Source organism: Streptomyces sp. NPDC042346, from assembly GCF_055581845.1.
Genome location: NZ_JBVJEH010000002.1, coordinates 676365 through 733284 on the forward strand (window position 1 = coordinate 676365; position 56920 = coordinate 733284).

The 56920-nt window shown below is 72.8% G+C and carries 48 protein-coding genes (2 of these 48 only partly in view); 23 read left to right on the plus strand and 25 right to left on the minus strand.

The genetic code is table 11. The features are described from left to right. The 13 genes from ACZ6K0_RS11725 to ACZ6K0_RS11785 all read right to left on the minus strand — a co-directional run. Positions 1-171, minus strand: partial view of a hypothetical protein gene (locus ACZ6K0_RS11725; protein WP_376398664.1) — the 5' portion only. 108 nt of this gene lie to the left of the window's left edge; only the first 171 of its 279 coding nucleotides appear in the window; the start codon lies at positions 169-171; the stop codon falls past the left edge of the window. Position 172: 1 nt separating this feature from the next. Next, complete coding sequence (locus ACZ6K0_RS11730) at positions 173-565, minus strand: hypothetical protein (RefSeq protein WP_024758200.1); 393 nt, start codon at positions 563-565, stop codon at positions 173-175. Positions 566-575: 10 nt separating this feature from the next. Next, positions 576-1700: a hypothetical protein gene (locus ACZ6K0_RS11735; RefSeq protein WP_376398667.1), complete on the minus strand. Its 1125-nt coding sequence runs from the start codon at positions 1698-1700 to the stop codon at positions 576-578. Between the two features lie 22 nt (positions 1701-1722). Then, on the minus strand, positions 1723-2517 hold the full coding sequence (locus tag ACZ6K0_RS11740) for a hypothetical protein (RefSeq protein WP_376398670.1): 795 nt from the start codon (positions 2515-2517) through the stop codon (positions 1723-1725). Between the two features lie 271 nt (positions 2518-2788). Further along, positions 2789-4183 carry an NAD(P)/FAD-dependent oxidoreductase gene (locus ACZ6K0_RS11745; RefSeq protein WP_469231759.1) on the minus strand — a complete coding sequence of 465 codons (1395 nt, stop codon included), beginning with the start codon at positions 4181-4183 and terminating at the stop codon, positions 2789-2791. A 137-nt stretch (positions 4184-4320) separates the two neighbouring features. Beyond that, positions 4321-5499 carry a 4-hydroxybenzoate 3-monooxygenase gene (locus tag ACZ6K0_RS11750; protein ID WP_469231761.1) on the minus strand — a complete coding sequence of 393 codons (1179 nt, stop codon included), beginning with the start codon at positions 5497-5499 and terminating at the stop codon, positions 4321-4323. 62 nt (positions 5500-5561) lie between these two features. After that, positions 5562-6770, minus strand: a complete 1209-nt coding sequence (gene pcaDC, locus ACZ6K0_RS11755; protein ID WP_469231763.1) for a bifunctional 3-oxoadipate enol-lactonase/4-carboxymuconolactone decarboxylase PcaDC — start codon at positions 6768-6770, stop codon at positions 5562-5564. Then, on the minus strand, positions 6767-8170 hold the full coding sequence (pcaB, locus tag ACZ6K0_RS11760; RefSeq protein WP_376398682.1) for a 3-carboxy-cis,cis-muconate cycloisomerase: 1404 nt from the start codon (positions 8168-8170) through the stop codon (positions 6767-6769). Before pcaB ends, pcaDC begins: the two co-directional genes overlap by 4 nt. After that, complete coding sequence (pcaG, locus tag ACZ6K0_RS11765) at positions 8157-8732, minus strand: protocatechuate 3,4-dioxygenase subunit alpha (protein ID WP_469231765.1); 576 nt, start codon at positions 8730-8732, stop codon at positions 8157-8159. Before pcaG ends, pcaB begins: the two co-directional genes overlap by 14 nt. Continuing rightward, the gene (gene pcaH, locus ACZ6K0_RS11770) at positions 8729-9481 is read right to left on the minus strand and encodes a protocatechuate 3,4-dioxygenase subunit beta (RefSeq protein WP_376398686.1); all 753 of its coding nucleotides are present in this window, start codon (positions 9479-9481) and stop codon (positions 8729-8731) included. Before pcaH ends, pcaG begins: the two co-directional genes overlap by 4 nt. Before the next feature lie 9 nt (positions 9482-9490). Continuing rightward, the gene (locus ACZ6K0_RS11775; RefSeq protein WP_469231766.1) at positions 9491-10753 is read right to left on the minus strand and encodes a thiolase family protein; all 1263 of its coding nucleotides are present in this window, start codon (positions 10751-10753) and stop codon (positions 9491-9493) included. Beyond that, positions 10750-11415, minus strand: a complete 666-nt coding sequence (locus tag ACZ6K0_RS11780; protein ID WP_469231768.1) for a CoA transferase subunit B — start codon at positions 11413-11415, stop codon at positions 10750-10752. The genes ACZ6K0_RS11775 and ACZ6K0_RS11780 overlap by 4 nt, the downstream gene beginning before the upstream one ends. Then, complete coding sequence (locus ACZ6K0_RS11785) at positions 11412-12170, minus strand: CoA transferase subunit A (RefSeq protein ID WP_376398694.1); 759 nt, start codon at positions 12168-12170, stop codon at positions 11412-11414. The genes ACZ6K0_RS11780 and ACZ6K0_RS11785 overlap by 4 nt, the downstream gene beginning before the upstream one ends. Positions 12171-12365: 195 nt before the next feature. On the opposite strand from ACZ6K0_RS11785, the gene ACZ6K0_RS11790 reads away from it, so the two are divergent. Beyond that, entirely contained in the window at positions 12366-14072 is a 1707-nt protein-coding gene (locus tag ACZ6K0_RS11790) for an IclR family transcriptional regulator domain-containing protein (RefSeq protein ID WP_469231770.1), read from the plus strand. A 28-nt stretch (positions 14073-14100) separates the two neighbouring features. On the opposite strand, the gene ACZ6K0_RS11795 is transcribed toward ACZ6K0_RS11790, so the two are convergent. Beyond that, positions 14101-14736, minus strand: a complete 636-nt coding sequence (locus ACZ6K0_RS11795) for a LysE family translocator (protein WP_376398701.1) — start codon at positions 14734-14736, stop codon at positions 14101-14103. A 99-nt stretch (positions 14737-14835) separates the two neighbouring features. Between ACZ6K0_RS11795 and ACZ6K0_RS11800 the strand changes: the two genes are divergently transcribed. Further along, positions 14836-15087 carry an EF-hand domain-containing protein gene (locus ACZ6K0_RS11800; RefSeq protein WP_376398704.1) on the plus strand — a complete coding sequence of 84 codons (252 nt, stop codon included), beginning with the start codon at positions 14836-14838 and terminating at the stop codon, positions 15085-15087. A 74-nt stretch (positions 15088-15161) separates the two neighbouring features. Continuing rightward, positions 15162-15740, plus strand: a complete 579-nt coding sequence (locus tag ACZ6K0_RS11805) for an antibiotic biosynthesis monooxygenase (protein WP_469231772.1) — start codon at positions 15162-15164, stop codon at positions 15738-15740. 49 nt (positions 15741-15789) lie between these two features. On the opposite strand, the gene ACZ6K0_RS11810 is transcribed toward ACZ6K0_RS11805, so the two are convergent. Beyond that, positions 15790-17289 (minus strand): long-chain-fatty-acid--CoA ligase, encoded by a 1500-nt coding sequence (locus tag ACZ6K0_RS11810; RefSeq protein WP_469231774.1) that lies wholly within the window; start codon positions 17287-17289, stop codon positions 15790-15792. Positions 17290-17522: 233 nt separating this feature from the next. Here ACZ6K0_RS11810 and ACZ6K0_RS11815 point away from each other — a divergent pair, with 233 nt between their 5' ends. The 4 genes from ACZ6K0_RS11815 (at position 17523) to ACZ6K0_RS11830 (ending at position 21271) form a co-directional block, all read left to right on the plus strand. Further along, positions 17523-18605 carry a sugar ABC transporter substrate-binding protein gene (locus ACZ6K0_RS11815; protein ID WP_376398713.1) on the plus strand — a complete coding sequence of 361 codons (1083 nt, stop codon included), beginning with the start codon at positions 17523-17525 and terminating at the stop codon, positions 18603-18605. A 96-nt stretch (positions 18606-18701) separates the two neighbouring features. Further along, entirely contained in the window at positions 18702-19466 is a 765-nt protein-coding gene (locus tag ACZ6K0_RS11820; protein WP_376398716.1) for an ATP-binding cassette domain-containing protein, read from the plus strand. Then, positions 19463-20743, plus strand: a complete 1281-nt coding sequence (locus ACZ6K0_RS11825; RefSeq protein ID WP_376398719.1) for a sugar ABC transporter permease — start codon at positions 19463-19465, stop codon at positions 20741-20743. Before ACZ6K0_RS11820 ends, ACZ6K0_RS11825 begins: the two co-directional genes overlap by 4 nt. Before the next feature lie 18 nt (positions 20744-20761). Then, a complete protein-coding gene (locus tag ACZ6K0_RS11830; RefSeq protein WP_376398722.1) occupies positions 20762-21271 on the plus strand; it encodes a DUF6328 family protein in 510 nt (169 codons plus the stop codon). 57 nt (positions 21272-21328) lie between these two features. Here ACZ6K0_RS11830 and ACZ6K0_RS11835 read toward each other — a convergent pair whose 3' ends face one another. Continuing rightward, positions 21329-23062 (minus strand): BCCT family transporter, encoded by a 1734-nt coding sequence (locus tag ACZ6K0_RS11835; protein ID WP_376398724.1) that lies wholly within the window; start codon positions 23060-23062, stop codon positions 21329-21331. Positions 23063-23568: 506 nt separating this feature from the next. Between ACZ6K0_RS11835 and ACZ6K0_RS11840 the strand changes: the two genes are divergently transcribed. After that, the gene (locus ACZ6K0_RS11840) at positions 23569-27693 is read left to right on the plus strand and encodes a molybdopterin-dependent oxidoreductase (RefSeq protein ID WP_469232207.1); all 4125 of its coding nucleotides are present in this window, start codon (positions 23569-23571) and stop codon (positions 27691-27693) included. Between the two features lie 105 nt (positions 27694-27798). On the opposite strand, the gene ACZ6K0_RS11845 is transcribed toward ACZ6K0_RS11840, so the two are convergent. Then, the gene (locus ACZ6K0_RS11845; protein ID WP_376398727.1) at positions 27799-28572 is read right to left on the minus strand and encodes an ankyrin repeat domain-containing protein; all 774 of its coding nucleotides are present in this window, start codon (positions 28570-28572) and stop codon (positions 27799-27801) included. A 167-nt stretch (positions 28573-28739) separates the two neighbouring features. Here ACZ6K0_RS11845 and ACZ6K0_RS11850 point away from each other — a divergent pair, with 167 nt between their 5' ends. Next, on the plus strand, positions 28740-30311 hold the full coding sequence (locus ACZ6K0_RS11850; RefSeq protein WP_469231776.1) for a pectate lyase family protein: 1572 nt from the start codon (positions 28740-28742) through the stop codon (positions 30309-30311). A gap of 78 nt (positions 30312-30389) precedes the next feature. Here the strand turns inward: ACZ6K0_RS11850 and ACZ6K0_RS11855 are convergent, their stop codons facing one another. From ACZ6K0_RS11855 to ACZ6K0_RS11865, 3 genes are all read right to left on the minus strand, one after another. Then, on the minus strand, positions 30390-31076 hold the full coding sequence (locus ACZ6K0_RS11855; protein ID WP_376398734.1) for a hypothetical protein: 687 nt from the start codon (positions 31074-31076) through the stop codon (positions 30390-30392). 52 nt (positions 31077-31128) lie between these two features. Next, positions 31129-31848 (minus strand): TetR/AcrR family transcriptional regulator, encoded by a 720-nt coding sequence (locus ACZ6K0_RS11860; RefSeq protein ID WP_376398737.1) that lies wholly within the window; start codon positions 31846-31848, stop codon positions 31129-31131. 93 nt (positions 31849-31941) lie between these two features. After that, positions 31942-33522 carry an FAD-dependent monooxygenase gene (locus tag ACZ6K0_RS11865; protein ID WP_469231778.1) on the minus strand — a complete coding sequence of 527 codons (1581 nt, stop codon included), beginning with the start codon at positions 33520-33522 and terminating at the stop codon, positions 31942-31944. A gap of 251 nt (positions 33523-33773) precedes the next feature. Between ACZ6K0_RS11865 and ACZ6K0_RS11870 the strand changes: the two genes are divergently transcribed. Beyond that, positions 33774-34442 (plus strand): beta-glucanase, encoded by a 669-nt coding sequence (locus ACZ6K0_RS11870; RefSeq protein WP_469232209.1) that lies wholly within the window; start codon positions 33774-33776, stop codon positions 34440-34442. A 107-nt stretch (positions 34443-34549) separates the two neighbouring features. Beyond that, positions 34550-34804 (plus strand): LapA family protein, encoded by a 255-nt coding sequence (locus ACZ6K0_RS11875; RefSeq protein ID WP_469231780.1) that lies wholly within the window; start codon positions 34550-34552, stop codon positions 34802-34804. A 39-nt stretch (positions 34805-34843) separates the two neighbouring features. On the opposite strand, the gene ACZ6K0_RS11880 is transcribed toward ACZ6K0_RS11875, so the two are convergent. Together ACZ6K0_RS11880 and ACZ6K0_RS11885 are read right to left on the minus strand one after the other, a co-directional pair. Further along, positions 34844-36019, minus strand: a complete 1176-nt coding sequence (locus tag ACZ6K0_RS11880) for an aminotransferase class V-fold PLP-dependent enzyme (RefSeq protein WP_469231782.1) — start codon at positions 36017-36019, stop codon at positions 34844-34846. Then, complete coding sequence (locus ACZ6K0_RS11885) at positions 36016-38001, minus strand: carbohydrate-binding protein (RefSeq protein ID WP_469231784.1); 1986 nt, start codon at positions 37999-38001, stop codon at positions 36016-36018. Before ACZ6K0_RS11885 ends, ACZ6K0_RS11880 begins: the two co-directional genes overlap by 4 nt. 239 nt (positions 38002-38240) lie before the next feature. Between ACZ6K0_RS11885 and ACZ6K0_RS11890 the strand changes: the two genes are divergently transcribed. The 7 genes from ACZ6K0_RS11890 (at position 38241) to ACZ6K0_RS11920 (ending at position 46394) form a co-directional block, all read left to right on the plus strand. Continuing rightward, positions 38241-39635 (plus strand): ABC transporter substrate-binding protein, encoded by a 1395-nt coding sequence (locus ACZ6K0_RS11890; protein ID WP_469231786.1) that lies wholly within the window; start codon positions 38241-38243, stop codon positions 39633-39635. Beyond that, positions 39632-40561 carry a carbohydrate ABC transporter permease gene (locus ACZ6K0_RS11895; RefSeq protein ID WP_469231788.1) on the plus strand — a complete coding sequence of 310 codons (930 nt, stop codon included), beginning with the start codon at positions 39632-39634 and terminating at the stop codon, positions 40559-40561. Before ACZ6K0_RS11890 ends, ACZ6K0_RS11895 begins: the two co-directional genes overlap by 4 nt. Continuing rightward, the gene (locus ACZ6K0_RS11900) at positions 40558-41391 is read left to right on the plus strand and encodes a carbohydrate ABC transporter permease (protein ID WP_469231790.1); all 834 of its coding nucleotides are present in this window, start codon (positions 40558-40560) and stop codon (positions 41389-41391) included. The genes ACZ6K0_RS11895 and ACZ6K0_RS11900 overlap by 4 nt, the downstream gene beginning before the upstream one ends. A gap of 8 nt (positions 41392-41399) precedes the next feature. Next, positions 41400-43175, plus strand: a complete 1776-nt coding sequence (locus ACZ6K0_RS11905; protein ID WP_469231792.1) for a glycoside hydrolase family 36 protein — start codon at positions 41400-41402, stop codon at positions 43173-43175. Then, positions 43172-44167 carry a LacI family DNA-binding transcriptional regulator gene (locus ACZ6K0_RS11910; protein ID WP_469231794.1) on the plus strand — a complete coding sequence of 332 codons (996 nt, stop codon included), beginning with the start codon at positions 43172-43174 and terminating at the stop codon, positions 44165-44167. The genes ACZ6K0_RS11905 and ACZ6K0_RS11910 overlap by 4 nt, the downstream gene beginning before the upstream one ends. 36 nt (positions 44168-44203) lie before the next feature. Further along, a complete protein-coding gene (locus ACZ6K0_RS11915) occupies positions 44204-44887 on the plus strand; it encodes a GntR family transcriptional regulator (protein ID WP_376398766.1) in 684 nt (227 codons plus the stop codon). 160 nt (positions 44888-45047) lie between these two features. Continuing rightward, positions 45048-46394 (plus strand): amidohydrolase family protein, encoded by a 1347-nt coding sequence (locus ACZ6K0_RS11920; RefSeq protein WP_469231797.1) that lies wholly within the window; start codon positions 45048-45050, stop codon positions 46392-46394. Positions 46395-46510: 116 nt separating this feature from the next. Here the strand turns inward: ACZ6K0_RS11920 and ACZ6K0_RS11925 are convergent, their stop codons facing one another. Further along, complete coding sequence (locus ACZ6K0_RS11925) at positions 46511-47320, minus strand: hypothetical protein (protein ID WP_376398772.1); 810 nt, start codon at positions 47318-47320, stop codon at positions 46511-46513. Between the two features lie 238 nt (positions 47321-47558). On the opposite strand from ACZ6K0_RS11925, the gene ACZ6K0_RS11930 reads away from it, so the two are divergent. Further along, positions 47559-48584, plus strand: coding sequence for a LacI family DNA-binding transcriptional regulator (locus tag ACZ6K0_RS11930; protein ID WP_469231799.1), 1026 nt, complete (start codon positions 47559-47561; stop codon positions 48582-48584). Positions 48585-48658: 74 nt separating this feature from the next. Here ACZ6K0_RS11930 and ACZ6K0_RS11935 read toward each other — a convergent pair whose 3' ends face one another. Then, a complete protein-coding gene (locus ACZ6K0_RS11935) occupies positions 48659-51493 on the minus strand; it encodes a glycosyl hydrolase (RefSeq protein ID WP_376398778.1) in 2835 nt (944 codons plus the stop codon). A gap of 324 nt (positions 51494-51817) precedes the next feature. Between ACZ6K0_RS11935 and ACZ6K0_RS11940 the strand changes: the two genes are divergently transcribed. The 4 genes from ACZ6K0_RS11940 (at position 51818) to ACZ6K0_RS11955 (ending at position 56586) form a co-directional block, all read left to right on the plus strand. Next, positions 51818-53125: an ABC transporter substrate-binding protein gene (locus ACZ6K0_RS11940; RefSeq protein ID WP_376398780.1), complete on the plus strand. Its 1308-nt coding sequence runs from the start codon at positions 51818-51820 to the stop codon at positions 53123-53125. Between the two features lie 91 nt (positions 53126-53216). After that, a complete protein-coding gene (locus tag ACZ6K0_RS11945; RefSeq protein ID WP_376398783.1) occupies positions 53217-54200 on the plus strand; it encodes a carbohydrate ABC transporter permease in 984 nt (327 codons plus the stop codon). After that, complete coding sequence (locus ACZ6K0_RS11950) at positions 54197-55123, plus strand: carbohydrate ABC transporter permease (RefSeq protein ID WP_376398786.1); 927 nt, start codon at positions 54197-54199, stop codon at positions 55121-55123. The genes ACZ6K0_RS11945 and ACZ6K0_RS11950 overlap by 4 nt, the downstream gene beginning before the upstream one ends. Before the next feature lie 59 nt (positions 55124-55182). Then, positions 55183-56586, plus strand: a complete 1404-nt coding sequence (locus tag ACZ6K0_RS11955) for a GH1 family beta-glucosidase (protein WP_469231802.1) — start codon at positions 55183-55185, stop codon at positions 56584-56586. A gap of 303 nt (positions 56587-56889) precedes the next feature. On the opposite strand, the gene ACZ6K0_RS11960 is transcribed toward ACZ6K0_RS11955, so the two are convergent. Beyond that, a protein-coding gene (locus ACZ6K0_RS11960) for a carbohydrate-binding protein (protein ID WP_376398792.1) crosses the window boundary here: on the minus strand, positions 56890-56920 show its end. It continues 1322 nt past the right edge of the window; 31 of the gene's 1353 nt are visible here — the last part of the coding sequence; the start codon falls outside the window, past its right edge; its stop codon occupies positions 56890-56892.

Consider the following 56920-nt stretch of genomic DNA (forward strand, 5'->3'; position numbering starts at 1 on the left):
GTGGTAATGGACCACGGTGCCGGTGCCGGAGCGGTGGCTGACGACGGCCTCGCTGCCCGCCGCGGGGACGATGTACTCGCCCTCGTGGACGAGCGCGAGGCCGGTCCTGTCGACCCGGCCGCCGGCGGCGAAGGCGTCGATGCGCGCGAACTCCTCGTCGTCGCCGTCCATGTCACTCCTCCACGCCCACGTTGAGCGCCATGCAGGTGAAGTTGGCCTGCGGGACGCCGTCCACGGTGACGGTGCTGGGCTGTACGGCGCTGACGACGCAGCGGCCGAACTTGAGGGCGGAGAAGGCCCAGTCGTTGCCCTGTTTCTCGGCGACCGCGATGGAGAACTCCTTGCCGGTGACGGCGAGTTCGGTGAGGTCGGCGACGGCGGACGCCACCGCGGGGACGGTCATCGTGAAGGTGAAGGTGAACGGCTGGCGCACGTATCCGACGCCGTCCGCCTCCAGGCTGTGCAGCACCGTGTGCGGGACGTTGAAGGAGGGGGAGAAGTTGCTGATCGGGGTGACGGTGCGCCCGCCGAGCTTCACTTCGAGGCGGGTGTTCCAGTCGGACATGCGGGGCTCCCTACTCGAAGGTCAGGTTGATGGTGAGCCGGTGGATGGCCCCGGCGTAGGTGATGCGGACCATGGCCTCGGCGAACCGGTCGCGGCGGGCCTTGGCGATGAGCGCCTGGTCCTCGGGGGTGGGCTGCGGCTTGTCGAACAGGGCGAGGACCGGGACGACGACGAGGTAGTCGTCGATGACCTCGCTGCGGCGCAGCGGTTCGAGCACCGCCTCCATCTCGCCGGCGAGGGCGCGCAGGCCGGTCCTGCTGATCCGCAGTTCGCCGATGCTCGCGATGAGCGAGGCCTTGAGCCGGTAGGTGATGTCGTCGAGGGTGCGGACGATGTCGATGTACTTCTTGTCCGTCGTGCCGGAGGCTCCGGTGTATCCCTCGCCGAGGTAGACGCCTTCGCCGGGGATGAGTGCCGGGTTCACGAGCCAGTTGACGTTCTGGCCGCCGGGGGGCGAGCTCTCGCCCTCGGAGCCGTTGATCGTGAAGAGCTCCTGCGCGGTGAAGGGGGCGGAGGTGACGCCGACCTTCTTGAGGAGCAGGGAGATGTGCGGGTCGTAGCCGCCGATGGTGCCGGCGACGGCGGCCGCCACGTCCTCGTCGCTCTTGTGCGCCACGTAGACCATGCGGTCGCTGTTGAGGGCGCCCGTGATGATCGAGGCGTCGGTGTCGCCCTTGCCGAGCATGGCGACGCCCATGCGTTCCAGGCCGTCGCCGAACGGGCCCTTGACGTGGTTGGCCAGCGCCAGGATGCCGGCGGTCGGTGTCGCCCCGCCGGCCCCGGCCTCCAGCGGGGTGTTCGCGATCACGACCAGCTGGACCGGCAGGGTGGCGATCTTGGCGAGCGTCTCCTGGATGTTGGGCGTGGCGGCGAGGCGCACCCCGAAGACGAGCCCGGGACCGGGTTCCTGCCGCATGGCGAGCGCGACGGACGTGCCCAGCTGTCCGGGAGCGCGCTTCACGGCGTCGTCGGGGTCGGAGAAGAGCGTGGGCTCGTTCTCGGGGATGACGGGCCCGGCGCCGGTCGCGGGCGGGGTCACGGTGCCGATGATCGCGATGTTGCCGGTGGGCCGGTTGGCGGGCGAGAAGAGGTTGACGGTCGACTTGACACGGATGTAGCGGACGGGGGTCGTCATGGAGCGTGCTTCCTTCCGGCAATCAGGTGAGGAAGAGCGGGGCGATGCCCGCGCCGGTGAGCAGGGTGGTGATCTCCGGCTTGGTGAGCGCCTGGTTCGCCGCTTGCGGGTGGGGGGTGAAGGCGGTGACCAGGGCGTAGGGAGCGCTGCGTACGCCGAAGGTGCTCGGCGGCAGGGGTCGGTCGCGGGCCGCCGCCGCCACGAGGGCCGCGGCGCGGAGCGCGGCCGCGACGTCGGTGGGATCGGCGACGAGCACGGCGGCCGTGACGGCCACGGTGCGGACGTTGACCGGGTCGGTGGGGTCGAAGACGGGCGGGCGGCGCAGCCGCACTTCCGTACGGAGGTACTCGCCCGCCTCCCTGAGGTCCTCCACGGTGGTGAGCCCGTGACTCGCCATGAAGGCGTCCAGGTCGAGGTAGGTGAAGTGCGCGCGGAACTCGTCGAGGGTCCGGTAGGCGCCCACGGACCGGGTGACCAGCGATTCGAGGCCGCCGGGGTCGGTCTCGGCGACCACGTCGATCTCCAGCTCGGCGGTGACGTCGATCCACACCGGCTCGGTGGCCTCGTCCTCCCAGCAGACCTCGGTACGGGTCGGGGTCGGGTTCACCTGGTTCCACGCTCCGCGCCGTGTGCGGGAGGCGAAGAGCGGCTCGGCGAGCGTGGTCCGGACGACGCGGAGCTGCTTGACGGAGTCGACGCGCTCGTGCTCCAGCTCGTGCGTGCCGGCCAGGAGGAGCAGGGCGTGCGGGGTGAGTGCCGGGGCGAGGACGGCGGCGTCGGCGACCTGCTTCAAGGCCTTGTCCTGGACCACAGCCATGCCCGGCTCCTCCGGCGACGCTTCCTGCTGACGTCACCCAGCGACGCACGGGTCCGGGCCGGTGGACAAGAGCGGCTGGTCCGAGTGGTCCGCGATTGCCCGTCTATCGAGGGAACGGCGGCACGGCCGGTTTCGGCGGACCGCGCCCGGAGTCCTCAACTCGCCCTGGAATACGGGGACATGGGTGCGCCCCCGGCGCACGCCCGGTGCATACCGGAGGGCGCGCAGGGGGCGCATTTCATCGTCGGGGCTGGTGGAAACCCCTGCCGTCTCAGCTGCCGAAGCCGAGACCGAAGCGGTCGAGCGTGCGCAGCCAGAGGTTGCGGCGGCCTTCGTTCAGGTCGGCGCGGGCCATGGACCACGTGGTGATGCCGATGCCCACCGAGCGGATCGGCTCGGGCGGGAACGGGAGCGGCTTGCGGCGGACCAGTTCGAGCGAGGTGCGCTCGGTGCGGGCCCCGTCGAGGAGGTCGAGCATGACCTCCGCGCCGAAGCGGGTCGCCCCGACGCCGAGTCCGGTGTAGCCGGCGGCGTAGGCGACCTTGCCCCGGTGGCTGGTGTCGAAGAAGACGCAGAAGCGGGTGCTCGTGTCGATGGCACCGCCCCAGGCATGGCTGAAGCGCACCCCTTCCAGCTGCGGGAAGGTCGTGAAGAAGTGGCGCGCGAGGGTCGCGAAGCTCTCGTGCCGCTGGTCGTGTTCCGGGCGCACGCGGCCGTTGTAGTGGTAGACGGCGTCGTAGCCGCCCCACAGGATCCGGTTGTCGGCGGAGAGCCGGACGTAGTGGAACTGGTTGGTCATGTCCGCGAAGCCCTGCCGGTTCCGCCAGCCCACGGAGGCGAGCTGTTCCTCGCTGAGCGGCTCCGTCATGAGCGCGTAGTCGTAGACGGGGACGGTGTACGGGCGGTGGCGGCGCAGCAGGGAGGGGTACGCGTTCGTGGCGAGGGCGACCTTGTGGGCGGTGATCCGGCCGTACGGGGTGCGGACGCCCATCGTGTGCCCCTGCTCGTCGAGCGAGAGGGCGGGGGTGTGTTCGTGGATGCGGACGCCGAGCGCGAGGCAGGCCTGCTTGAGGCCCCAGGCGAGACGGGCCGGGTTGACCATCGCCACGTCGTCCTTGTTCCACAGCCCCCCGATGAAGGTCGGGGAGTCGATCTCGGCGCGTACGGCGTCGCCGTCGAGGAGGACGCTCGTGCCGCCGTAACGGGCCACGGCCTCGGCCTCCTCCTGGAGGGCCGCGAGCTGGTAGGGCTCGGTGGCGACGGCGAGGGAGCCGGTGCGCTCCCAGTCGCAGTCGATGCCGTGGCGTACGAGCGTGTCTTCCATGGCCTGGAGGTTCTCGCGGCCGAGGCGCTCCAGGAGCCCGATCTCGTCGGGCCAGCGGGCGATCCCGTTGTCCAGGCCGTGGGTGAGGCTGGCCTCGCAGAAGCCGCCGTTGCGACCGGAGGCGGCGCCGCCGGCCTCGTCGGCCTCGACGAGGACCACGTCGAGCGAGGGGTCCCGCTCCTTGGCGACGAGGGCGGTCCAGAGGCCGGTGTAGCCACCGCCGACCACGAGGAGGTCACAGGTGGTCGCGCCGATGAGGGCGGGCGCGGGCTGCGGCTTCTCGGGACTGTCGAGCCAGAACGGGGTCGGGTCGACGTCCCGGAGCGAGGCGAGGGGGTCCATGACGGCGGGCTCCTTGAGATCGCGGAGGTGGGGGTACGACCTCCGAACTGCCGCCATGAGACCTCTCCGGGCGTGTCAAGGTCAATGGTGTTGACATAAGCCCTCGGGCCCGCCGTCCCCGGCGGTCCGCGGGGCCGTCAGTTGTCGCTGAAACCGACGTAGTTCTCCGCGAGCGAGGCCGAGGCCGCCCCGGAGTTCGCGAGGTAGCGCAGGTGGGAGAGGCGGAGCCCGCGGTCGAACGCGGTGTCGTCCGGGCTGCTGTGCAGGAGGGTCGTCATCGTGTACGAGAAGTGCTCGGCGCGCCAGACGCGGCGCAGTGCGGTCTCCGAGTAGGCGTCGAGCAGCGACTCGTCGCCCCGGGTGTGGTGGCGGGTGAGGGCCTGGGCGAGCAGGGTGACGTCGGCGACGGCGAGGTTGAGGCCCTTGGCGCCGGTGGGCGGCACGATGTGGGCCGCGTCGCCGGCGAGGAAGAGGCGTCCGTGGCGCAGGGGCTCGGCGACGAAGCTGCGCATCGGGGTGATGCTCTTCTCGGTGATGGGCCCGCGCTTCAGCTGCCAGTCGCCGTCGACGGCGAAGCGGGCCTCCAGCTCGTCCCAGATCCGCTCGTCCGGCCAGTTGTCCGTGGAGTCGTCGGGGTCGACCTGGAGGTAGAGGCGGCTGACGTCGGGCGAGCGCATGCTGTGCAGGGCGAAGCCGCGCTCGTGGTGGGCGTAGATCAGCTCGTCGCAGGAGGGGGCGACGTCGGCGAGGATGCCGAGCCAGGAGAAGGGGTAGGTGCGCTCGGTGACGGTGAGGACGTCCTCGGGCAGGGAGCGGCGGCCGATGCCGTGGAAGCCGTCGCAGGCGACGACGAACGCGCAGTCGAGGGTGTGCTCGGCGCCCTCGTGGCGGTAGCGGACGGTGGGGTGGTCGGTCTCGATGCCGTCGACCGACAGGGCCTCGGCCTCGAAGAGGATCGTGCCGCCGGCCTCCTGGCGCAGGGCGATGAGGTCCTTGACCACCTCGGTCTGCGCGTACACCATGACCGACCGGCCGCCGGTGAGGGACGGGAAGTCGATGCGGTGGGAGCGCCGGTCGAAGCGGAGTTCGATGCCGTGGTGCTCCAGGCCCTGCCGGTCCATGCGGGCGCCGGCGCCGGAGAGGCGCAGCACGTCGACGGTGTCCTGTTCGAGGATCCCGGCGCGCTGGCGCCGCTCGACGTACGCCTGGTCGCGGAGTTCGAGGACGACGTTGTCGATGCCCTGCCGGTGCAGCAGGTGCGAGAGGAGGAGTCCGGCCGGTCCGGCTCCGATGATGCCGACGGTGGTGCGGGGCATGGGTGTCTCCGTGAGCGTGATGAGGAAGGTGGCAGGGGGGCGGGACGGTCGGGGCGGGGCGGTCAGAGGGAGAGCGGGATGCCGTCCTCGGCGAGGACGCGCTGCGCGGTGGCGAAGGCGGAGTTGGCCGCGGGCACCCCGCAGTAGACGGCGGAGTGCAGCAGCACCTCCTTGATGTCCTCGGGGGTGAGTCCGTTGCGGAGCGCGGCGCGGACGTGCATCGCCAGCTCCTCCTGGTGGCCGTGGGCGATCAGGGCGGTGAGGGTGAGGCAGCTGCGGGTGCGCCGGTCGAGGCCGGGGCGGGTCCAGATCTCGCCCCAGGCGCAGCGGGTGATGTAGTCCTGGAAGTCGGCGGTGAAGTCCGTGGTCCGGGCGACGGCCCGGTCCACATGGGCGTCGCCGAGGACGGCCCGGCGGACCGCCATGCCCTCGGCGTACCGGCTGTCGTCGGAGTCGGGGACGCCGAAGTGGCCGAGGAGCGCGGAGAGCACCGCCTCGGGCCGCTCGGCGGGGGCGAGGTGGGCGGCCCCGGCGAGTTCGAGCAGGCTCGCGTCGGGGATGCCGTCGGCGAGTTCGCGGGCGTGCGCCGGGGGTGTGGCCGGGTCGGCGCGCCCGGCGAGGACGAGGGTGGGCACGGTGATGCGGGACAGCTCGTCGCGGAGGTCGTACCCGGCGAGGGCGTCGCAGCAGGCCGCGTAGCCCTCGGGGTCGGCGGCGAGCAGGTCGTCCACGAGCCGGCGGGCCGTGTGCGTTCCCGCGAAGTCGGGGGTGAACCAGCGGCCGGGGGCGGCCTGCGCCACGGCGGCCGTGCCCTCCGCGCGGACGAGGGCGGCCCGCTCGCGCCAGCCGGCGGGCTCGCCGAAGCGGGCCGAGGAGCAGACGAGGGCGAGGCCGGTGACCCGCTCGGGGTGGTGGACCGCGAGGTGGGCGCCGATGGCGCCGCCGAGGGAGATGCCGGCGTACGCGAACCGCTCGACGCCGAGCCGGTCGGCGAGGTCGAGGACGAGGGCCGCCAGATCGGCCATGCCGGTGGCGCCGGGGTCCGGCGTCCCGGGGGCGGTGGCGTCCTGCGTCCCAGGGGTGGTGGCGTCCGGCGTCCCGGTGGGGGTCGCGCCGTGGCCTGGCAGGTCGTAGCGGATCACCCGGTGGCGGCGGGCCAGGGCGGGGACCTGGGCGTCCCAGACGGCGAGCGAGGTGCCGAGGGAGGGACCGAGGATCAGGACGGGCGCGTCGGCGGGGCCGTCGGTCCGGTGGTGGAGAACGCTGGTCACGGGCGGCCTTCCGGGTCGGCGGAGGGCTGCCTCCGCAGGGCGTGGTCGACGAGCAGGGGGGCGGCGCCGGTGGCGGCCGCCGGGTCCGCGAGGGCGCGGAGCTCCTCCGGGGTGATCCGGCCGGTCGGTTCGGGGGCGGCGGCGAGCAGCTCCGCGAGCTCCGTCCCCTCCTCCGCCGCCCGCCGGGAGAGCCGGTCGAGCAGGGCTCGGGCCTCGGCCCGGCCGAGGACGTCCGCAAGGGCGGCGGCGAGGCGTTCGCTCGTCACGAGACCGCGGGTGCGGTGCAGGTTGTCGAGCATCCGGTCGGGCCGGACGCGGAGCCCTTCGGCGAGTGCGGCGGTGTGGTGGGCGGCGGCGCCCGCCAGCCTGAGCAGCTCCCGCAGCGGCTGCCATTCGGCGTGCCAGGCGCCGGCGGGCCGCTCGTCCTCCGCGGCGAGCGAGCCGAGGAGCACGGCGGCGAGCGCGGGGGCCTGGCGCGCGGCCGAGGCCACGAGGGTGGCGCGGACGGGGTTGCTCTTGTGCGGCATGGCGGAGGAGCCGCCGCCGCTCGCCTCGGCGAGTTCGCCGGTCTCGGTGCGGGCGAGCAGGAGGACGTCCGCGGCGGGCTTGCCGAGGGCGGCGGCGGTGAACGCGAGCGCCGTCGCGAGGTCGGCGACCGGGGTGCGCAGGGTGTGCCAGGGCAGGACGGGTGCGGCGAGGCCGAGTTCGGCCGCGTACCGCTCGGTGAGCTCCGGTCCGCTGCCGGGCACCCCCGCGAGGTACTCGAAGGCGGCCAGGGTGCCTGCCGCGCCGCCCAGTTGGGCGGGGAATCGCAGCGCGGCGAGCCGGTCCGCCGCGTCGAGCACGAGGTGCCGCCAGCCGGCCGCCTTGAGCCCGAAGGTGGTGGGCACGGCGTGCTGGCCGAGGGTGCGGCCCGCCATGGGGGTGTCCCGGTGGGCGGCGGCGAGCCGCCCGAACGCCTCGGCGGCCCGGTGCAGTGCGGCGGTGATCAGCGGGACGGTACGGGCCGCGACGAGCATCGCGGCGGTGTCGAGGACGTCTTGGCTGGTCGCGCCCCGGTGGACGTACGGCGCGGCGTCGGCGGGGACGGCGGCCGTGAGCGCGGCGACGAGCGGGATCACCGGGTTGCCGCCCTCGCGGGCGCGCAGCGCGAGGTCGCGCGCGTCGAACCGGTCGGCGCGGGCCGCCTCCGTGACGGCCTCGGCCGCCGGGCCGGGGGCGTGACCGAGGGCGGCCTGTGCCCTGGTCAGCGCGGCCTCGGCGTCGAGCATCGCCTGGAGGAAGGCGCGGTCGCCGGTGGCGCGCTCGGCCGCCGTGCCCGCGCTGACGGGGCTGAGCAGCCCGGTGTCGTACGCGTCGGACGCGTCCGCGTCCCGCCCCTCCGGCTCAGCGGAAGTCAAGGAACACCGTCTCTCCCGGGCCCTGGAGGCGGATGTCGAAGCGGTGGACGCCCGGCCGCTCCTCCGTGGCGAGGAGCGTCGCGCGCCGCTCGGGCGCGAGCCCGGCGAGCAGCGGGTCGGCGTCGGTGGCCGGGCCCGGCAGGTAGAGCCGGGTGTAGAGGTGGTGGAGCAGGCCCCGGGCGAAGACGCAGAGCGAGAGGTACGGGACGCCGCCCGGCGGAAGGGTGCGGGCCGCCCAGTGGCCGTCGGCGTCGGTGGCGATCCGCCCGAAGCCGGTGAAGGTGACGCCGTCCCGGCCCGCGTACCCGCCGGTGACGGGGTCGCGCCGCAGGGAGCCGGGGGCTCCGGAGCGGTCGCCGTCGGGGCCGGGCTGCCAGATCTCCACGATCGCGTCGGGGATGGGGGCGCCGGCGCCGTCGTACACGTACCCGTGGACGGTGAGGGTGTCGGGGTGTCCGGCGGGCGCGAGGTCGGGGCCGCCGGGGAAGGGCAGGGCGTAGCCGTAGAAGGGGCCCACGGTCTGCGAGGGCGTGGGGAGGGCGGTCAGGGGGTCGCGGCTCATCGGCCTTCCTCGATCCAGGTCGCGGCGGGGCCGTCGAGGACGATGTCCCAGCGGTAGCCGAGCGACCGCTCGGGGGTGGACAGGTCGTGGTCGTAGGTGGCGACGAGCCGTTCGCGCGCCGCGTCGTCGGTGACGGACTGGAGGATCGGGTCGTACGCGAAGAGCGGGTCGCCGGGGAAGTACATCTGGGTGACGAGCCGTTGCGTGAACGCGGTGCCGAAGAGCGAGAAGTGGATGTGCGCCGGGCGCCAGGCGTTGTCGTGGTTGCGCCAGGGGTAGGCCCCGGGCTTGACGGTGGTGAAGGTGTACGCGCCCCGGTCGTCCGTCAGGCAGCGGCCGAAGCCGGTGAAGTTCGGGTCGAGCGGTGCCGGGTGCTGGTCGCGGAGGTGGGCGTAGCGACCGGCGGCGTTGGCCTGCCACAGCTCGACGAGCTGGCCGCGGACGGGCCGGCCGGCGCGGTCGAGCACCCGGCCGGTGACGGTGATCCGCTCGCCGAGCGGCTCCCCCGCGTGGGCCAGGGTCAGGTCGGCGTCGGTCTCGGTGACGTCGGTGACGCCGAAGACGGGTCCGGAGAGTTCGACCGCCTCGGGGTCGTGGACGGCGACCGGCGGGTGGAGGGGGTGGCGCAGCGCGCTGCTGCGGTAGGGGGCGTAGTCCCGGGCGGGGTGGTGGCGCACCTCGCCGGCGGCGAGGTAGTCCTTCCGCTCGCCCTCGATCTCGCGCGAGATGTCCTGCTGTGTCAGTGTCATGACGTTCCGTCACCTTTCCAGTACGAGGGCGAGTCCCTGGCCGACGCCGATGCAGAGCGTGGCGAGGCCGGTGCCGGAGCCGCGGGCGGCGAGCTGGTGGGCCACGGTTCCGGCGAGCCGGGATCCGGAGGAGCCGAGGGGGTGGCCGAGCGCGATGGCTCCGCCGTGCGGGTTGACGACGGCGGGGTCGAGCTCCGGCCACTCGGCGAGGCAGCCGAGGGCCTGGGCGGCGAAGGCCTCGTTGAGTTCCAGGGTGGCGAGGTCGGGGAAGGTGCGGCCGGCGCGGGTCAGTGCGCGCCGGGCGGCTTCGACGGGGCCGAGGCCGAAGTACTGCGGTTCGATGCCGCTGACGGCCGATGCGGTGATCCGGGCCAGGGGTTCGCGGCCGGTGGCGCGGAGGCCCGCCTCGTCGGTGATCAGGAGGGCGGAGGCTCCGTCGTTGAGCGGGGAGGCGTTGCCCGCGGTGACGGTGCCGTCCGGGCGGAAGGCGGGCTTGAGGCGGGCGAGGGCGGCGAGGGAGGTGTCCGCGCGGACGGACTCGTCGCGGTGGAGGACGGCTTGGCCGAGGCCGGTGCCTGCGCCGGTGGCCGTGCCCGCGCCTGCGCCTGCGCCGGAGCCCGCGCCCGTGCCTGTCCCGGTGCCGTCGACGGGGACGACCTCGGCGTCGAAGGCGCCGGTCGCCCAGGCCTCGGCGGCCTTGGCGTGGCTGGCGAGGGCGTAGGCGTCCTGCGCGTCGCGCCCGATGCCGTGCTTCTCGGCGACGAGTTCGGCGCCCTCGCCGAGGGACACCGTCCACTCGGCGGGCATGCGCGGGTTGACCATGCGCCAGCCGAGGGTGGTGGAGTGGAGCTGCTGGTGCCCTGCGGGGTAGGCGCGGTCGGGCTTGGGCAGCACCCAGGGGGCGCGGCTCATCGACTCGACGCCGCCGGCGAGGACGACCGAGGCGTCGCCGACGGCGACGGCGCGGTAGGCCTGGATCACGGCCTCCATGCCGGAGCCGCAGAGGCGGTTCACGGTGACGCCGGGGACGGTCACCGGTATTCCGGCGAGCAGCGCGGCCATCCGGGCGACGTCCCGGTTCTCCTCGCCGGCGCCGTTGGCGTTGCCGAGGATCACGTCGTCGATCCGGGCCGGGTCGAGCGCGGGCGTACGGCCGAGCAGGGCGCGCAGGACGTGGGCGGCGAGGTCGTCGGGGCGGACGCCCGCGAGCGCGCCGCCGTAGCGGCCGACCGGGGTCCGTACGGCGTCGACGATGTAGACGTCCTTGGTCACGGGGTCTCCTCCACGTGCTCGGCGGCGGCCGGGGGTACGGAGACGGGCGCGCCGGTGCGGCGCGTGATCTCGTCGACGCTCACGCCGGGCGCGGTCTCGACGAGGACGAGGCCGTCGTCGGTGACGTCGAGGACGCCGAGGTCGGTGATGATCCGGTGGACGCAGGCGCGGCCGGTGAGCGGCAGCGTGCAGGTGTCGACGATCTTCGGGGTGCCGTCCTTGGCGGTGTGCTCGGTGAGGACGACGACGCGCCGGACGCCGTGGACGAGGTCCATCGCGCCGCCCATGCCCTTGACCATCCGGCCGGGGACGGCCCAGTTGGCGAGGTCGCCGCGGGCGGAGACCTGCATGGCGCCGAGGACGGCGGTGTCGATGTGGCCGCCGCGGATCATTCCGAAGGAGAGCGCGGAGTCGAAGAAGGAGGAGCCCGGCAGGACGGTGACGGTCTCCTTGCCCGCGTTGATCAGGTCGGGGTCGACCTCGTCCTCGTCGGGGTAGGGGCCGACGCCGAGGAGGCCGTTCTCCGACTGGAGGACGACGTCGACGCCCTCGGGGAGGAAGCCCGGCACCCGGGTCGGCAGTCCGATGCCGAGGTTGACGTACGAGCCGTCGGTCAGTTCGCGGGCGGCGCGGGCCGCCATCTCGTCCCTGGTCCAGCTCATCGCGTGCGTACCGTCCTTCGCTCGATGCCCTTGGCGGCGGCCTCTTCGGGGGTCAGTGCGACGACCCGCTGCACGAACACGCCGGGCAGGTGGATCGCGTCGGGGTCCAGTGCGCCCGGCTCCACGAGCTCCTCGACCTCGGCGATCGTGATCCGGCCGGCCATGGCGGCGAGGGGGTTGAAGTTGCGGGCGGAGCGGCGGAAGACGAGGTTGCCGTGGCGGTCGCCGCGGGCGGCGCGGACCAGGGCGAAGTCGGTGGTGATGCCGTGTTCGAGGACGTGGGGACGGCCGTCGTAGACGCGGACCTCCTTGGGCGGGGAGGCGACCGCCACGCCGCCGTCGGGGGCGTACCGCCAGGGCAGTCCGCCGTCGGCGGCCTGGGTGCCGACGCCGGCGGGGGTGAAGAAGGCGGGGATGCCGCAGCCGCCGGCCCGGAGCCGCTCGGCGAGGGTGCCCTGCGGGGTGAGCTCCAGCTCCAGCTCGCCGCCGAGGTAGCGGCGGGCGAACTCCTTGTTGTCGCCGATGTAGGAGCCGGTCACGCGGACGATGCGGCCGTCGGCGAGCAGGATGCCGAGGCCGCCGCCGTCGACGCCGCAGTTGTTCGACACGACGCTCAGCCGGCCGGCGCCCTGGGTGTGCAGGGCCCGGATCAGGACGTCCGGCACCCCGCTCAGTCCGAAGCCTCCGACGGCGAGCGAGGCGCCGTCTCCGATGTCCGCCACCGCTTCGGCGGCGGATGTCACCACTTTGTCCATGTAACGACCCGTTTCGCTGAGGATTGACGCCACAGGCGTTCGCCTGATGAACTTATGTTCAGCAACGAACGCGGGGTGAGTGTCCGCCCGTGCTTCGGGCCGTGTCAACGGCGCCCGGTACGGTTTCCGCATCGTGATCCGCCCGCGACCACGGTCCGTACCCACTGCCCGCGACCAGCCGGAGGAGGCCAGACCATGGCGCAGCACACGGAGACCCCTGCGCACGAGGCCCCGGAGGAGCTCGTCGGGCCGCTGGAGCGCGGACTGGCCGTCCTGCGCGCGGTGGCCTCGGGGCCGGGGATCCGCCACCGCCCCGGCGACCTCGCGCGCACCACGGGGCTCGCCCGGTCGACCGTCGACCGGGTCGCCACGACGCTCCTGCGCCTCGGGTACGTACGCGCCGAGGAACGCGACCTGCTGCTCGCGCCGCGCGCGGCGGAGCTGGGCAACGCCTACCTGTCGTCGACCGGACTGCCCGAGGCCGTCGGGCCGCACGCCGTCGCCCTCGCCGACGAGCTCGACGAGTCCGTGTCCGTGGCGGTGCCCGACGGGGACGGGGTGCGCTTCGTGGCGCAGGCCGCGCGACGGCGCGCGATGGCGATCTCGTTCCGCGCCGGGGACGTCCTGCCCGCCGAACGCTGCGCGCCGGGGGCGCTGTTCGCCGCCGGCTGGGGCGAGGCGGAGTGGGAGGCGTGGCGGGAACGGCACGCGAAGGACCCGCTGGACACCGGCTTTCCCGCGGTCCCGCCCCGTACGCCCACCGGGTCCGAAGCCGTGCCCGGGGCCGTGCCCGGAGCCGAGCCCCAAGCCGTGGAGAGCGGCTTCCGCGACCGGGTGCGCCGGAGCCGCGCGGACGGGTGGGCGGCGGACGACCAGCTCATCGAGGCCGGTCTCATCGCCGTCGCCCTGCCCGTGCGCGACCCGGCGGGCGCCGTCGTCTGCGCCGTCAGCGTGGTCAGCCACACGAGCCGCCACGACATCGGCTCCCTGGCCGGTGTCGCCCTGCCGCCGCTGCGCGCGGCCGTCGCGGCCATGGAGGCGGCCCTCGCGGCGGCCCCGGCCGCGGAGGGCTCCGCGCCGGCCGCGGGACCGGGTGCGGCGGAGCTCAAGGAGGAGTTGGGGTCGGGCTTCCTGCAGTCGCTCGCCCGCGGCCTGGACGTCCTGTGCGCCTTCGGCGCGGTCCGCGGCCCGGCCCGGCTCTCGGAGCTCGCCCGGCTGACGGGGCTCCCCCGCGCCACCGCCCGGCGCTCGCTGATCACGCTGCGCCACCTCGGATACGTACGGGAGGACGAGGACGGCTTCCGCGTACTCCCCCGCGTCCTGGAGCTCGGACACGCCCGCGTCTCGGGCCTCACACTCGTCGAGATCGCCACCCCGCACCTCGCCGAACTGGTGCTCCGCGTCCACGAGTCGGCGTCCGTCGCGGTGCTCGACGGGGAGGACATCCGCTATGTCGCCCGCGTCGCGAGCTCCAGGATCATGCACATCGACATCAGGGTGGGCACCCGCCTGCCCGCCTACGCCACCTCCATGGGCCGGGTCCTGCTCGGCGCGCTGCCCGAGGAGGAGCGCGCCGCGTTCCTCGCGGGAGTGACGCCCGAGGCGCTGACACCCCGCACCGTGACCACGCCCGGGGCGCTCGCCGAGGCGGTCGCGGACACCGCCCGGCGCGGCTACGGATGGGTGGAGCAGGAGCTGGAGGAGGGGCTGCGCTCCCTCGCGGCGCCGGTGACGGACGGCCGGGGCCGGGTGGTCGCCGCCGTCAACGTGGCGCTGCACGCGGGCCGCCACTCCGCGGAGGAGAGCCTGACCGCGCTCCTCCCCCACCTCCTCGGCACGGCCGCCGCGATCAGCGCCGACCTCGCCGCGGTGAGCCGCTGGTCCCCCGTGCGCGTCTCCTGAGCCCCGGTCCCGCCCATCCGGGCCGGGGTCAGTCGCTGACCGCCAGGCGGACCGCGAAGGCGCCGATGACCGTGCCGGTGACCCGGTCGAGGATCCGCCGCGAGCGGGGCTTGCGCAGCCAGGTCCCGAGAGCGGTGGCGGAGGCGATCAGGACGGTGGACCAGATCATGCCGAGCGTGATGTGGACACCGGTCAGGAGCAGGCCGGTGGTGAAGTGGGGTGCGTCGACGGGGATGAACTGGGGCAGGACGGCGACGTAGAAGACGCCGACCTTGGGGTTGAGGAGATTGGTCAGGGTGCCTTGCCACCAGCCGCCCGAGAGCGTGTCGACCTCTGCGCCGACCTCCACGTCCTCGGGGGTCCCGCCGCGTCCGCGGAAGGTGTCGATGATCATGCGGGCCGCCATCCACAGCAGGTAGGCCGCACCGGCCCAGCGGAGGATCTCGTACGCGAGGTGCGAGGCGGTGAGGAGGGCGGTCACGCCGAGCGAGGTGAGGGCGCCCCAGATGAGGGTGCCGGTCTGGATGCCGAGGACGACTCCCCATGCGCGGGTGCGCCGGCCGAGGGCGGCGGTGCGCAGGATGAGGGCCGTGTCGAGGCCGGGGGTGAGAGTGAGAAGCCCTACGACGAGGGCGAAGGACCACAGCGCGGTACTCGTTGCCATGGAAGGCCACCGTATCGTGGAACCTGAGGCAACCCGACGCGCGGGCCCCGCGTCCCTCCGTACGGAGACCTCCACCGCCCCAGGGAAACAGGACACGCGATGAGCGACAAGGCCCGCATACTCTTCGACGCGCTCGACCTCGACCACGACGGCACCCTCACCCTCGCCGAGGTCGTCGGCGCTCTGCGCTCCAAGGGGCCGACGCTCGTCGCGCAGGGGGTCATCCCCGTCTGGGGCGTGGGAGGGGACGACGACTCGGCCGCCCTGTTCGACGCCGCCGACCAGAACGGCGACAAGGTCCTGACGTTCGAGGAGTTCGCCGCCGTGGTCGACCGCCGCTTCGGCTGGTGACGTCCCGGCCCGACGGGAGGCGGGTCGCCGCCGCGTAGAGTGTGCCCGGGCGCGCTGTGATCATGAGGAGAACGATGACCGCGGTGAGCCTTGAGCACGCGCATGTCCCCGCCGACTCCGGCGAGGTGACCCTGCTGATAGCCCGCCGGGTCGAGCCGGGTTATGAGGCCGCCTTCGAGCGCTGGGCGAAGGGGATCCTGGAGAGCGCCGCGCGCTTCCCCGGCCACCTCGGCTACGGCTTCTTCCGCTCCTCGGGCGGGGACGCCCCCTGGTTCCTGGTCCACCGCTTCCGGGACGCGGCCGCGTGTCAGGCCTGGCAGGAGTCCCCGGAGCGGGCCGCGTGGTTCGCGGACTGCCGGGGCCACCACCACACCGAGGTCGCGCGACGCCGGCTGACGGGCATGGAGACCTGGTTCGCCAAGCCGGGCTCGACACGGCCGGCGCCGCCCCGGTGGAAGATGGCGATCAGCGCGACCCTCGCGATCTACCCCATCTCCCTGCTGGGCGGCTACTTCCTGACGCCCCGTCTGACCGCGCTGCCCCTCGTGCTGAGCAGCGCCGTCATGGCGTGCGTCTTCAACGTCCTCATGACGTACGTGGCGATGCCGGCGGTCAGCCGGCTGCTCCGGGGCTGGCTCGGCGGCGATCGGTGAGGGAGGAGGGGAGGGGCAGGGTCTTCCGCCCTGTCCCTCCCCTCGCCCGTCACTGCGCGATCGTGATCTCCCGCTTGAGGATCTTGCCCGTGGGGCCCTTGGGCAGCCCCGGCGCCAGCTGGACGATCCTCGGGTACTTGTACGGGGCCACGCGGGCCTTCACGAACTCGCGCAGTTCGTCGGCCGAGGCGTCGGCGCCCGGCCGCAGGGTGACGACGGCCGCGATCTCCTCGCCGTGCACCGCGTGCGGGACGCCCACCACGGCGGCCTCGGCCACGGCCGGGTGCTCGTACAGGACCTCCTCGATCTCGCGCGGGTAGACGTTGTACCCGCCGCGGATCACCAGGTCCTTCTTGCGGTCCACGATGAAGTAGAAGCCGTCCTCGTCGCACCGCGCGAGGTCGCCGGTGCGGAACCAGCCGTCGGTGAACGCGGCGGCGTCGGCCTCGGGCCGGTTCCAGTAGCCGGGCATGACGTTCGGGCCCTGGACGGCGATCTCGCCGACGTCGCCCCGCGCGACGTCCTTGCCCTCGTCGTCGACGAGCCGGACGTGCACGCCGTCGATCGGGGTGCCGATCGATCCGGGCTTGCGCGGCCCGTCGAGCGACCCGAACGTGACCACCGGGGAGGTCTCGGACAGGCCGTAGCCCTCGACGACCGTGCAGCCGAAGACGGCCTCGAAGCGGTGGAGGACCTCCACCGGCATCGCCGAGCCGCCGGTCACGCAGAGCCGCAGACCGGCGCCGTCCGTGAGACCGGTCGAACCGGCCGCGTCGGCGGCGGCGAGCAGGCCCACGAACATGGTGGGCACGCCCTCCATCACCGTGACCCGGTCCCGGGAGAGGATCTCCAGGGCCTTCGCTGCGTCGAAGCGCGGCAGCAGTGTGACGCGGGCGCCGGTGAGGACGGCGGCGTTCAGCCCGCAGGTCTGGCCGAACACGTGGAAGAACGGCAGGCCGCCGAAGACCGTGTCGGAGCCCGTCATGCCCAGGACGCGGGCGACGGTCGCGGTGTTGGACCCCAGGTTCCCGTGGGTGAGCCGGGCCCCCTTGGGGCGGCCGGTGGTGCCGGAGGTGTAGAGCAGCACGGCGAGGTCGTCGACGTCCCGGTCCGCGATCCCCGCGCGCGGCTCGACGGCGGCGAGCGCGGCGCCGAAGCCCGGGTCGGTCACGTCGGCGCACTCGATGCCGAGGTCCGCCGCCGCGGCTCCGGCCTCGGGCATCGCCGCGCCCCAGGCGAGGATCAGCCGGGCCCCGCAGTCCCCGGCGGCGTAACCGATCTCGCCGGACTTGAGCAGCGGGTTCATCGGCACGGCGACCGCTCCGGCGCGCAGCACGCCGTAGTAGGCGACGGCGAAGTGCGGGATGTTGGGCAGCAGGATCGCGACCCGGTCGCCGGGTCCGACGCCCTTGCTCTCCAGCCAGCCGGCGACACGGGCACTGCGATCGTCCAGCGACCGGTAGTCCAGCGCCTGGTCGTCCAGCTGGATCGCGATGCCGTCCGGCTGCGCCGCCGCGGTACGGGCCAGGTTGAGAGCCAGATTGGTCATCGTCGACCTCTTTCTGATCATTCGTGCTTCGTTCGTGCTTCGCTTGCGTGGCGCTTGCGCTGCGGTTGCGTTTCACACGGGGAGCCGGACGCTCAGCGGCCAGGTTACCGGCCGGTTCATTCACCCGCTTGCCGGTCCTCAGCTTGCCGCTAATGTCGATATATAGGCCAAAGTGCATCCTCTGGTCCCGCGCTCACCAGGTGAGGGAAGAGGGCGTGCGAGAGGAGCCTTCCATGACCCGAACATTGCGGAGCGCGATAGCCCTGGCCGGAGCCGCGGCGCTCGCCCTGGGGGCGGCGTCCGTCAGCGGAGCCGCCCCGCCCGATGCGGCGCAGGGCGACGTACGGATCGGCCTTCTGCTGCCGGAGAGCAAGACCACCCGGTACGAGAAGTTCGACCGGCCCTACATCGAGGCCAAGATCAAGGAGCTGGCCCCCGACGCCCAGATCGACTACTACAACGCCGCCGAGAGCGCCACGACCCAGCAACAGCAGGTCAACACCGCGCTCGCCAAGGGCGACAAGGTGCTCATCCTGGACGCCGTGGACGCCAAGTCGATCCAGTCCTCGGTGCAGAAGGCCCATGACGCGGGCGTCAAGGTCGTGGCGTACGACCGCCTGGCACAGGGGCCCGTCGACTCCTACGTCTCGTACGACAACTTCAAGGTGGGCGAGCTCCAGGGCAAGGCGCTCCTCGACGCGCTCGGCGACAAGGCCGAGTCGGGCGAGATCGTCATGCACAACGGCTCGCCGACCGACCCGAACGCGGCCGAGTTCAAGGCCGGCGCGCACTCCGTCCTGGACGGCAAGGTGAAGATCGGCAAGGAGTACGACACGCCGAACTGGGACCCGAACAACGCCAACCAGCAGATGTCCGGAGCGATCAGCGCCCTCGGCAAGGACAAGATCGTCGGCGTCTACTCGGCCAACGACGGACTGGCCGCCGGCATCGCCACCGCCCTCAAGGCGGCGGGCATGAACGTGCCGCTGACCGGCCAGGACGCACAGCTCGACGCGATCCAGCGGATCCTCATCGGCACCCAGACGATCACCGTCGAGAAGCCGTACAAGCCGGAGGCCGACATCGCCGCCACGATGGCCGTCGACTTCGCCGAGGGCAAGGCGCTCCCGGCCGACCTGACGCCCACCACCGTCACCAGCGGCAGTGGCCAGAAGGTCCCCGCCAACCTGCTGACACCGGTCGTCGTCCACAAGAGCAACATCAAGGACACCGTCGTCAAGGACGGGCTGTACACCGTCGACGAGATCTGCACGCCGACCTATGCCGCGGCCTGCGAGGAGGCCGGCCTGAAGTAGCGCCTCCGGCAGCCCTGAGGCGTTTCATCCCGGTGGGGCGGAGCGGCCCGCGCGAGCGGGCGAGCGGAGGAGGCGGTTCCTTTGCCGGAGTCAGCCGTGCTCACACTGCGGGGGATCTCCAAACGGTTCGGCGCGGTCCAGGCCCTGAAGGGCTTCGACCTGGAGGTCCACTCCGGCGAGGTCGTCGCCCTCGTCGGCGACAACGGCGCCGGCAAGTCCACCGCCGTCAAGGCGATCGCCGGGGTGAATCCGCCCGACGAGGGCGTCATCGAATGGGAGGGCCGCCCCGTCTCGATCAACCGGCCCCATGACGCCCAGAACCTCGGCATCGCCACCGTCTACCAGGACCTGGCCCTGTGCGACAACCTCGACGTCGTCGCCAACCTCTTCCTCGGTCGCGAGCTGCGCCGCTTCGGCGTGCTCGACGAGGTCCGCATGGACCAGCGCGCGCGGGAGCTGCTCGACACCCTGTCGATCCGCATCCCGAGCGTCCGCATCCCCGTGGCCTCGCTCTCCGGCGGTCAGCGCCAGACGGTGGCGATCGCCCGCTCGCTGATCGGCGAGCCGAAGGTCGTCATCCTCGACGAGCCCACGGCCGCCCTGGGCGTGGAACAGACGGCCGAGGTGCTCGACCTGGTCGAGCGGCTCCGCGAGCACGGCCTCGCGACCATCCTCATCAGCCACAACATGGTGGACGTGATGGCGGTCGCCGACCGGATCGCCGTCATGCGGCTCGGCCGGAACAACGGTTTCTTCGACAAGCGATCCACGACCACCGAGGAGATCATCTCCGCCATCACCGGCGCCACGGACAGCGCCGTCACCCGCCGCCAGGCCCGCAAGCGGGAGGAGGAGCGATGAGCCGCGACCGAGACCGCGCCGAGGACGCCGCCACCCAGGAACCGGCGAAGGGTTCCGTACCGGCCGTGGACACACGTCTCCTGGTCCGCGAGGAGGGCATCAAGGGGTACGTCGGGGAGTTCCGGCGCAAGCTCCGCGGCGGAGAGCTCGGCTCGCTGCCCGTCATCCTGGCCGTGATCATCATCTGGACGGTCTTCGGCAGCCTCGACAGCACCTTCCTCTCGGCCCAGAACCTCTCCGACCTCAGTCAGCAGATCGTCGGCACCGGCATGATCGCCATCGGCATCGTCTTCGTCCTGCTGCTGGGCGAGATCGACCTGTCCGTCGGCTCGGTCAGCGGCCTGTGCGCCGCCATCTTCGCCGTGCTCAACGTCCTGAACGGCATGAACGAGTGGCTCGCCCTGCTGATCGCCATCGCGGGCGGCGCGGCCGTCGGGCTCATCCAGGGGTTCTTCTTCGCCGAGGTCGGCGTGCCGGCCTTCGTCGTCACCCTGGCCGGCAACCTCGCCTGGAACGGTCTGATGCTCCAGATCCTCGGCAGCAGCGGCACGGTCAACATCCCCAGCGAGAGCGTCGTCTCCAAGCTCTACTCGACGATCTACCACAGCCCCGCCGCCGCCTATGTGACGGCGGCCGTCGGGGTCGGGCTCTTCCTGCTGGCGTCGCTCCTGGACGCGAGCCGGCGCAGGCGGGCCAGAGTCCCTTCCCGGCCGATCGCCGAGATCGTCCTGCGTACGGTCGTGATCGCCGCGATCGCCTTCGTCACCGCGTACATCCTCAACCAGTACCAGGGGCTCCCGCTGGCGCTCCTGATCTTCCTGATCGTGCTCGTGCTCCTGGACTTCGTCCTGCGGCGCACCACGTACGGCCGGCGGATCTTCGCGGTGGGCGGCAACATCGAGGGCGCGCGCCGGGCGGGCATCAGCGTGCCGTTCGTCCGGATGAGCGTCTTCTCGATCTCCGGGACCATGGCGGCGGTCGGCGGTCTCTTCCTGGCGGGCCAGATCCAGTCCGCGAGCCAGACGTCCGGCGGCGGCAACCTGCTGATGAACGTCATCGCCGCCGCGGTCATCGGCGGTACGAGCCTGTTCGGCGGACGCGGTTCCGTCTGGTCCGCGCTGCTCGGCGCGCTGGTGATCGGCTCCATCCAGTCGGGGATGAACATCATGGGCGTCAGCAACGCCGTCCAGTTCATGATCACGGGTTCGGTGCTGCTGGCCGCCGTGGTCGTCGACTCCCTGTCCCGCAGGAGCCAGAAGGCCGCGGGCCGGGCCTGATCCACCGGAGGGCCGCCGATGGCCAGGGAAGCCGGAGCCGATCGCGGGAAGGGCCGGGACGACGGCCGGAGCGAGACCGAGATGGAGCGCGCCGACCGGCGCTGGCTGGAGGTCATCCAGGAGATCCGCGTCGCGCAGACCGGTGTGCAGATCCTCCTCGGCTTCCTCCTCACCGTGGTCTTCACCCCGCACTTCCAGGGTCTGGAGCGGACCGACAAGACGATCTACATGGTCACGATCGTCCTCGCGTCCCTGGCGACCGGCGCGCTCATCGGCCCCGTGGCGTTCCACCGGATCGTGGCGGGGCGGCGGATCAAACCCCGGGCCGTCGTCTGGGCCGCCCGCCTCACCATGACAGGCATCGTGCTCCTGCTCGCGACCCTGACGTCGGCGCTCCTCCTGGTCCTGCGCGTGGCCACGAACGGCTGGTACGTGCCGTGGATCGTCGCCGGGGTCTTCGTCTGGTACCTGCTCTGCTGGTTCGCCCTCCCCCTCTGGGTGCGGTCCCGCTACACCAGCGGGAAGTGACCGCCGCGCCCGCCGTAGGGACCCCGTCGTCGCGAGGCCCCGCCCGCCCGGTGACGCTCAGGCGCCGTCCCGGTCCGTCGTGCCGGGGCCGATCGTGAGCTCGAAGTCGCCGTCGTACTGCTCGTGGCCCGCGATCACGGCGACGGCTACGGCCTCCTCGCCCACCTCGCCACGGACGATGAGCGGGTCCTCGCGCAGGTCCCGCATGAGCGCCACGCACATGCCGATCATGACGAGCACGAACGGGGCCGCCACCAGGATGGTGAGGTTCTGGAGCCCCGCGAGGGCGTCGCCCTGGCCGTCTCCGATGAGGAGCATGATGGCCGCGACCGCGCCGGTCAGCATGCCCCAGAACACCACCACGGGGCGGGTGGGCTCGAAGGCGCCGCGCTGGGAGAGCGTGCCCATGACGAGGGAGGCGGCGTCCGCGCCCGAGACGAAGAAGATCGCGACGAGGACCATCACGAGCAGGCTCATGGTGCCGGTGAGAGGGAACTCCTGAAGCACGCCGAAGAGTTGCCCCTCGGGGGTGCTCTCCCCGGCCAGGTCGCCCTGTTCGCTGAGCTTCATCGCCGTGCCGCCGAAGACGGCGAACCAGACGAGGCTGACGGTGCTGGGCACCAGGATGACGCCGCCGATGAACTGGCGGATGGTCCGGCCCCGGCTGATGCGGGCGATGAACATGCCGACGAAGGGCGTCCAGGAGATCCACCAGGCCCAGTAGAAGACGGTCCAGCTGCCGAGCCAGTCGTGGATGTTCGCGCCGCTGGTCGCCTCGGTGCGGCCGGCCAGCTGCGGCAGCTGGTCGATGTAGGCGGCGAGGGAGGTGGGCAGCAGGTCGAGCACGATGATCGTGGGGCCCGCGACGAAGACGAACACGGCGAGCACCACGGCGAGCACCATGTTGGTGTTGGAGAGCCACTGGATGCCCTTCTCCACACCGGAGACGGCGGAGAAGACGAAGGCCACGGTGAGGACGGCGATGATGCCGACGAGCAGCCCGGTCCCGGTCTTCTCCAGCCAGCCCAGTTCCTCGATGCCGCTGCCGATCTGGAGCGCGCCGAGGCCGAGCGAGGCGGCGGAGCCGAAGAGGGTGGCGAAGATGGCCAGGATGTCGATGAAGCGGCCGGGCCCGCCGTACGCCCGGCGCTCGCCGATGAGCGGGACGAAGACGGCGCTGACGGTCTGGCGGCGCCTGCGCCGGAACGTGGAGTAGGCGATGGCGAGTCCGACGACGGCGTAGATCGCCCACGGGTGGAGCGTCCAGTGGAAGAGCGTGGTGGCCATGGCCGTCTGCATGCGCTCGGCCGAGTCGACGGGGTGGGTGCCGGGCGGCGGGGTGCCGTAGTGGGCGAGGGGTTCGCTCACCCCGTAGAACATCAGGCCGATGCCCATGCCCGCGCTGAACATCATGGCGATCCAGGACACGGTCCGGAACTCGGGGCCCTCGTTCTCCTGGCCGAGGGTGATCCGGCCGTAGCGGCTGATGGCGAGCCACAGCGCGAAGACGACGAAGCCGGACGCGGCCAGCATGAACGCCCAGCCGCCGTCGCGGATCAGTCCTTCGAGGAGCTTGCTGGAGACGCTCTCCAGGCTGTCCGTGGCGGTGGCTCCCCAGACGACGAACGCCAGGGTGAGGACGGCGGTGACACCGAACACGACCCGGTCGGTACGGGCTTGGTGGTGGTGGTCGGGACGGCCGGGGAGGTCGGCCGTCACCGGCAGCCCTTCCCGGCCTCCCCGTTCGGCGCCTGCCCGGCGGCCGTCCGGCCTCTCGTCTTCCTGGGGCACAGAGGACACCTTTCACTGCATTACGGAAAATCGGGACGATGTATCCGTAAGGCAGTACCACAGGCGAGCCCCGACCCGGTGGACCAACAGGCCTTCGCGGCCCGCGCGATGACCGGTGACGCGCTCAGCGGACCGGGTGGAGGCCGCCGGGTCAGGTGGCGGCGCGGCTCTCCAGGATGCCTTGAGGGTGCGCTCGCCCCTCGGCATCTCCTTCCGCGCGTGCGGGCGCTCGCCTTCGTCCAGCGGTTCGCGGGGACGTGGAAGGCCGGGACCGCGACCGGGACCGGGACCGGGACCTCACAGCGTGTCCCCGGGCGCTGTGTGACCGGCGTTACGGACCATGATCGGCGCGGTTGACACAGGCGTAACGGGCATTCCGTACGGTCGGGGCTCGAACGGTTCCCCAGAGAGGCGCCCCGGTGACCCCACACGACACGCAGGCCCCCCGGGCCGACGCCGCCGCCCAGGTGCGGACCGTCTGCTCGTACTGCGGTGTGGGCTGCGGCATGCTCCTCGACATCGGCCTGGGGGCCGACGGCCGCCGTACGGTCCTCAAGGCGACCGGCGACAAGGACCACCCCGCCAACCGCGGGCGCCTCTGCACCAAGGGCGCCACCACCGCCGACATGCTCGCCGCACCCGGACGCCTGACGACCGCCCTCGTCCGGGAGGACCGCGCCGCCGCACCCGTCCCCGTGGACACCGACCTGGCCATCGCCGAGACCGCCCGCCGGCTGCGGGCCGTCGTCGACGAACACGGCCCCGACGCCTTCGCGCTGTACGTCTCGGGCCAGATGAGCCTGGAGGCGCAGTACCTCGCCAACAAGCTCGCCAAGGGCTTCATCGGCACGAACCGGATCGAGTCGAACTCCCGGCTCTGCATGGCGAGCGCCGGCACCGGCTACAAACTCTCCCTCGGCGCCGACGGTCCACCCGGCTCCTACGACGACTTCGAGAAGGCCGACGTCTTCCTCGTCATCGGCTCCAACATGGCCGACTGCCACCCCATCCTCTTCCTCCGCATGATGGACCGGGTCAAGGCCGGGGCGAAGCTGATCGTCGTCGACCCCCGGCGGACGGCCACCGCCGACAAGGCCGACCTGTTCCTCCAGATCAGGCCCGGCGCGGACCTCGCCCTCCTCAACGGCCTGCTGCACCTCCTGCACGAGAACGGCCACACCGACCCCGACTTCATCGCCGCGCACACCGAGGGCTGGGAGGCGATGCCCCCGTTCCTCGCGGACTACCCGCCCGCGGCCGTCGCCGCGCTCACCGGCATACCCGAGCAGGACATCCGCACCGCCGCCGAGTGGATCGGCACGGCCGAGGAGTGGACCAGCTGCTGGACCATGGGCCTCAACCAGTCCACCCACGGCACCTGGAACACCAACGCCCTGATCAACCTCCATCTGGCCACCGGCGCGATCTGCCGCCCCGGCTCCGGCCCCTTCTCCCTCACCGGCCAGCCCAACGCCATGGGCGGACGCGAGATGGGCTACATGGGCCCCGGCCTCCCCGGACAGCGCTCGGTCCTCGTCGCCGAGGACCGGGCCTTCACCGAGGACCTCTGGGAGCTCCCGCCGGGCACCCTCCGCGAGGACGGCTCCGGGACCGGCACGATCGACCTCTTCCGGCGGATGGCGGACGGCGAGATCAAGGCGGCCTGGATCATCTGCACCAACCCGGTCGCCTCCGTCGGCAACCGCGCCACGGTCGTCGCGGGCCTGCGGGCCGCCGAACTCGTCGTCGTCCAGGACGCGTTCGCCGAGACCGAGACCACCGCGTACGCCGACGTCGTCCTGCCCGCCGCGCTGTGGACCGAGACCGAGGGCGTACTGATCAACAGCGAGCGCACCCTCACCCTCGCCCGGCCGGCGGCCGATCCGCCCGGCGAGGCCCTCGCCGACTGGCGGATCATCGCCCTCGTCGCCCGCGCGATGGGCTACGAGAAGGCCTTCGCGTACGAGAGCGCCGAGGAGGTCTTCGAGGAGATCAGTCGCGCCGCGAACCCGAAGACCGGTTACGACCTCGGCGGCGTGACGTACGAGCGGTTGCGCGACACCCCCGTCCAATGGCCCGCGACGGCCGGCGGGCCGGACCGCAACCCGATCCGCTACGTGGCCGGCGACGGCACGGGACCCGTCTTCCCCACGGCGAGCGGCCGGGCCGTCTTCCATCCCCGGCCGCACATCGACGCCGCCGAGATGCCCGACGACGAACATCCGTTCGTCCTCAACACCGGCCGCCTCCAGCACCAGTGGCACACCCTCACCAAGACCGGGAAGGTCGCCAAGCTCAACCGGCTCAACCCGGCGCCCTTCGTCGAGGTGCACCCCGAGGACGCCCTGCGGCTCGGCATCGCGGAGGGCGACGCCGTGGAGATCTCCTCGCGGCGCGGGCAGGTCGTGCTCCCCGCGGTGGTCACCGACCGGGTCAGGCCTGGCTGTTGCTTCGCGCCCTTCCACTGGAACGACCTGTTCGGTGAGCGGCTGTGCGTCAACGCCGTCACGAACGACGCCGTCGATCCCCTCTCCTTCCAGCCGGAGCTGAAGGTGTGCGCGGTGGCACTGGCGAGGGTGGCCACGGACACGGCCTCGGAGGCACCGCCGTCGGCGGACCGCTCACCGGGCGTCGCGGCCCCGGGTGTCGTGGCCCCGGATGCCGTGACCCCGGGCGTCGCGGCCCCCGATGCCGTTGCCTCGGGTGTCGTGGCCCCGCGCGTGGTGATCCCGAGCGGGGTCGTGCCGGCCGGGCCGGCCGCCGCCTTCGGCCTCGCGCCGACCCCGCCGCCCGTCCTCAGCTCCGAGGAACGGCAGTATCTCGTCGGCTTCCTCGCGGGCCTGGAATCCGGTACGCCGGGGGTGCCGGTCCTGCCGCCCGGGGCGCCCTTCCGCGAGGAGCACGCCCGCTGGGTGAACGGCGTGCTCGCCGGCCTGTACTCCCGTGCGCCGCAGGACGCGGCGGCGTCGACGCACGCCGGGACGGCGGAGGGCGCGCCGGGCCGCGAGGTCGTCGTGCTGTGGGCCTCGCAGACCGGAAACGCCGAGGAGTTCGCGGCCGCCACCGCCGAACGGCTCCTCGCGGCCGGGCACCGGCCGGCCCTCACCGGCATGGACACGACCGACCTCACGGCCCTCCCTCCCACCGCCGATCTGCTGCTGATCACCAGCACGTTCGGCGACGGGGACGCACCCGACAACGGCTCCGGCTTCTGGGACGCGCTCGCCGCGCCCGACACCCCGCGGCTCGACGGGCGGCGCTACGCCGTCCTGGCCCTCGGGGACTCCTCGTACGGGGACTTCTGCGGGCACGGGCGGCGCCTGGACCACCGGCTCGACGAACTCGGGGCCGTCCGTCTGGCACCGCGTACGGACTGCGAACCCGACTTCGAGCCCTCCGCGCACGCCTGGCTCGACCAGGTCCTCGCCGGCCTGTCCGACAGCGGTCGGACGCCCCGGGCCTCGTCGGCCCCCTCCGTGTCACCGGCCGCTCCGCCGCCCGCGCGCCGCCCGGGGCCCGCCACCACGCCCGCGCGGCTCGTCGGCAACCGGCTGCTCTCCCTGCCCGGGGCGGGGAAGGAAGTACGGCGGTTCACCTTCGACACCGGCGACAACGAGGCTCCGCTCGGCTACGAGACCGGCGACGCGCTCGGCGTCCGGCCCGTCAACTGCCCCGACCTCGTGGCCGAATGGCTGGCCGTCACCGGCCTCGACGCGGACGCCCCGGTGGAACTCTCCGGACCCGGCGGCGTCCCCTTCGGCGAGGCGCTGCACCGCCACCTCGACATCACCCGGACGACGTCCGCGTTCCTCGGCTTCGTCACGGAACGGACCGGCGACCGCGGGCTGAAGAGGCTCCTGCGCCCCGACAACAAGGACGGGCTTGCCCAGTGGACCTGGGGCCGCCAGGCCGTGGACGTCATCGCCGAACACCCCGTCCGCGCCGCCGCGCAGGAGTGGGCCGACGTCCTGGGACGCCTCAAGCCCCGGCTGTACTCGATCTCCTCCAGCCCGCTCACCGACCCCCACCAGGTCTCGCTGACCGTCTCCGTCGTCCGGTACGAGAGCCTGCGCGGCCGCCCCCGCAAGGGTGTCTGCTCGCCGTTCCTCGCCGACGCCGAACCGGGCTCCCCCGTCCCGGTCTTCGTCCAGCGCGCACCGCACTTCCGGCCCCCGGCGGACCCCACGACGCCCATGGTCATGATCGGCCCCGGCACGGGCGTGGCCCCCTTCGTCGGCTTCCTCGACGAACGCCGCGCCCTCGGGCACCGCGCCCCGAACTGGCTCTTCTTCGGCGAGCAGCACCGCGCCACCGACTTCTACTACGAGGAGGAGCTCACCGCCCTCCTCGCCGACGGCACGCTGGACCGGCTGGACACCGCCTTCTCCCGCGACCAGCGCGCCAAGGTCTACGTCCAGGACCGGATGCGGGAGCACGGCCCGCAACTGTGGTCCTGGCTCCAGTCCGGCGCGCACTTCTACGTCTGCGGCGACGCGGCCCGGATGGCGAAGGACGTCGACCGGGCCCTGCGGGACATCGCCGTCACGCACGGCGGCCACGACGAGGAGTCGGCGGCCGTGTACGTGAAACAGCTCGCCGCCGACAAGCGCTATGTCCGGGACGTGTACTGACCGGTCGCCATACGCGCGGCCTCCCGAGGGCAGCGCGCTCGCGGACGCGGCGGCGCTGCTCGGCGCCCCGGTCCTGTGCGTGGTCCCGGCGGCTCTCGGGGCCGATCAGTCCCGGCCGGCCGCGTCGACCTCGGCGCGGGTGCGCGCCCCGCCGGCCGTGAGCCAGGCCACGACCTCCGCATGGTGCTCGGTGTCGCCGGCGCGGGCGATGTCGAGCGGGGTGAGGCCGCCCCAGCCGATCCGGTCGAGGTCCGCGCCGCAGGCCAGGAGCCGGACGACGGTGGAGAGCCGGCCGCCCTGGCAGGCGCCCCAGAACGCGTCGGTGATCTCTTCCTGGGAGGGCGGCGGTACGGCGGCGAGCCGCGCCTCGACCACCTCGTCGAGCCCGAGCGTCGCGGCGTCCTGGAAGGTGGGACGGGCGCCCAGTTCGAGCAGGCGGCGGGCGGCGCGCCACTGCCCGAAGGCACGGGCATCGGCGAGTGGCGTCCCGTCCGCGATGACGGCTCCGTCGGCCTCGATGTCGGCGCCGGCGGCGACGAGGGCGTCGATCATCGGGACGTCGTCGTTGCTCGCCGCCCAGTGGAGGGGCGTCTCACGGTGCGCCCCGGTGAAGCGGGTGCCCGGGTCGGCGCCCGCAGCGACCAGTACGGCGACGGTCTCGGGCCCGCGGGGCACGTGGCCCGGCCAGTCGGCGGCCAGGTGCAGCAGGCTCCGCCCGCCGGGGCCGCACCCCTCCCGTTCCTCGACCACCCGGACCGTCGCGAGGCCGGGGTGCCCGGCGAGCAGCCGGCGCAGCGAATCGAGGTCGCCGGAGCGGATGGCCTCGGTGACGGCCACGGCCAAGGGGTCCCGGGAGCGCAGGGAGCGCGGAGTCGGCATACGGACAGGGTGCCGCACGGTCCGCGCGAACTCCGGCTGCGCGGAGCCTTGTCAGCCCTGCGGCGCGACCCTATCCTCGCCGACAGAAAGCGCTTTCCATGTTTGCTCGGGAGCCCGGTACGCGGGGCCGGCTCCCGTCCTCCGACGACGAACAAAGGAAGGCGATCATGAAGCGACGAGTCGCACGGCGACTCCAGGCGGCGCTGGCCACCCTGGCCCTCGCGGCCGCGACAGGGGCTGTGCTGTCGGCACCCGAGGCATCGGCGGCGACCGCCGGCGCCACCGGCTACGCGACGCAGAACGGCGGGACCACCGGCGGCGCCGGCGGTCAGACCGTACGGGCCACCACCGGCACCGCGATCCATGAGGCCCTGTGCGGTCGGGCCACCAGCAGCACCCCGATCACCATCGAGGTCGAGGGAACCGTCGACCACGGCAACACCGCCAAGGTCTCGGGCCCCAGCTGCAACACCGCCGCCGGGGTGATCGAGCTCAAGCAGATCAGCAACGTCACCATCGTCGGCGTCGGCAGCGGAGCCGTCTTCGACCAGCTGGGCATCCACATCCGCGAGTCCAGCAACATCATCATCCAGAACGTGACCGTCAGGAACGTCAAGAAGTCGGGCTCGCCCACGTCCAACGGCGGTGACGCCATCGGCATGGAGAGCGACGTCCGCAACGTCTGGGTCGACCACACCACCCTGGAGGCGTCGGGCGGGGAGTCGGCGGGGTTCGACGGCCTCTTCGACATGAAGGACAACACCCAGTACGTGACGCTGTCCTACAGCACCCTGCGCAACTCCGGCCGCGGTGGCCTCATCGGGTCGAGTGAGACCGAGCTCTCGAACGGCTTCGTCACCTTCCACCACAACCTGTACGAGAACATCGACTCCCGCGCGCCCCTGCTGCGCGGCGGCATCGCCCACATCTACAACAACTACTACGTGAAGCTCAACGAATCCGGGATCAACTCCCGGGCCGGAGCGCGCGCCAAGGTCGACAACAACTACTTCAAGGACTCGAAGGACGTCCTCGGCACCTTCTACACCGACGCGGCCGGGTACTGGCAGGTCGGCGGCAACATCTTCGACAACGTGACCTGGTCGAGCCCCGGCACCGAGAACAACCCGGCGGGCCCGAACCCGCAGTCCAACACCACGGTCGCCATCCCGTACGCCTACACCCTCGACGCGGCGAGCTGCGTACCGAGCGTCGTGAGCCAGACGGCGGGCGCGGGCAAGGGCCTCCAGGTCTCGAACGGCGCCTGCTCGCCCCAGACGCCGACGCCGACCACCCCGACCCCCACCACTCCGACCCCGACGGCGACCACCCCGACGCCGACGGCGACCACTCCCACCCCGACCCCGTCCAGCGGGACCAACCTCAGCATCGGGGCCGGTTCCGACGGTTCCGGCAAGGCCGACGGGACGAGCTACGGCAACGTGCGGGACGGTGACCTGACCACCTACTGGTCACCGGCCGGTACGACGGGATCCGTCTCGATCAAGTGGGGCTCCCCCACCGCCGTGTCCCGGGTGGTCGTCAAGGAGGCGGCCGGCGCCACGGGCCGGATCGGAGCCTGGCGGCTCCTCGACGCCGGCACCGGTGCCGTCCTCTCCTCCGGCAGCGGCGCGGGGACCGTCACCTTCGCCCGGACCACCCTGAGCAAGATCACCTTCGAGATCACCGGCTCTTCGGCCACGCCGCAGGTCGCCGAGTTCGAGACGTACGCCGGATAGCGGCGCCGCCTCACGGCCGTCCGCCGGGACCTGTACCTCCGGTCCCGGCGGACGGTGGCGTGTCCCGCCCGTACCGGCTCAGCTCACGAACTCGCGGTCGCCGTACCGCACCTGGGCCTCGTTCCAGTCGGCCCCGAGGGCGGTCGTGAACGTCCGGGCCAGCGCCAGGTCGGCGACCGGGGCGATGAGGATCAGCCGGCCGTCGAGGGTGACCGAGCCGCCGCCGAGCCTCTCGCGGGCCTCGGCGTCCGCGAGCAGGGCCGCGCGCAGATCACCGGAGGTGACGCCCGGGACCTCGATCTCCACGGCATCGGTCTCCGGCGAGGTCCGCGGCAGACAGCGGAAGGTGAGCACGGACTCCTGGTCGTACTGCTTGGCGATGACGCCCGCGATGTGGTGGAGACCGTCGCGCCCGACCCGATTCACGTCGAACTCCCGCGAACGCTCGTACGTGGCCTGCCGCAGTTCGGTGGACCAGAAGACGCCGTCCAGGAGCTCCGAGGCGCCGGGGCGGGCGCCGTGGGCCCGGATGATCGCGCGTACCTCGTGGCCGAACCGCGTCAGACGGGTGTCGAGCCGCGGGTCGTCGGGATCCGTGATGATCGCGGTGTTGTCGGTGGCGAAGACCTCCGCGGTGGTGGGGCAGTTCCGCTGCTCGCCGGGGCTCGCGTACGTGCTCTGCGCGCCCGCGATCCCGAGCATCAGGGCGGCGACGGCGGTGGTCAGGAAGCGGAACGTCCGCCGGCCGGTGTTGTGGTGGGTCATGGCGTGATCAACGAGGCGGGGCGGCGGGCGTTGCGTGGCCCGCACCCGGGGCTCACCCGGTCGGGTGGAGGTGCGCGAGACCGTGGACGAGGAGACCGAGGCCGAAGTCGAACTCCTCGTCGAGGGAGACGGAGGTGAGGCTCTCGGCGGCCTGGAGGACGGCGGGGTACGCGGCCGGGTCGAGCCGCCGGTAGAAGGCGGCGAGCCGGGGGCCGTCGTCGGGGGCGGCGGCGGGGCCGTACTGCTGGGCCGTGAAGCCGATGACGTAGTGCGTGACGGCGGTGAAGGCGCGGGCGGCGAGGTCCACCGGCAGCCCGTGTGCCAGGAGGGCGCTCAGGACGCGCTCCCGCTGGGCGAGTCCGTGGGGGCCGACGGGTACCTGCGCCGTCAGCAGCGGCAGGGTGTGGGGGTGCCGGCGCAGGGTGTCGTGGAAGCGGTGGGCGGTGAGCGTGAGGGCGTCCCGCCAGTCGGCGCGGGCGGCGAGGTCGTCGAGGTCGACCTCGCCCAGGACCCGGTCGACGACGTACGCCAGGATCTCGTCCTTGCCGTCGAAGTGGCGGTAGAGGGTGGCCGTGCCGGAGTTCAGGGCGTCGGCGAGCAGGCGCAGGGAGAACGCCGGGGTGCCGTGCTCGTCGACGAGGCGCAGGGCGGTGTCGACGATGCGCGCGGTGTCGAGCGAGGGGCGGCCGCGCCTCGGCTCCGCCGCGGGGGCGGGGGCGGGACGCGCCGCCCACCAGGCGGGGCTGCCGGGGGGTGACGGGGTGGCGGCCATGGGTCCGGGGCTCTCTCTCGCGGTGCGGGGCTCAGGGTGGTGCGGTGGCTACCGTACCCGTCGGCCGCACCCCCGCCCGGGGGCCCGGCGGCGTCAGGCGGCCGGGACGCCGGCCGTGCTCCCGACGAGGTCGATGTCGGCGATGTACCCGTCGGGGCGGACGAGCACGACGGTGTCCTCGGTGATGCCGTACGCGGCGAGCAGGGCCGCTTCTCGTGGCGTGCGCGGATCGGTGTGCGGCAGCACGACGTGGCGGCGCACCGGGACTCCGGTGGCCGGCCGCGCGGCGCGGTCCAGGGCCGCCGCGGCGCGCGCGCCGAAGGCGAGGGCGGTGAAGTGCGGGCCGCGGTAGAGGTCGAAGAGCCGCGTCGCCTCATCGGTGGGGCGGGGCAGGAGCGCGTCGGGGGCGCGGTCGCCGCTGCGCAGGGTCGCGGTGCGGGGCGTGCCGGTGGGGGCCAGCGGGCCGCCGAAGTAGGAGATGCCCAGCTGGTGTTCGTCGTGGCCGCGGGTGAGCTTGCCGGGGCGGGTGCCGCGCAGGCCTTCGTACAGTTCGGTGGAGCGGCCCAGGACCTGTGCGGCGACGGGGCGCCGCTCGGCCTCGTAGCTGTCGAGGAGTGCGTCGTCGGCGCCGGCGAGGACCTGCTGGAGTTTCCAGCCGAGGTTGTGGGCGTCCTGGATCCCGGTGTTCAGGCCCTGCGCGCCGGCCGGCGTGTGGACGTGGGCGGCGTCGCCGCACAGCAGCAGCCGGCCGTTCCGGTAGCGCTCGGCGAGGCGGACGTTGGGGCGGAAGACCGAGGTCCAGGTGATGTCGCGGAGCGTGAGTGACCGGTCGGCACGGCGGCGGAGGAGGTCGGCGAGGAGGCCCGGGGCGCCGCTGCCATCGCGTCCGTCGAGTCCGGCGAGTCCGTCGAGTCCGTCGAGTCCGTCGAGTCCGTCGACGGTGTCGAGCGTCTCTCCCGGTCGCGTCCTGATCATGATCTGGAAGCGGTTCCCTTCGCCGGGCAGCGGGCACGCCGCGATGCTGCGGCCCCGGGCGCGGGGCCAGATGTGCCAGTGGTCGCGCGAGAGTCCGTCGACCGTGCCGTCGACGAGGATCATCCGGTCGGACTCGTCGGTGGTCCCCTCGAAGGCGATGCCCGCGGCCTTCCGTACGGTGCTGGCGCCGCCGTCCGCACCGACGACGTACCGCGCGGTCAGGACTCGGCCGTCCTCCAGGCGTATCGCGCAGGCCGTGTCGTCCTGCGTGACCTCCACGGCCCGGGCGCCGAAGTCGACGCGGACGCCGAGGCGTTCGACGGCCTCGCGGAGGAGGCCGGTGGTGGCGTACTGCGGGAGCAGGAGCACGTCGGGGTACGGGGTGCCCGCGCTGTCCGGGGCGGTGGCGTGCATCCGCCAGGTCTTCGTGAACGGGCCGAGGTGCAGTCCCATCGGCGGGTAGGCGCCGCCCGCCGCGAGGGCGGCCCCGGCGAGGCCGAAGTCGTCGAGCACTTCGAGCGTGCGCGGCTGGATGCCCTTGGCGCGCGAGCCGGCAAAGCCCTTCCCGGAGCGTTCGAGGAGCCGGACCGCGATGCCCCGGCGGGCCAGATCGAGGGTGAGGGCGAGCCCTACGGGTCCCGCGCCGACGACGATGACCGAGGCGTCCGTACGGACCGCCCCTCTTCGCGTTTCCTTCATTCCCGATGCCCCTCGTTCCGCTCGCGACCTTTAACGGATACACCGTAGCCGAAAATAAAACCCAGCAAGCTTCAGGTGACGCATTGTCGCCAATCGGACACATAGGGCTGCCGTACGGTGCAAAGTGGATGAATCGCCCGAGGGCCGAGTCGTGGCCCGAGCGAAAGGAGCGTGCCGTGCTGTCCGACTTCTTCGACCGTCTGCTGCGCCGAGGTACCGGTTCCGGCACCGGCACCGGCACCGGCAGGGGCGTGCCCCCACCGCGCGCGCCCGGAACCCTCGTGTTCGACGCGGACTTCTCCTCCACGGAACAGTGGACCGCGGGTCACTCCTGGGCCTATCCCGACGGCGGGCCGACCAATCCTGGCGACGACAAGCTCGACCACCTGACGGCGGACCCCGCGTACAGCCGCACGGGGCTGTTCCGGGCGACCCGCCGCACGGACGGCGACTGGGACGCCGGGCTGCTCACCACCGAGGGCAGCCCGGAGGCCTTCCTCGTCCGGGCGGGGGACGTCCTGGAGGCCCGGGTACGACTGCCCGAGGAGACGGGCGCCTGGCCGGCGATCTGGACCTGGCTCGACGGCGGGCAGGAGGTCGACGTCTTCGAGTACCACCCCGACAATCCCGACCTGTTGGAGCTGTCGAACCGGGTCCGGAGGCGCCACCACTACTTCCGGGATCCCGCCGTGCGGCCGGGGGCGTGGGTCGACTTCCGGGTCGAGTTCGGTGCCCGCTCCGTGACGTGGTGGGTCAACGGCGCGCGGGTCTTCGACGACGGGCGCGGGGTGGGTTCCTCCTGGCGGGCCCACCTCATCGTGAACCTCTCGGTCTGCGCCGGCCGCTACCACCCGGCGCCGGACGCCGACCTCACGGAGATGTCCTACGAGGTGGCGTCGCTGCGCGTGTACCGGGGGTGAGGCTCGGGCCGGGCACGGCCCGGTGAGGCTCGGGCCGTGCAGGGCCTGCGGACCGGGGTGAACGGCTCCGGTCGAGAGCTGCCCCGTTTGGGCTGACAATGGGGGACATGGCACAGAACGCACCTCCACAACACGGCCCCTCGAAGCTGACCATCAAGGGCCGGGACATGCGGATCCGCACCATCGCCTTCATCGTGCTCGCGGTTCTCGCAATCTGGTTCATCGCGGTCAACACCGGGTCGGTCAGCATCCGGTTGTGGATCCCCACCGTCACCCTGCCCCTCTGGGCCGTGCTCACGGTCACCCTGCTCGTGGGCATCGCCCTCGGCATGTACATCGCCCGACGGCGAGCCAGGCGCTGATCGCGCCCGCCCGGCTCGCCGTACCGCCCCGCTTCTCCCTCAGCCGCGGGCCAGCAGCGCGCGCAGGCCGGCGGTGAGGCGTTCGTACTCCTCGGGCCGGTTGTAGAGCTGTCCGGAGATCCGGATGCCGCCGCCACCGGGCCAGTTCCAGATCAGCACGCGGCAGCCGAGCCGGGCGGCGATCTCCTCGCGCAGCGCGGCCGCCTCCGACCGGGTGCGGGCGAGGCTCGCCGGCAGGCGCAGCGACCGCATCGCCAGGCCCTCGCCGTACGGAAGCGGTGTCACGCCCGGGAGCTCGTCGAGCAACTCCGCTCCGTAGCAGACCAGTTCGGCGTTGTACGCACGCACCCGGTCGGCACCGAGCCCGGCGATGAGGTCGAGGCCTTCGGGTGCGGCGAGCCAGCCGGTGTAGTCGGCGGTGGCGCGGAACTCGACCGCGCGGGGGAAGCCGCGGTCGTCCTCCCAGGAGGGCACGGGCGCGCCGACCCGGGCCCGGTGGGCGGGCGCCACCGCGAGGACGGCGGTGCCCGGTGGCGCGTAGGCCCACTTGTGGAGGTTGCCGAACCAGAAGTCGGGTTCGCCCGCCAGCGGTTCGGCGAGCATGCCCGGCGCGTGGGCGCCGTCGACCACGCTGGTGATCCCGCGCTCGCGCAGCTCGGCGAGCAGGCGCGGGGTGGCGAGCGGCCGGGCGGTGGGCGAGCTGATCTGGTCGATCAGCACCACCCGCGTCCGGGGCGTGAGGGCGGCGAGCACCGTCTCGCGCACCGCGTCCTCGTCCGGCAGGGCGGGGTCGAGGGCGACGACGGCCGTCCGGGCGCGGCGGGCGGCCGCCGCGACGACCGTGCCGTAGCCGTGGTCGGTGACCAGGACCTCGTCGCCGGTGTCCAGGCGCAGGGCGTCGAGCGCGAGGTTGGCGGCCTCGGTGGCGTTGGTGACGAAGGCGATCCCCTCGGGGTCGGCGCCCAGGTGGGCCGCGACGCGCCCCCGGGCCGCGGCGAGGCGGTCGGGGACGCCGAGGAAGAACGCGTCGGGGTCGGCCATGGCCTCCGCCGCCAGGCGCTGCCGGGCCTCGGCGACGGGGGCGGGAACGGCGCCGAAGGAGCCGTGGTTGAGGTGGGCCACCCCCGGGTCGAGCCGGAACAGGCCCGCCCCTCCGGGGAATTCCCCGCCCCTCCTCGCCCCGCCCGGGGACACGGCGGACGCGGACGCTGTCATCGGACCTCGACGGCGACGGTCCGGCCGGGGGCCACGCGCGTACGGACGACGGTGTAGGTCGCCCCGTCGATCACCTCGGTGCGGGCCGGGCGGACCACCCCGTCGACGGCGACGGCGGCGTGGGCGCCCGGGAAGCGGGCCACCCAGGTGTACGGGGCGCTGCCCGAGGTGTGGGTGAGGGTCGACCGGCGGTCGGTGTCGTGGCGCAGGGTGAAGGCGGAGTCGCCGACGCGCAGGTCCTCGATGCCCAGCCACTCCATGCCGGAGGGCAGCCGGGACTGGGTGGCGAGGGTGCGGGCCGGGGCGTTCGGGGTGACGCCCATCAGGCCCTGGACGGTCTGGCCGACGAGGGTGAAGGAGACCTCCGGGTAGTCGCCGTTGGTGCCCTGGCGGGAGTTGACGTGCTGGACGTCCTTCTGGGCGTAGATGTGGCGCATCCACTTCCAGGCGGTGTCGGCGCGGTTGTTCGTGAGGAAGGTGTCGGGGAGGTAGGTCAGGGCCTCGATGTTGTCGGGGCGCCCGTCACCCTCGGACTGCTGGTCGATGTAGTCGAGGTACGCCTCGCGCCGCTCCCCCGGGGCGACGATCTGCTTCATCGGCATGAACCAGCTGTTCTCCTTGCCCCAGCCGGTCAGGGCGCGCCCGTCGGTGGTGTAGCCGCGCACCATGTCGGCGCCCGAACCACTGCCGCTCCAGGTGGAGTTGAAGTACGTCTTGAGTTCGCGGGCCCGGCGCTCGAAGCGGGCCGCGAGCGGGTGGTCGCCCTTGGCGCGGGCGAGGGAGGCCATCGCACGGTAGGCCTGGTACTGCGAGCCGATGGCGTCGCCGGCCTCGGCGAGCGGTTCGTCGCTCTGCTCGTTGTAGCTGGCGACGCCCCGGAAGATGCCCTTGCCGGTGCCCTCGGCCACGCTCACCGCGCCGTTGTCCTTCTGCCCGTCGTGGAGGGTGACGAACTCCTCGGTGGCGTGGCGGTAGAACTCCCACAGGGCGGGGTCGTCGAGGTAGGCGGGGTCGCCGCTCCAGCGGTACGCCTCCTCGGCCTTCTGCACCAGCTCGAAGGGGGCGGGAACCTCGCGGACGAAGAGGCTCGGGCCGCGGTAGTCGATGGAGAGGTAGGAGCGGTTGTCGAAGTTGAGGGCCCACACCGGGTAGTAGGCGTGCTCGGCGGTGGCGGAGGCGGCGAAGGCGCGCAGCATCTCCTTGTTCTCGCTGTGCAGGCCCAGCACCCCGGCGCCGGAGAGCTGGTGGGCCATGTCCCGGGAGTAGTAGCCGCTGCGGTTGGCGTAACCCGCCCAGTAGGAGGGGGCGTAGACGCCGGTGCCGGTGCCGCCGGTCTGGCGTTCGTCCGCGTCGAGCGGGCCCTGGGTGCCGGGCAGGTGGACCCAGCTGTTGGCCTTGCCCTTGGCCCAGTCGAACATCTCGACGATCTCGGGGTCGCTGGACGAGATGCGGGGGTCGGCGGGGGCGGCCGGGGAGACCATCACGTCGTCGACGTTGACCCAGCCCTCCCCCGACTCGAAGGCGATCTCCAGCCGGTCCCCGGGGGCGAGCGCGATCCGGCCGAGGGTGTGGCGGCGGTAGTTGGCGGCGGCGGGCAGGGGCCGCTCGGCGACGGTGGCGCCGTTGATCCGCAGGACGTAGCGGCCGCCGGGGCCGCCGGTGGCGATCCACGCGGAGACGAGGTAGCCGCCGTGGCCGGTGGCGGTCACGGTCTGGGAGACCTTCATGCCGCTGCCGGCGTCGAGGTAGGCCAGCCGGTTCCCGGCGTGCGGGTTGTTGCTCGCGACGCCGGTCCCGGAGGTGAACTCCCATCCGGTACCGCCCTGTTCGAAGCCGGGATCGGCGACGGCCAGCACCGCGGGGGCGGACGGGGAGGCCGGGGCGGACGGGGAGGCCGCCGCCGGGGCGGTGACCGCGCCGCTCGCGGCGAGTGAGGCGAGCAGGGCGACGGCGGACAGCAGCGACAGGCGGGAACGCGTCATGAGGGTCTCTCCCGGGTCGGGGCGTGGCATGGCGTGGCGGTCGGGGCGTTGCGGTCAGGGCGGGGCAGTCGGGGCGCGCGGCACGCTAGCAACCACTTCGAAAGGATGGCAATGATCTCGTCAGGAATGACTGAGGGATCGAACTGAAAGTTTTCATTGAGGGATTGCAAGTCTGCTCGGCACCCTTGTAATGTCCGGCCCCGTCAAGTTCCGCAACGGTGCGAGCGAGGAGATCCGACATGACGGACCAGCAGAGCGGGAGACGGCCGGGACGCCGGCAGGTACTGCGCGGGGGCGGCGCCCTGGCGGCGGCCGGAATCGGCGGGCTCGGCCTCACCGGCCTGACGACGCTCACCGGCTGTTCGGGCAGCGGCGACACCGGCGCGGGCGGCGGGGGCGCCGCCGGCGATCCGCGCAAGGGCCGGATCACCGTCTGGTCCTGGCAGGGCCCGGCCGCCGAACTGAAGGCGCTGATACCGGAGTTCAACAAGAAGTACCCGGACATCCAGGTGACCGTCGAGGACATCGGCAACCCCGCGATCTGGGACAAGATCACGGCCGGTCTCGCCGCCGGCGGCCAGGGCCTCGCCGACGTCCTGCACATCGGCGTGGACTACCTCCCGGGGTACGTCGAGCGCTTCCCCGGCGGCCTCGCCGACCTCGCCCCGCTGGGCGCCACCGCCCACAAGGACGCCTTCGCCGCCGGTCTGTGGCAGACCGTCTCCCCCGACGGCAAGCGGGTCGACGCCCTGCCCTGGGAGGCGAACTCGGCGGGGTTCTACTACCGGTCCGACCTCTTCGAGAAGGCCGGGGTCGACGTCGAGGGGCTCCAGACCTGGGACGAGACCATCGAGGCCGGCAAGCAGCTCAAGGCGCGCACCGGCGCGCACCTCCTCGGCATCGACAAGCCGGCCTCGCAGCCCGACGCCGCCAACTTCTTCCAGATGCTGCTCCAGCTCCAGGGCGCCTTCTACTTCGACCTGGAGGGCCGCATCACCCTGGACTCGCCGGAGGCCGTCCGGGCGATGACGCTCATCAAGACCATGAACGACGCCGGTCTGGTCAGCAATCTGGCCGGCGGCTGGAACGCCCTGATGAGCTCCCTCAAGAAGGGCACCGCAGCCGTGCTGCCCTGGCCCACCTGGTTCGGCGGGATCATCGAGGAGCAGGTGCCCGGCGAGGCCGGCAAGTGGAAGGTCCGGCTTCCCCCGGCCGTCCGTCGCGGCGGCACCACGGCGGCCACGGTGAACTCGACCCACCTCGCGATCGCCGGCAGCAGCAAGCAGCAGGCGGCGGCCTGGTCCTTCGTCGAGTTCGCGCTGACCCGCCCCGCCTCCCAGGTGCGGATCTACCGGGGCAAGGGCATCGCGCCCGCGCTCCTCAAGGCGTACGACGACTCGGTCTTCCACGAGCCCTCCGCCTTCTTCAGCGGGCAGCGCAAGGGCGAGATCTTCCTCTCCGCCCTCAAGGCGCCCAGCCCCGCCGTGAACTACACCGCCGACTACGCGCGCGCCCTGAAGCTCGTGACCGACGCCCAGTCGAAGGTGCTGCTCAAGGGTGCCGACCCGGCGAAGGTCCTCGCCGAGGCCGCGAGCGAGCTGGCCCGCCAGACCGGCAGGAAGAACGTGCGATGACACCGACCGCGCCCGCCGCGATCGCGACCAGCGCCACGACCGCGTCCCACCCCTCCGCACAGCGCCGCAGGCGGAGGGGCCCGGCCGCCCCGTACCTCTTCGTGCTCCCCGCACTGCTACTCTTCGCCGCGTTCAAGCTCTACCCCATCGGCTGGTCGTTCCTCCTCAGCCTGCACCGCACCGTGGGCGGCACCGAGACCTTCGTCGGCGCCGACAACTACCTGCGCCTCGCCGACGACCCGATCTTCTGGACCGCGCTGCGCAACACCGGGATCATCCTCGTCGTCCAGGTGCCGCTGATGCTGGCGCTCGCCACCGGGCTCGCGGTCGCCCTCGACTCCACGCTGCTGCGCGGCCGGCCCGTCTTCCGGCTCGGCTTCTTCCTGCCGATGGTCACCGGCCTCGTCGCGTACGGCATCGTCTTCTCCGTCCTCCTCAACGAGGAGTACGGGCTCGTCAACTGGCTCTTCGGCCTCGTCGGCGCCGACCCGGTGCCCTGGCTGACCGAGGGCATGTGGGCCCGGATCTCCCTGGGCCTGGCCCTGACCTGGCACTACACCGGCTACAACGCCGTGATCCTGCTCGCCCGCCTCCAGACGATCCCGGCCGAGCTGTACGACGCCGCCGCCGTCGACGGCGCCGGGGCGCTGGGCTCCTTCCGCCACGTCACGCTCCCCGGGCTGCGGCCCGCGCTGCTGCTCACGACCGTCCTGTCCACGATCGGCACGCTCCAGCTCTTCGACGAGCCGTACGTCCTCACCGGCGGCGGGCCCGACAACGCGACCCTGACCATCGGCGTGTACCTCTACCAGAACGCCTTCAAGTACTTCGACTTCGGCTACGCCTCCGCCGTCGCCTACGCCCTCACCGTCCTCGTCGGAGTCCTCGGCCTGATCCAGTTCCGCCTCCTCGGGGAGAAGTCGTGACCACCCGCATCCGCCATCCCGGCCGGAGCATCCTGCTCACCTCCGGGCTCGCCATCGCCCTGGCCGCCGTCGCGGTCCCCTTCTACTGGCTGGCCGTCGGCGCCACCCACAGCTCGCAGGAGATCTTCGACAGCCCGCCGCCGCTGCTGCCCGGCGGACACCTCGCGGAGAACCTCACCACCCTCCAGGAAACGGCGGACTTCGGCCGGGTCGTGCTCAACTCCCTCGGCATCTCGACGGTCTACACGCTCCTCGCGGGCGCCGTGTGCACGCTCGCCGGATACGGCTTCGCCACCTACCGGTTCCGCGGCCGCGAGGCGCTGTTCGGGCTCCTCATGCTCGGCCTGGTCGTGCCCGCGCAGATCACGCTCGTCCCCCTGTTCAAGATGATGGCCGAGCTGCACTGGCTCAACACCTACCAGGCCGTCGTCGCCCCCAACCTGGCCCTGCCCTTCGGCATCTTCCTGATGCGCCAGTCGATGGCCGCACTGCCGAAGGAGCTGCTCGACTCCGGCCGGATGGACGGCTGCGGGGAGTTCCGGCTGTTCTGGCGGGTGGCCCTGCCCCCGATGCGCCCGTCGCTCGCGGCCCTCGCGCTGTTCCTCTTCCTGTACCAGTGGAACGACTTCATCTGGCCGCTGATCGTGCTGCGCGACGACAGTACGTTCACCATCCCGGTGGCGCTCGCCTCCCTCCAGGGCCTGGACGAGACCGACTACGGCGCCATCCTGGCCGGCACCGCCATCGCCGCCGTACCCATGGCGATCGTCTTCCTCGCCCTCCAGCGTCACTTCGTGTCCGGGCTCCTCGCGGGCGCGGTGAAGGAATGAACTCTCCGATGCAGACTGACCACGCCCTCGCGGTGGTGACCACCGCGCACGCCGCGCACGCCCCCGCCGAGCCGCTGCTCGACGACGTGTCGATCGCCGTCCTCGCCCCCGGCCACCCCGGCGTACGCCCCCGCTGGGAGCTGGCCTCCCTCCCCGACGGGCTGCGGATGCTGTCCGTACGCGCCGACGGCGTGCCCGTGGAGATCCGTCTCTCGGTGCCGCTCGGCGACGCGGCGGGCTACTGGCACCCCGAGGGCGGCTGGCGGCGCACCCTGGTGGCCGACTGGGAGGGACTCAGCCGGACCTCCCTGGTCAGCGGACCCGCCGTCGGCTGTCTGTACGAGCACTCCGGCGCCACCCTCCTCGCCTTCGCCGCCGCCGACCCGGTCCCGGAGGCCACGGTCCGCTTCGGGGTCTCCGAGGAGAACGACACCCACGTCGTCCATCTGAGCCTTCCGGCCGCCACCGAGCCGCACCGGCTGCTGCTCGTGCCGCGCGCGCCGTCCGTCGCCGCCGCCCTGCGGCCGCTGCGGACGTGGTTCGCCGCCGCCCACCCGCCGATGCCGGTGCCGGACACGGCCCGCGTCCCGGTGTACTCCACCTGGTACGCCTTCAACCAGGACGTCACCGCGACCGCCGTCGAGGCCCAGGCGGGCCCGGCCGCCGAGCTGGGCTGCGGGGTCCTCATCCTGGACGACGGCTGGCAGCGGTACGGCAACGGCCGGGGCTACGCCGGCTGCGGGGACTGGCAGCCGGACCCCGCCAAGTTCCCGGACCTCGCCGGCCATGTCGCCCGGGTGCGCGACCAGGGGTTGCGCTATGTGCTCTGGGTGGCGCCGCTGCTGCTCGGCCCCGAGGCCGACTGCCACGACCGCTGGGCGGCCTCGGCGCCCGCCCGGGCCACCGTGCCCGGCGCCGTCGTGCTCGACCCGCGCCTCCCCGACGTCCGCCGGCACGTCGTCGAGCTGTGCGTCTCGCTCGTGCGCGACCACGGCGTCGACGGCCTCAAGCTGGACTTCCTCGACGAGGCCGGGGTCTACGCGGGCGACGGCGCCGGGGACGTCGGCCGGGCGATGACCGTGCTGCTCACGGAGGTGCGCCGGGCCCTGGAGGCCGTGCGGCCCGGGCTGCTGCTCGAACTGCGGCAGCCGTACGTCGGTCCGGGCATGGCACCGTTCGGGAACATGCTGCGCTCCTTCGACTGCCCCGCGGACGCGACCGCGAACCGGGTGCGGACCCTCGACACCTCGCTGCTCGCGGTGGGCGGGGCCGTCCACTCCGACATGGTGATGTGGTCCCGCTCGGCGCCGGTCGAGACGGTGGCCCGCCAGCTGATCGGGGCTCTGCACGCGGTCCCGCAGATCTCCGTACGCCTGGACGAGGCGCCGCCGGAGCATCTGGCGGCCGTGCGGTTCTGGCTCGGGCGCTGGCGGCTGCACCGGGAGTTGCTGCTCGACGGGCGGGTGGAGCCGGGGCGGCCGGACGAGCTGTACCCGGTGGTGGTGGCGGCGCACGGCGACGAGTGTCTCGTGAGCGTGCACGGCGACCGGGTGGTGGAGCTCGACTTCGCCGCGTACCGCCGCTTCCACCTGGTCAACGGCTCGGACCGGGACCGGGTCGTGGTGGACGTCACCGGGGGCGGCGGCCGGGTGGCCGCCCGGGTCCACGGGCCGGACGGCCGTATGATGGATGATCCGCTGACGCTCCTGCCGGAGGGGCCCCGTCCCCTGGCCGTCCCGCGTGGCGGTCTGGTTTCGCTCGTACTCACGGAAGGACCGCGATGAAGGTCGGCATCACCGACGTCGCAGCCCACGCACAGGTCAGCGAGGCCACCGTCAGCCGGGTGATCAACCGGCGGCAGGGCGTGTCGAAGAAGACCCGCGAGGCGGTCGAGCAGGCGATGGCCGAGCTCGGCTACGAGCGGGTCACCCAGGGCCAACTGGTCGCGGTGGTCACGGAGTTCGTCTCCAACCCGTTCTTCGCCGACGTCGCCGAGCGGATCGAGTCGGCCCTCGCGCCGCACGGTCTGAAGACGGTGCTCTGCCCCGTCTTCCCGGGCGGTGTGCAGGAGTTGGACTTCCTGACCTCCCTCGTCGACAAGGGTGTCGCGGCCGTCGTCTTCCTCTCCGCGTCCAACACGGTGGAGGGTGCGGACACCGACGGCTACGAACTGCTGCGGCAGCGCCGCGTGCCGTACGTCGGGATCAACGGCGAGTTCGCGGACGGGGTACCGGCCCCGGTCTTCTCCACCGACGACGCGCTCGCGGCCGAACTGGCCGTGGACCACCTCCACCGCCTCGGCCACCGGCGCATCGGCATGGCGTCGGGCCCGGCGGGGAACCGGCCCGCCGACCGGCGGGTGCGGGGCTTCGTCCAGGCCATGGGCCGGCGCGGCCTGGCCGACGCGGAGCGCTGGGTGGTCCGCCAGTCCTACAGCGTGGAGGGCGGGCAGGCGGCGGCCTCGTCCCTGGTCGGCCTCGGCGCCACCGGGATCGTCGCGGCCAGCGACTTCATGGCACTGGGCGCGGTGCGCGGGATCCGCCGCCAGGGCCTGTCCGTGCCGGGCGACGTCTCTGTGGTGGGCTACGACGGGTCGACGGTCACCGAGTTCACCGACCCGGCCCTGACCACGGTCCGCCAGCCCGCGGACCGGCTGGCCCTGGAGGTGGGCCGCAGCGTGCTTGCCCTGGTCAGCAACCGCGAGGTCCCCACGGGCGAGCTGCTCTTCGACCCGGAGCTCGTCATCCGCGCCTCGACGGGCCCCGCGGCCCCGTAGGGTCGCCGGGCGGCGAACGGAAAGGGACACACGCCAGTGACGGAGACCGGCAGGAGCGGAGCGGCCTCGCTCAGTGCGCAGGCGCGCGAGGCCGTCCTCCAGCGCATCGTCGACCGGCGGTACGCCCAGGGTGCCCGGCTCGTCGAGCGGGAGGTCGCCGAGGAGCTCGGCATGTCCCGCGTCCCCGTCCGCGAGGCCCTGCGCGCACTCGTCGCCGAGGGACTCCTCGAACTGCTCCCGCACAGCGGGGTGCGCGTCCGCCGGCTCGAACGCGCCGACGTGGAGCATCTGTACGAGGTGTGGGAGCCGCTGGCGGTGCAGGCGTCGCGGCTCGCGGCGCGGGCCCTGGCGGCGCGCGGGGCCGCAAGCGGGGCGGCCGGAACGGAGGGGCTCGCCGCGCTGGAGGCGACCCTCCGGCAGGCCGAGTCGGCGGCCGCGGCGGGCGAGGGGACGCGTGAGGTGGCCGCCCACACCGCGTTCCACGAGGGCGTCGTGGAGCTGGCGGGCAACCCGCTGCTCGCCCGCACCATGGAGCAGCTGAGCTGGCAGCTCCGGCTGCTGTTCGGCCTGCGCGAGGAGCCCGCGCACATGCGGGCCCAGCACGCCGAGATGTTCCGGCACATCGCCGCCGGGGACGCGGAGGCCGCGGCGGCCAGCACGCTGCTGCACGTACGGGACAGCAGGGCCGTCGCACTGCGCTCCCTCTTCGGCGACGCCTGAGAGTATTTGTATACCAAGACGAGTTCAATACCCTCCCGTCGACGCACACCAACGTCGTGAGGTGCGGATTTCGTGGCCTCGCCGGCACACCCTTGTCCGGCACCTTCGGCTTGGTATACAAAACGGGGAGTCACCGGCGCCTACTCCTCAAGGAGCTCCCATGCACGCGTCCTCGTCCTCCCCCGGCGCCCTCTCCCGCCGCACGATGCTGGCCGGTGCCGCCGCCCTGGCCGGGGCGACGGCCACGACGGCCGCCACCGCGCCCTCCGCCCACGCCTCGGCCGCGTCGTCCGACGAAGCCGCCGTGTCCGGTGCCGCGGGCCGTCACGCCAGGGCCGTCGTCTTCCGGAACGTCCGCCCGTTCGGTGGGGCGAAGACCGACCTCGTCGTCGTCGACGGGCGCGTCGCGAACGGCCCGGCGCCGCGCGGCGCGAAGGTCGTCGAGGGCGGCGGCCGGATCGCCCTGCCCTCGCTCGTGGACGCCCACATCCACCCCGACAAGACGACCTGGGGCGGCTCCTGGGTGTCGCGGCGGCCGGCGAGCGGCATCGCCGACTACGTCGCCCAGGACGTCGAACTGTTCAAGGCGCAGCGCCGCCCCGTCGCGGAACGCGCGTACGGGCTGATGACCCACGCCGTCACCCGGGGTACGCGGGCGATGCGCGCCCACGCCGATGTCGCCCCGGCCTACGGCCTTGCCGGAGTGGAGGGAGTGGCGGAGGCCCGCCGGCGGCTGCACCACGCGCTCGACGTCCAGATCGTGGCCTTCCCGCAGCACGGCGTCATCCGCACGCCGGGCACGGCGGCGCTCCTTGAGCAGGCGGCGCGCGAGGGCACCGTCGACATGATCGGCGGCATCGACCCCATCGGGTTCGACCAGGCCCTCGACGAGCAGCTCGACCTCGTCTTCGGCATCGCGGACCGCCACGGCGTCGGCGTGGACATCCACCTCCACGACCGCGGCGAGAAGGGCATCAAGGCGATGCGCGGCATCATCGACCGCACGCGCGCCCTGTCGCTGGCCGGCAAGGTCACCGTCAGCCACGTCTTCTGTCTGCCGGGCCTCTCCGACCGCGAACTCGGCTCCCTCGCCACCGACCTGGGCGCCCAGGACATCGCCCTCACCACGGTCGCGCCCTCCGACTCGCTGGTGCTGCCGATCGCACGGCTGCGCGAGCACGGGGTGCGGGTCGGGCTCGGCTCCGACGGCGTGCGCGACTCGTGGAGCCCGTTCGGCAACGCGGACATGCTGCACCGCGCGCAGCTCCTCGGGTGGGTCACCGACGTACGCCTCGACGAGGAGCTGACGGACTGCTACCGCGTCGCGGCGCACGGCGGCGCGGACGTCATGGGCCTCGCGCACGCCGATCTCACGCCCGGCGCCCCGGCCGACTTCGTCCTCGTCCGGGGCGAATGCCTGCCGCAGGTCGTCGTGGACATGCCCCAGCGGGACATGGTGGTGCACGGCGGGGCCGTGGTGGCCCGCAACGGCGAGTTCCTCGCCTGACGCACGGCGGCGGGGCGTCCTAGCCGGCAGCGGCAGCGCCCCCCTGCTCCGCCGGGCGCGACGCGCCGTCACAACCGCTCACGGCCTCGGTCCGCCCCGCTCGGATCCGCTCCGGATCAGCCGTGGGGCCAGGCCTCGGCGATCAGCTTCGCTCGGATCACCTGCCACTGGGCCGCCATGTCGTGCACCAGGTACAGGTCCCGGCTGCGGGTCCACGGCTGGCCGGACTCGGCGTCGTAGGCGTGGGGCATGGCTACGCCCCGGGGAGCGTACGCCCTCATGCCCCGGTCCCGGGTGGTCTGGACGCATCGTTTGTGGTGGTCGCGGAAGCCCACGACGCAGGCGGTACCGATGCCGCCGGGCAAGTGGCGGCGGGCCTCGGCGACCTGGGCGGCCACGCCGTCCGTGCTCAGGTAGGTGATGGTGCCGTCCGGTGCGATCACCGGCTCGATCGCGACGACGTCGGTCATGCCGTGTTCGGCTTCCAGGAAGCGGGCGATCTCCCACTGGGCGTAGACGGGGACGTTCCGCGCGGCGCGTATCCGGGCGACCGTCGCGGCCAGCTCCGCGTTCACGGGCCCGGGCTCGGGCAGCGTCGTCGCGGGGTCCCCGCCCCCGACCGCCGGCCGGTTGCCGAATCCGTACGCGACGACGAAGTCCACGGCGGCCAACGGCGCCGTCTCCGGCTCCCAGTCGAAGCCCACGTCGAGGAGGTGCGGGACGAGCTCCTTCGCCGCCGTCCTGTCGCCGAGCTCACGGGCCAGCACGGGAAGCATGTGGTGGGCGAGCCCCCGGGCTCCCGCCGCTCCGGCGACCCCGGCGGGCCCGCCCCCACCGGCTCCGGCCGCCTGGGCGGGCGTGGCGGCGAGCACGGGCGGTACGGCGATCGCGGCGGTCAGCGCGGCGGCGAATTGGCGACGGTGCACGTCAGGTACGGCCCTTCGGTATCGGCCGACCGGATGCCGGCACGCCTCGCATGCTCCCTACACCGAGCAACCGCCCCATGAACCCTCGATGGCCGCCCCCTTGCGCCGACGGGTCGGCCGGCTCCTCGGGGAAAGCCCGGGACATTCGCCTTGGGAGCGCTCTCAACACCTGAGCGGTACAGATATCCTGGTCCGCGTCGGACCGCAGCTCAGCAGACGCAGACGAGGAGCGACCGCCTTGCCCGATCAGACCACGGGGTCCCGCCCCACGCTGGAAGCCGTCGCCGCACGCGCCGGTGTGTCCCGCGCCACGGCCTCGCGCGTCGTCAACGGGGGTGCGGGCGTGCGCGCTCCGCTGGTCGAGAAGGTGACCAGGGCGGTCGAGGAGCTCGGCTACGTCCCGAACCACGCGGCACGCACCCTGGTGACCCGGCGCAACGGCGCGGTGGCGGTGATCATCGAGGAGCCGGAGTTCCGGATCTTCTCCGACCCGTTCTTCGAGCAGCAGGTGCGCGGCATCAGCCGCGAGTTGACGGCGCACGACTCCCAGCTGGTGCTGCTGTGGGTGGAGGGTCCGGGCGACCACGAGCGGATCGCGCGCTATCTGGGCGGCGGGCACGTCGACGGGGCGCTCGCCTTCTCGCTGCACAGCGACGACGCGCTGCCCGCCCTGATCGACCGGGCCCGGATTCCCGTGGTGTTCGGCGGGCGTCCCGCCCCGGGCACCGACCCGGCCGTCCCGTACGTCGACTGCGACAACCGCGGCGGCGCCCGGGAGGCCGTGGGGCACCTCGTCGGTCTGGGCCGCCGGACCGTCGCCCACATCGCCGGGCCCCGTGACCAGACGTCCGCGATCGACCGGCTCCACGGCTACCACGACGTGCTGCCCGACGCCGACCCGGATCTCCTGTGCCAGGGCTCGTTCACCGAGGAGAGCGGCGCCCGCGCCATGGCCGGGCTCCTCGACCGCAGGCCGGACCTCGACGGCGTCTTCGTCGCGAACGACCTGATGGCGACGGGTGCGCTGCGCACCCTGCGGGAGCGCGGGGTGCGGGTCCCCGAGGACGTGGCGGTCGTCGGCTTCGACGACATGGACTCGGTGATCGGCCGGACCTCGCCGGCGCTGACCACGGTGCGCCAGGACATCGAGGGCATGGGCCGGTTGATGGTGAAACTCCTGATGCGGCTGCTCGACGGGCCGGGCGGCGCGGCCCCCGACTCCGTGATCACCCCGACGTCGCTGGTACGCCGCGACTCGGCCTGAGGGCGGGACGGGGAACGCGGAGCGGCGGGGCCGGAGGTGTCTCCGGTCCCGCCGCTCCTGTGGGGGGTGTCGGGTCAGTCGAACGGGATGACGACCACGGAGCGGTCCGTGCCGGTCTGGACGCGCGCGTCCCCGTTCCCGATGGCGCTCCAGACTTCGAGGCGGACCGTCCCGCCGCTCAGGTTGCCGAGCGTCCCGGTGGCGGACTTGAGGCCGCGGGACTGGGCGTACTCCTCCCAGCCCGTCACCGGGTCGGTCGCGAAGTACTGGTACGTCTCGGTCCGTTCGAAGGTGCCGTCACCGGTGAGGTCGTAGCTGATCCGGGCCTGCTGGCCCAGGCCGACGGCCGTCCCGGCGTCGATCTGGAGGCGGAAGGCGGTGGCCCCGCCGGCCCTGAGCGTGCCGTTGACGCCCTTGACCTCGTAGACGACCGGCCGGTTCGGGGTCCCGTCGTGGTTGCCGCCCTGTGCCGAGAGGACGGTGTCGCTGCCCGCCGTGGCGCCGGTGGCCGTGGTGAGCGTGCCGCCGGTGCGGAGCTGGAAGGTGTTCCCGGTGCCGGGCTGCGGCTCGGGGTCGGGGTCCGTGCCGCCGCCGGTGCCGTTGCCCGTCGCGGTGGAACGCGCGGGGACGGTCAGGGACTTGCCGTCGGAGAAGGTGACCGTGCGGGCGGTGGAGCCGTGGTTGTGGGCCACGTACGTCCGTGTGGTGCCCTTGGTGAAGACAGCCGAGGTGGGGAGGGACCCGGTGACGGAGGCGTCGGGGGCGCCGAGTGCGTCGAGGGTGGTGAGCCAGTGGTAGGTGTGGGCCTTGGACTCCCCCGCCTCCGGGGTGTAACCGGCGTTGCCCGCGTCCCACTTGGCCTTCGCGGCGGCCGGGTCGGCGAAGGACTGGAACTCCCAGAGGATGTCCCGCCATTCGACGGCGGGTCCGCCGTTCTCGCGTTCCAGCTCGGCGATGTTGCGCCGGACGGCGTCCTTGTGGCCGCCGAGGTGGAGTGAACCGCCGGTCACGGGGAGGACGTTGATGCCGTGGATCTCCTCGGGGTTGGCGGTCCACCAGGTCGAGTAGGCGGCGCCGCTGCCCCACACCATGCCGGCCGTGTCGTGTTGGAAGCCCGCCGGGAAGACCTGCTGGTCGGCGTCGAACCAGTACTGGGCGATGGCCTCGCCCTCGGTGGTGAGGAGGTACGTGCCGAGGTCGCGCAGGGCGGTGTCGCCGGTGGCCGAGCCCCACAGCACGAGCGCGGCGCTGAGGTTGGTCGACTCGGAGGACGACTCCTGGTTGTTGCCGGCGGCGAAGCCCTGGTGGCCGCTGGCCCAGCTGTGCCCGGCGTAGACGTCGAAGCCGCGCAGGAAGGGGAAGGCGCCGTCGGTGCGGCTGGGGTTGGCGGTGTCGCGGACCAGGGTCTTCACCATGGAGCCCCAGGCGGAGTCGGCGGCCCAGGCCGGGTCGTACTGGGCGACGATCGCGGCCGCGTAGACGTAGTAGCCGTAGTGGAAGTGGTGGTCGTTGAGCTCGGTGTCGCTGCCGTAGGAGGCGGGGTAGCCCGTGAGGATCTTCCATGCCTGGTCGTACGAGAACTCACTCGCTCCGCCGGCCGTGAACCAGTCCTGGAGGCGGCCCTTGATGAGCCCGAGGAGTTTGTCGCGGATCGCGCCCTCGCCGATCTGGTCGGCGAGCGGCACCAGCTGGGCGAGCTTGCCGAGGGCCTTGCCCGTCCAGTACGTGTCGACGGCGCCGGAGAAGGGGTCGGAGGAGTTCGCGACCTCGTTGAGGTAGCCGCGCAGCCGGGCCGTGTCCACGCCCGCGCCGCCCGGGAGTCCGGGCAGTGTGGCGGCCGCCTTCTGGGTGGTGGTGAAGGAGGCCGACTCGCGGACCTTCATGGTGCCGCGGGGCGAGACGTACGTGTACGGGGTGAGCGGGTCGGTGCTGTGCAGCCACTGGTGCCGGTAGAGCGCCTGGAGGGTGCCGCGCTCGGTGCCCTCCTTCGCCTCGGTGGTGAGGCCGTAGGTGGCCCGGACGGTCCCCGCGTCGTAGCTCCAGTTCACCGTGGATCCGGTGACGAAGCTGTACGCGTACTTCCGGAAGGTCGCCAGCGCGTCGGTGGACGGCAGTACGGCGACGGAGAAGTAGTCCTTGCCGCCGAGGCCCGCCGTGATGGTGGAGCCCGCGACGTTCCAGTCGGTGCCGCCGGGCGCGAAGAGGGCGTAGTGGTGGCCCTCGACGGTGATGCCGAGGACGTTGCCCTGGTCGGCGAAGACGGTGGGCGCGGTGGCGGTGGTGATCCGGGCGTCGCCGCCCGTGCCCTTGGCGTACACGAAGGGCATGCCGTGGCCGATGGTGGTGCGCAGGGTGCGCGCGCCGTCGGACCAGTACGGGGTGACGGTCCAGTCGGACCAGGCGTCGACCTTGGTGTCGGGCGAGTTGAGCCCGGTGAGGCCGAGGGTGAGGTCGCGCTTGTGGGCGTACTCGTACTGGCGGCCGTCGCCGACGACGGCGGGGCTGGTCGGGTAGCCGATGTCCAGGCCGCCGGCGGTGGCCTGGTAGGTGAGCGGATGGCCGTACATGGGGGTGGAGTACGGGTTGTCGCCGTAGCGCTGGAAGGCGAGGGAGGACCACCAGTCGTTGGTGGGCACCGGCTTGCCCTGGGCGGCGGCGGTGACCTTGGGGGTGACCGGTGCGCCGGTGTTGGTGGTGGGGCCGGAGGTGCCGGCGGGGCGGGTGTCGGAGTAGCTTCCGGCGCCCACCGGGACGGTGGCGGCTGCCGCGGGGGTGGCGGCGGGGCCGAGTCCCAGGGCGGCGAGGGCGGAGACCAGGGCCAGGACGGCGACCGGTCGGGTGCGGTGCGCCGGGCGGGCGTGGCGCTCCGGGCGGCTTCGGGGGGCTGGACGCGTGCGGGGGGCTGGCATGAACGGCACCTCATGTCGTCACGACGGATCGAACACGGACGGGGGATGGGGGTGGTGCGGCATGCGTACGGGGCCCTGGAGGGGCTCCGAGGGCCTTCAAAGGCCTCCGAGAGCGCTCTCAAGCGCTTCGGATGGCCGAAAACGTAAAACTCTCGAAACCTGGGTGTCAAGAGAGGGGGTACAGGAGGGAGTTGGGCCCGAGTCCAACCCGTTACGCCTTCAAGTCTTGACGGGACACCCGGAGCGCAGGCACGCTCCAACCGCATTCTTGAGAGCGCTCTCAAGCAGTTCTCTCGCTCGCCCCGTAGCCAAGGGAGGCCCCCCATGCCCATCGCCCGAGCCGCCAGAACCACCACCGCCGTCCGCCTCGGGGCGGTCGTCCTGAGCGCGGCACTGCTCGCCGCCTGCGGAAGTTCACCGGACGGGGCGGCCACGGACGGCGCGGGCGGGAAGGTCACGATCACCGTCGACCTGTTCGGCTCCTTCGGCTACAAGGAGGCCGGGCTCTACGCCGCGTACGAGAAGCTCCACCCCGGCGTCACGATCAAGCAGACGGACACCGAGGACGAGGCCGACTACTGGAAGTCCCTCCAGACCCGGCTCGCCGGCGGCGGCGGTCTGGCCGACGTCCAGGGCATCGAGGTGGGGCGGATCGCCTCCGTCACGCAGCAGCAGGCCGACAAGTTCGAGGACCTGAAGAAGTACGGAGCGGACGGTCTCAAGGGACAGTTCGCCGAGGCCAAGTGGGCGGCGGCCACCGGGAAGAACGGCGAGGTGCTCGGACTCGGCACCGACGTCGGCCCCGAGGCGATGTGCTACCGCAAGGACCTCTTCGCGAAGGCCGGGCTGCCGACCGACCGCGAGGAGCTCGCCAAGCGCTGGTCCACCTGGGACGGCTACCTGGGGCTCGGAAAGCAGTACAAGGCGAAGGCCCCCGGCAAGAGCGCCTGGCTCGACAGCGTCGGCAGCCTCTACTCGATCATGATCGGGCAGGAGAAGGAGCGCTACTACGACGCCTCCGGGAAGCTGATCTGGGAGGACAACCCCGCCCTGCGCGCCGCCTGGGACCACTCCGTCCAGGCCGCCGAGGACGGCCTCAGCGCCGAACTCGACCAGTGGTCACCGCAGTGGAACCAGGCCTTCGCCGCCGGTTCCTTCGCCACGATCCCCTGCCCCGCCTGGATGCTCGGCTACATCAAGGGCCAGGCCGGCGAGACCGGCAAGGGCACGTGGGACGTCGCCGCGCTCCCCGGCGGGGCCGGCAACTGGGGCGGCTCCTACCTCGCCGTGCCGAAGGCCGCGCAGCACAAGAAGGAGGCGTACGAGCTGATCACGTGGCTCACCGCGCCCGAACAGCAGGCCACGCTCTTCGAGAAGCAGGGCAACTTCCCCTCCTCCACCGGCGCGATCGAGAAGGTCGGCGCCGCCACGGACCCGTACTTCTCGAACGCGCCGATCGGCAAGATCTTCGGTGACGCGGCGAAGGCGGCGCCGGTCCAGGTCCTGGGCGTGCACGACCAGAACATCGCCCAGCAGATCACCAACGCGCTGAGCGAGGTCGAGCGCAAGGGCACCGCGCCCGAGAAGGCCTGGGAGAACGCGCGGAAGGGTGTCGCGAACACCCTCGGCTGATCCCGGTGCCGGACGGGCGGCCCGCTCCCCCGCGTACGCCCGTCCGGCACCGCCGTTCCTCCGCCTCGACTCCTCCCCGAAGGGCCGCACCATGACCCTCACCGCACCCGCGACACCGCCACCGTCTCCGTCACCTTCACCGTCCGAGCAGCTCCCCGCGCCCCGGCGGGAGCCGTCCGTCCGGCGGGCCTGGCGGAAGGCCTCGCCGTACGCCTACATCGCCCCCTTCTTCACCCTCTTCGCCGCCTTCGGCGTCTTCCCGCTGATCTACACGGCCTACGTCTCGCTGTACCGGGTCGAGCTCCAGACGCCCGGCGACATGGAGTGGCGGGGGCTCGGCAACTACACCGCGCTGCTCGGCGACACGTTCTTCTGGACCGCGCTGCGCAACACCTTCACCATCGGCGTCCTCTCCACCGTGCCGCAGCTGGTCATGGCCCTCGGGCTCGCGCATCTTCTCAACTACCGGATGCGCGGCCGCACTTTCCTGCGGACCGCGATCCTGCTGCCGTACGCGACCTCGGTCGCCGCCGCCACCCTCGTCTTCGCCCAGCTCTTCGGGCGCGACTTCGGACTGATCAACTACGTGCTCGGTCTCGTCGGCTTCGGCCCCGTCGACTGGCAGACCGGCACGGTCGCCTCGCAGATCGCCGTCTCGACCGTCGTCGTCTGGCGCTGGACCGGTTACAACGCGCTGATCTACCTGGCCGGCATGCAGTCGATCCCGGACGAGCTGTACGAGGCCGCCGCGATGGACGGCGCCTCGCGCTGGCGCCAGTTCCTCCACGTCACGCTGCCCGGGCTGCGGCCCACCATCGTCTTCACCGTCATCGTCTCGACGATCGGCGCGACCCAGCTCTTCGGGGAGCCGCTGCTCCTCGAAGGCTCGATCTCGGGCGGCATCTCGCACCAGTACCAGACGCTCGGCCTCTACATGTACGAGCAGGGCTGGGGCTTCTTCCACCTGGGCCGGGCCGCCGCCATCGCCTGGGTGATGTTCCTGCTCATCGTGGTGCTCGTCGGGGTCAACGCCCTGATCGCGCGCCGCCGTTCCCGCAAGGAGGCCGGCCGATGACCGCGCCGAGCACCACCGAGGTCCCGCCCCGCCCGGCGCGGCCCGCCCGCTCCGTCCCGGCGGCCCCGCCCCGGCGCGGCGGACGCCCCTCCTCCCGGGCGGGCCGCACCCTGCACGCGGGTCCCGTCGCCTACGCGATCCTGATCGTCGCCGTCCTCGTCTCGGCCTTCCCCTTCTACTGGACGCTCGTCGCGGCGAGCCGCTCCAACGCCGACCTGGCGCAGGTCCCGCCGTCCCTGGTGCCCGGCCCGCACCTGATACGCAACTTCGAGGCCGTGCTCGAAGAGGCCGACATCGGGAAGGCGTTGCTCAACTCGCTCATCGTCTCCGGGTCGATCACCCTCGGCACCGTCCTGTGCTGCACGCTCGCCGGTTTCGCCTTCGCCAAGCTGCGGTTCCGCGGCCGGGGCGCACTGCTCGCGGTGACCGTCGGCACGATGATGATCCCGCCGCAGCTCGGTGTGATCCCGCTGTTCATGCTGATCGCCGAGCTGGGCTGGGTGAACCAGCTCCAGTCGGTGATCCTGCCGGGACTCGTCTCCGCGTTCGGCGTGTTCTTCATGCGGCAGTACCTGGTGCAGACGCTGCCGGACGAGCTGATCGAGGCGGCCCGGGTCGACGGCGCGTCCACCGCCCGGATCTTCTGGTCGATCGTGGTGCCGATCGCCCGGCCCGGCATGGCGGTCCTCGGGCTGCTGACCTTCATGGCCGCGTGGAACGACTTCTTCTGGCCGGTCGTCGCCCTCACCTCCTCCGAGCCGACCGTCCAGGTGGCCCTGCGGCAGCTCGGCGGCGGCTACGTCCACGACCAGTCCGTGATCATGGCGGGCACCCTGCTCGGCACCCTTCCGGTGCTGCTGGTCTTCGGCCTGCTCGGCCGGCAGATCGTCGGCGGCATCATGCAGGGCGCGGTCAAGGGCTGACCCCCTCCGGCGCCCCGTCCCTCCCCAACAGACGTCTCACTCCCGGGAGTTCCCACCTCATGACCGCGCTCGACGCACGTCCCGACACCTCGAACGTCCTGCGTTTCCCGCAGGGATTCCGCTGGGGCACCGCCACGGCGGCGTACCAGATCGAGGGTGCCGCAGCCGAGGACGGCCGTACGCCGTCCGTCTGGGACACCTTCAGCCGCACTCCGGGCAAGGTGCGCAACGGCGACACCGGCGACATCGCCGCCGACCACTACCACCGGCTCGACGAGGACATCGCCCTGCTGCGGCGGCTCGGCGTCACCGACTACCGCTTCTCGATCGCGTGGCCGCGGATCGTGCCCACCGGTCGCGGACCGGTCGACTCCCGGGGCGTCGACTTCTACCGGCGGCTCGTCGACGGCCTGTTGGGGGCCGGCATCCGGCCCGTGGCGACGCTCTACCACTGGGACCTCCCCCAGGAGCTCGAAGACGCGGGGGGCTGGCCGCAGCGGGAGACCGCGTACCGCTTCGCCGAGTACGCGGGCGTCATGGCGGACGCGCTCGGCGACCGGGTGGCGACCTGGACGACGCTCAACGAGCCCTGGTGCGCGGCCTTCCTCGGCTACGGCAACGGCGTGCACGCCCCGGGGCGCACCGACGCCCTCGCCTCGCTGCGCGCCGCCCATCACCTCAACCTGGCCCACGGGCTGGCCGCGCGCGTGCTGCGCGGGGCGCTGCCCTCCTCGGCCGAGGTGTCCCTGACGCTCAACCTGCATGCGGTACGGGCCCTTTCGGATTCGCCCGAGGACCGGGACGCGGCCCGCAGGATCGACGCCGTCGGCAACCGGATCTTCCTCGACCCGGTCTTCCACGGCCGGCTCCCCGAGGACCTGGTCCGTGACACGGCCGGGATCACGGACTGGTCGTTCGTCGAGGACGGCGACCTGGCGACGGCGGCGGCGCCGATCGACTCGCTGGGCATCAACTACTACTCCCCGGCGGTCGTCGCGGCGGGCGTCTCCGAGTCGCCGTCGCCGTGGGCGGGCGCCGAGCGGCACGTGCGGTTCGAACCGGCCCCCGGGCCGCGTACCGCGATGGACTGGCCGGTGGACGCGGACGGACTGTACGAGCTCCTCGTCCGGCTGCGGGACGAACTGCCGGACGTTCCCCTGGTGGTGACCGAGAACGGAGCGGCGTACGACGACTACGCCGACCCGTCGGGGAACGTGAAGGATCCGGAGCGGGTGGCCTATCTGCACGCGCACCTGGCGGCGGTGCACCGCGCCCTCGCGGACGGGGCGGACGTGCGGGGCTACTTCCTGTGGTCGCTCCTCGACAACTTCGAGTGGGCGTACGGCTACAGCAAGCGGTTCGGCATCGTGCACGTGGACTTCGCCACGCAGCGCCGGACGCTCAAGGACAGCGCCCGGTGGTACGCGGAGGTCATCGCCCGAGGGGGGCTTGCGGAGGCCTGAGCGACCGTACGCGTGCCCGGTCCTACGCGCGCAGTGCGCCGGCGACGAAGGACCGGGTCCACGGCACGGCCGACTCGACGGGGATGTGCTGGTCGTCCGCCGGGAAGAAGTCCAGGAACCCGGCGGCCCCGTAGTCCCCGCATGATCGCCGCGATCTTGATCATCATCCGAGGGTCAGCGGCACTTCGCGGGGGAGTCGTCACATGAACAGGTTCCGGGCAGCCGCGGTCGCGGAGACGCGAGGGGGGTGCCGCGACACCCCCCTCGGGTCCGCGGCACCCCCCGGTCAGCGACCCGTGGGGGTCACAGGGCCTGCCACAGGGCCGGGACGTTC

Coding starts and splice junctions, on each gene's coding strand:
- ACZ6K0_RS11800 (WP_376398704.1), top strand. CDS start 14,836: ATGAGCGACAAGGCCCGCATACTCTTCGACGCGCTCGACCTCGACCAC.
- ACZ6K0_RS11910 (WP_469231794.1), top strand. CDS start 43,172: ATGAAGGTCGGCATCACCGACGTCGCAGCCCACGCACAGGTCAGCGAG.
- ACZ6K0_RS11735 (WP_376398667.1), bottom strand. CDS start 1,700: ATGACGACCCCCGTCCGCTACATCCGTGTCAAGTCGACCGTCAACCTC.
- ACZ6K0_RS11955 (WP_469231802.1), top strand. CDS start 55,183: ATGACCGCGCTCGACGCACGTCCCGACACCTCGAACGTCCTGCGTTTC.
- ACZ6K0_RS11825 (WP_376398719.1), top strand. CDS start 19,463: ATGAGCCGCGACCGAGACCGCGCCGAGGACGCCGCCACCCAGGAACCG.
- ACZ6K0_RS11920 (WP_469231797.1), top strand. CDS start 45,048: ATGCACGCGTCCTCGTCCTCCCCCGGCGCCCTCTCCCGCCGCACGATG.
- ACZ6K0_RS11950 (WP_376398786.1), top strand. CDS start 54,197: ATGACCGCGCCGAGCACCACCGAGGTCCCGCCCCGCCCGGCGCGGCCC.
- ACZ6K0_RS11895 (WP_469231788.1), top strand. CDS start 39,632: ATGACACCGACCGCGCCCGCCGCGATCGCGACCAGCGCCACGACCGCG.
- ACZ6K0_RS11740 (WP_376398670.1), bottom strand. CDS start 2,517: ATGGCTGTGGTCCAGGACAAGGCCTTGAAGCAGGTCGCCGACGCCGCC.
- ACZ6K0_RS11795 (WP_376398701.1), bottom strand. CDS start 14,736: ATGGCAACGAGTACCGCGCTGTGGTCCTTCGCCCTCGTCGTAGGGCTT.
- ACZ6K0_RS11865 (WP_469231778.1), bottom strand. CDS start 33,522: ATGAAGGAAACGCGAAGAGGGGCGGTCCGTACGGACGCCTCGGTCATC.
- ACZ6K0_RS11855 (WP_376398734.1), bottom strand. CDS start 31,076: ATGACCCACCACAACACCGGCCGGCGGACGTTCCGCTTCCTGACCACC.
- ACZ6K0_RS11750 (WP_469231761.1), bottom strand. CDS start 5,499: ATGCCCCGCACCACCGTCGGCATCATCGGAGCCGGACCGGCCGGACTC.
- ACZ6K0_RS11905 (WP_469231792.1), top strand. CDS start 41,400: ATGCAGACTGACCACGCCCTCGCGGTGGTGACCACCGCGCACGCCGCG.
- ACZ6K0_RS11885 (WP_469231784.1), bottom strand. CDS start 38,001: ATGACGCGTTCCCGCCTGTCGCTGCTGTCCGCCGTCGCCCTGCTCGCC.
- ACZ6K0_RS11815 (WP_376398713.1), top strand. CDS start 17,523: ATGACCCGAACATTGCGGAGCGCGATAGCCCTGGCCGGAGCCGCGGCG.
- ACZ6K0_RS11805 (WP_469231772.1), top strand. CDS start 15,162: ATGACCGCGGTGAGCCTTGAGCACGCGCATGTCCCCGCCGACTCCGGC.
- pcaH (WP_376398686.1), bottom strand. CDS start 9,481: ATGACACTGACACAGCAGGACATCTCGCGCGAGATCGAGGGCGAGCGG.
- ACZ6K0_RS11830 (WP_376398722.1), top strand. CDS start 20,762: ATGGCCAGGGAAGCCGGAGCCGATCGCGGGAAGGGCCGGGACGACGGC.
- ACZ6K0_RS11780 (WP_469231768.1), bottom strand. CDS start 11,415: ATGAGCTGGACCAGGGACGAGATGGCGGCCCGCGCCGCCCGCGAACTG.
- ACZ6K0_RS11940 (WP_376398780.1), top strand. CDS start 51,818: ATGCCCATCGCCCGAGCCGCCAGAACCACCACCGCCGTCCGCCTCGGG.
- ACZ6K0_RS11880 (WP_469231782.1), bottom strand. CDS start 36,019: ATGACAGCGTCCGCGTCCGCCGTGTCCCCGGGCGGGGCGAGGAGGGGC.
- ACZ6K0_RS11890 (WP_469231786.1), top strand. CDS start 38,241: ATGACGGACCAGCAGAGCGGGAGACGGCCGGGACGCCGGCAGGTACTG.
- ACZ6K0_RS11785 (WP_376398694.1), bottom strand. CDS start 12,170: ATGGACAAAGTGGTGACATCCGCCGCCGAAGCGGTGGCGGACATCGGA.
- ACZ6K0_RS11730 (WP_024758200.1), bottom strand. CDS start 565: ATGTCCGACTGGAACACCCGCCTCGAAGTGAAGCTCGGCGGGCGCACC.
- ACZ6K0_RS11810 (WP_469231774.1), bottom strand. CDS start 17,289: ATGACCAATCTGGCTCTCAACCTGGCCCGTACCGCGGCGGCGCAGCCG.
- pcaG (WP_469231765.1), bottom strand. CDS start 8,732: ATGAGCCGCGACCCCCTGACCGCCCTCCCCACGCCCTCGCAGACCGTG.
- ACZ6K0_RS11840 (WP_469232207.1), top strand. CDS start 23,569: ATGCTCCTCGACATCGGCCTGGGGGCCGACGGCCGCCGTACGGTCCTC.
- ACZ6K0_RS11875 (WP_469231780.1), top strand. CDS start 34,550: ATGGCACAGAACGCACCTCCACAACACGGCCCCTCGAAGCTGACCATC.
- ACZ6K0_RS11745 (WP_469231759.1), bottom strand. CDS start 4,183: ATGGACCCCCTCGCCTCGCTCCGGGACGTCGACCCGACCCCGTTCTGG.
- ACZ6K0_RS11850 (WP_469231776.1), top strand. CDS start 28,740: ATGAAGCGACGAGTCGCACGGCGACTCCAGGCGGCGCTGGCCACCCTG.
- ACZ6K0_RS11845 (WP_376398727.1), bottom strand. CDS start 28,572: ATGCCGACTCCGCGCTCCCTGCGCTCCCGGGACCCCTTGGCCGTGGCC.
- ACZ6K0_RS11790 (WP_469231770.1), top strand. CDS start 12,366: ATGGCGCAGCACACGGAGACCCCTGCGCACGAGGCCCCGGAGGAGCTC.
- ACZ6K0_RS11935 (WP_376398778.1), bottom strand. CDS start 51,493: ATGCCAGCCCCCCGCACGCGTCCAGCCCCCCGAAGCCGCCCGGAGCGC.
- ACZ6K0_RS11860 (WP_376398737.1), bottom strand. CDS start 31,848: ATGGCCGCCACCCCGTCACCCCCCGGCAGCCCCGCCTGGTGGGCGGCG.
- ACZ6K0_RS11945 (WP_376398783.1), top strand. CDS start 53,217: ATGACCCTCACCGCACCCGCGACACCGCCACCGTCTCCGTCACCTTCA.